This is a genomic window from Acidiphilium sp. PA (assembly GCF_026191915.1).
Classification (GTDB): domain Bacteria; phylum Pseudomonadota; class Alphaproteobacteria; order Acetobacterales; family Acetobacteraceae; genus Acidiphilium.
The window spans coordinates 7,501-63,598 of the sequence record NZ_JAIMBY010000012.1 but is presented as its reverse complement, the minus strand read 5'-3'; the positions used below and the strand labels follow the sequence as shown (position 1 = coordinate 63,598).

General features: G+C 63.5%; 54 protein-coding genes (2 of these 54 running past the window's edge). 19 read left to right on the top strand and 35 right to left on the bottom strand.

The window, feature by feature from the left end:
- The 3 genes in view from AruPA_RS14310 to AruPA_RS14300 are tightly spaced (at most 21 nt apart) and all read left to right on the top strand, a layout consistent with a single transcriptional unit that may run on beyond the window.
- Positions 1–681, top strand: partial view of an FUSC family protein gene (locus AruPA_RS14310; protein WP_265637409.1) — the 3' portion only. The gene continues 375 nt to the left of window position 1, outside the view; 681 of the gene's 1,056 nt are visible here — the last part of the coding sequence; its start codon lies off the left edge, out of view; it ends in the stop codon at positions 679–681.
- The gene (locus AruPA_RS14305; protein ID WP_265637408.1) at positions 678–896 is read left to right on the top strand and encodes a DUF1656 domain-containing protein; all 219 of its coding nucleotides are present in this window, start codon (positions 678–680) and stop codon (positions 894–896) included. The genes AruPA_RS14310 and AruPA_RS14305 overlap by 4 nt, the downstream gene beginning before the upstream one ends.
- A gap of 21 nt (positions 897–917) precedes the next feature.
- A complete protein-coding gene (locus tag AruPA_RS14300) occupies positions 918–1,847 on the top strand; it encodes an HlyD family secretion protein (RefSeq protein WP_265637407.1) in 930 nt (309 codons plus the stop codon).
- A 44-nt stretch (positions 1,848–1,891) separates the two neighbouring features.
- On the opposite strand, the gene AruPA_RS14295 is transcribed toward AruPA_RS14300, so the two are convergent.
- The 5 genes from AruPA_RS14295 to AruPA_RS14275 all read right to left on the bottom strand — a co-directional run bounded on the left by AruPA_RS14295 (position 1,892) and on the right by AruPA_RS14275 (position 5,976).
- On the bottom strand, positions 1,892–2,359 hold the full coding sequence (locus AruPA_RS14295) for an Hsp20 family protein (protein ID WP_265637406.1): 468 nt from the start codon (positions 2,357–2,359) through the stop codon (positions 1,892–1,894).
- A gap of 426 nt (positions 2,360–2,785) precedes the next feature.
- Positions 2,786–3,013: a 50S ribosomal protein L31 gene (gene rpmE / locus AruPA_RS14290; RefSeq protein ID WP_265637405.1), complete on the bottom strand. Its 228-nt coding sequence runs from the start codon at positions 3,011–3,013 to the stop codon at positions 2,786–2,788.
- 112 nt (positions 3,014–3,125) lie between these two features.
- The gene (locus AruPA_RS14285; RefSeq protein WP_265637402.1) at positions 3,126–4,106 is read right to left on the bottom strand and encodes an aldo/keto reductase; all 981 of its coding nucleotides are present in this window, start codon (positions 4,104–4,106) and stop codon (positions 3,126–3,128) included.
- A 76-nt stretch (positions 4,107–4,182) separates the two neighbouring features.
- Positions 4,183–5,130, bottom strand: coding sequence for a LysR substrate-binding domain-containing protein (locus tag AruPA_RS14280; protein WP_265637401.1), 948 nt, complete (start codon positions 5,128–5,130; stop codon positions 4,183–4,185).
- 126 nt (positions 5,131–5,256) lie between these two features.
- On the bottom strand, positions 5,257–5,976 hold the full coding sequence (locus AruPA_RS14275; protein ID WP_265637400.1) for a hypothetical protein: 720 nt from the start codon (positions 5,974–5,976) through the stop codon (positions 5,257–5,259).
- Between the two features lie 826 nt (positions 5,977–6,802).
- Between AruPA_RS14275 and AruPA_RS14270 the strand changes: the two genes are divergently transcribed.
- Complete coding sequence (locus tag AruPA_RS14270; protein ID WP_265637399.1) at positions 6,803–8,095, top strand: AAA family ATPase; 1,293 nt, start codon at positions 6,803–6,805, stop codon at positions 8,093–8,095.
- Positions 8,096–8,105: 10 nt separating this feature from the next.
- Positions 8,106–8,972 carry a DUF4435 domain-containing protein gene (locus AruPA_RS14265; protein WP_265637398.1) on the top strand — a complete coding sequence of 289 codons (867 nt, stop codon included), beginning with the start codon at positions 8,106–8,108 and terminating at the stop codon, positions 8,970–8,972.
- Between the two features lie 585 nt (positions 8,973–9,557).
- Here the strand turns inward: AruPA_RS14265 and AruPA_RS14260 are convergent.
- From AruPA_RS14260 to AruPA_RS14235, 6 genes are all read right to left on the bottom strand, one after another.
- Positions 9,558–9,833 (bottom strand): hypothetical protein, encoded by a 276-nt coding sequence (locus AruPA_RS14260; protein ID WP_265637397.1) that lies wholly within the window; start codon positions 9,831–9,833, stop codon positions 9,558–9,560.
- Complete coding sequence (locus tag AruPA_RS14255) at positions 9,830–10,375, bottom strand: TNT domain-containing protein (RefSeq protein ID WP_265637396.1); 546 nt, start codon at positions 10,373–10,375, stop codon at positions 9,830–9,832. Before AruPA_RS14255 ends, AruPA_RS14260 begins: the two co-directional genes overlap by 4 nt.
- 464 nt (positions 10,376–10,839) lie before the next feature.
- Positions 10,840–12,885 (bottom strand): ABC transporter ATP-binding protein, encoded by a 2,046-nt coding sequence (locus tag AruPA_RS14250; RefSeq protein WP_265637395.1) that lies wholly within the window; start codon positions 12,883–12,885, stop codon positions 10,840–10,842.
- Positions 12,882–13,745, bottom strand: coding sequence for an ABC transporter permease (locus tag AruPA_RS14245; RefSeq protein WP_265637394.1), 864 nt, complete (start codon positions 13,743–13,745; stop codon positions 12,882–12,884). Before AruPA_RS14245 ends, AruPA_RS14250 begins: the two co-directional genes overlap by 4 nt.
- Positions 13,746–13,747: 2 nt before the next feature.
- Positions 13,748–14,710: an ABC transporter permease gene (locus tag AruPA_RS14240; protein WP_265637393.1), complete on the bottom strand. Its 963-nt coding sequence runs from the start codon at positions 14,708–14,710 to the stop codon at positions 13,748–13,750.
- 4 nt (positions 14,711–14,714) lie between these two features.
- Positions 14,715–16,364, bottom strand: coding sequence for an ABC transporter substrate-binding protein (locus AruPA_RS14235; RefSeq protein WP_265637392.1), 1,650 nt, complete (start codon positions 16,362–16,364; stop codon positions 14,715–14,717).
- A 425-nt stretch (positions 16,365–16,789) separates the two neighbouring features.
- On the opposite strand from AruPA_RS14235, the gene AruPA_RS14230 reads away from it, so the two are divergent.
- A complete protein-coding gene (locus AruPA_RS14230; RefSeq protein WP_265637391.1) occupies positions 16,790–17,947 on the top strand; it encodes an MFS transporter in 1,158 nt (385 codons plus the stop codon).
- Between the two features lie 215 nt (positions 17,948–18,162).
- Here the strand turns inward: AruPA_RS14230 and AruPA_RS14225 are convergent, their stop codons facing one another.
- From AruPA_RS14225 to AruPA_RS14215, 3 genes are all read right to left on the bottom strand, one after another.
- Entirely contained in the window at positions 18,163–18,891 is a 729-nt protein-coding gene (locus tag AruPA_RS14225) for an ABC transporter ATP-binding protein (RefSeq protein WP_265637390.1), read from the bottom strand.
- A 157-nt stretch (positions 18,892–19,048) separates the two neighbouring features.
- A complete protein-coding gene (locus tag AruPA_RS14220; protein WP_265637389.1) occupies positions 19,049–20,044 on the bottom strand; it encodes an ABC transporter substrate-binding protein in 996 nt (331 codons plus the stop codon).
- An 18-nt stretch (positions 20,045–20,062) separates the two neighbouring features.
- Complete coding sequence (locus AruPA_RS14215) at positions 20,063–20,920, bottom strand: ABC transporter permease (RefSeq protein ID WP_265637388.1); 858 nt, start codon at positions 20,918–20,920, stop codon at positions 20,063–20,065.
- Between the two features lie 422 nt (positions 20,921–21,342).
- Here AruPA_RS14215 and AruPA_RS14210 point away from each other — a divergent pair, with 422 nt between their 5' ends.
- Together AruPA_RS14210 and greB are read left to right on the top strand one after the other, a co-directional pair.
- The gene (locus AruPA_RS14210; protein ID WP_265637387.1) at positions 21,343–21,972 is read left to right on the top strand and encodes a hypothetical protein; all 630 of its coding nucleotides are present in this window, start codon (positions 21,343–21,345) and stop codon (positions 21,970–21,972) included.
- A gap of 67 nt (positions 21,973–22,039) precedes the next feature.
- Positions 22,040–22,504: a transcription elongation factor GreB gene (gene greB, locus AruPA_RS14205; protein ID WP_265637464.1), complete on the top strand. Its 465-nt coding sequence runs from the start codon at positions 22,040–22,042 to the stop codon at positions 22,502–22,504.
- Positions 22,505–22,545: 41 nt separating this feature from the next.
- Here the strand turns inward: greB and AruPA_RS14200 are convergent, their stop codons facing one another.
- Positions 22,546–23,895: a D-alanyl-D-alanine carboxypeptidase family protein gene (locus AruPA_RS14200; protein WP_265637386.1), complete on the bottom strand. Its 1,350-nt coding sequence runs from the start codon at positions 23,893–23,895 to the stop codon at positions 22,546–22,548.
- 424 nt (positions 23,896–24,319) lie between these two features.
- Here AruPA_RS14200 and AruPA_RS14195 point away from each other — a divergent pair, with 424 nt between their 5' ends.
- The 3 genes from AruPA_RS14195 (at position 24,320) to AruPA_RS14185 (ending at position 25,823) form a co-directional block, all read left to right on the top strand.
- On the top strand, positions 24,320–24,859 hold the full coding sequence (locus AruPA_RS14195; protein WP_265637385.1) for a phasin family protein: 540 nt from the start codon (positions 24,320–24,322) through the stop codon (positions 24,857–24,859).
- A gap of 193 nt (positions 24,860–25,052) precedes the next feature.
- Positions 25,053–25,373, top strand: coding sequence for an ATP-dependent Clp protease adapter ClpS (clpS, locus tag AruPA_RS14190; protein ID WP_265637384.1), 321 nt, complete (start codon positions 25,053–25,055; stop codon positions 25,371–25,373).
- Between the two features lie 243 nt (positions 25,374–25,616).
- Positions 25,617–25,823 (top strand): cold-shock protein, encoded by a 207-nt coding sequence (locus tag AruPA_RS14185; RefSeq protein ID WP_029313577.1) that lies wholly within the window; start codon positions 25,617–25,619, stop codon positions 25,821–25,823.
- On the opposite strand, the gene AruPA_RS14180 is transcribed toward AruPA_RS14185, so the two are convergent.
- Entirely contained in the window at positions 25,810–26,217 is a 408-nt protein-coding gene (locus AruPA_RS14180) for a hypothetical protein (protein WP_265637382.1), read from the bottom strand. The genes AruPA_RS14185 and AruPA_RS14180 overlap by 14 nt on opposite strands.
- Between AruPA_RS14180 and recQ the strand changes: the two genes are divergently transcribed.
- The 3 genes from recQ to AruPA_RS14165 all read left to right on the top strand — a co-directional run bounded on the left by recQ (position 26,134) and on the right by AruPA_RS14165 (position 29,139).
- Positions 26,134–27,939: a DNA helicase RecQ gene (gene recQ, locus AruPA_RS14175; protein ID WP_408858723.1), complete on the top strand. Its 1,806-nt coding sequence runs from the start codon at positions 26,134–26,136 to the stop codon at positions 27,937–27,939. The genes AruPA_RS14180 and recQ overlap by 84 nt on opposite strands.
- A gap of 124 nt (positions 27,940–28,063) precedes the next feature.
- Entirely contained in the window at positions 28,064–28,741 is a 678-nt protein-coding gene (locus AruPA_RS14170) for a peroxiredoxin (RefSeq protein ID WP_265637381.1), read from the top strand.
- Positions 28,738–29,139: a helix-turn-helix transcriptional regulator gene (locus AruPA_RS14165; protein ID WP_265637380.1), complete on the top strand. Its 402-nt coding sequence runs from the start codon at positions 28,738–28,740 to the stop codon at positions 29,137–29,139. The genes AruPA_RS14170 and AruPA_RS14165 overlap by 4 nt, the downstream gene beginning before the upstream one ends.
- A gap of 10 nt (positions 29,140–29,149) precedes the next feature.
- On the opposite strand, the gene AruPA_RS14160 is transcribed toward AruPA_RS14165, so the two are convergent.
- Positions 29,150–29,800, bottom strand: a complete 651-nt coding sequence (locus AruPA_RS14160) for an NAD(P)-dependent oxidoreductase (protein WP_265637379.1) — start codon at positions 29,798–29,800, stop codon at positions 29,150–29,152.
- Positions 29,801–29,936: 136 nt separating this feature from the next.
- Between AruPA_RS14160 and AruPA_RS14155 the strand changes: the two genes are divergently transcribed.
- A complete protein-coding gene (locus AruPA_RS14155; RefSeq protein ID WP_265637378.1) occupies positions 29,937–30,992 on the top strand; it encodes a glycoside hydrolase family 5 protein in 1,056 nt (351 codons plus the stop codon).
- 128 nt (positions 30,993–31,120) lie between these two features.
- Here AruPA_RS14155 and thrS read toward each other — a convergent pair whose 3' ends face one another.
- From thrS to AruPA_RS14140, 3 genes are all read right to left on the bottom strand, one after another.
- Entirely contained in the window at positions 31,121–33,043 is a 1,923-nt protein-coding gene (gene thrS / locus AruPA_RS14150; protein WP_265637377.1) for a threonine--tRNA ligase, read from the bottom strand.
- 209 nt (positions 33,044–33,252) lie between these two features.
- Positions 33,253–34,152, bottom strand: a complete 900-nt coding sequence (locus tag AruPA_RS14145) for a glycosyltransferase family 9 protein (RefSeq protein ID WP_265637376.1) — start codon at positions 34,150–34,152, stop codon at positions 33,253–33,255.
- Entirely contained in the window at positions 34,149–35,288 is a 1,140-nt protein-coding gene (locus AruPA_RS14140) for a glycosyltransferase family 4 protein (RefSeq protein WP_265637375.1), read from the bottom strand. Before AruPA_RS14140 ends, AruPA_RS14145 begins: the two co-directional genes overlap by 4 nt.
- Positions 35,289–35,347: 59 nt before the next feature.
- Here AruPA_RS14140 and AruPA_RS14135 point away from each other — a divergent pair, with 59 nt between their 5' ends.
- Entirely contained in the window at positions 35,348–36,103 is a 756-nt protein-coding gene (locus AruPA_RS14135) for an alpha/beta hydrolase (RefSeq protein WP_265637374.1), read from the top strand.
- Here the strand turns inward: AruPA_RS14135 and AruPA_RS14130 are convergent.
- The 7 genes from AruPA_RS14130 to dxs all read right to left on the bottom strand — a co-directional run bounded on the left by AruPA_RS14130 (position 36,015) and on the right by dxs (position 45,124).
- Entirely contained in the window at positions 36,015–36,863 is an 849-nt protein-coding gene (locus tag AruPA_RS14130) for a trans-aconitate 2-methyltransferase (RefSeq protein ID WP_265637373.1), read from the bottom strand. The two genes, AruPA_RS14135 and AruPA_RS14130, sit on opposite strands and share 89 nt — an antisense overlap.
- Before the next feature lie 121 nt (positions 36,864–36,984).
- A complete protein-coding gene (locus AruPA_RS14125) occupies positions 36,985–38,817 on the bottom strand; it encodes a calcium-binding protein (RefSeq protein ID WP_265637372.1) in 1,833 nt (610 codons plus the stop codon).
- Positions 38,818–39,086: 269 nt separating this feature from the next.
- Complete coding sequence (hpnK, locus tag AruPA_RS14120; protein WP_265637462.1) at positions 39,087–39,860, bottom strand: hopanoid biosynthesis-associated protein HpnK; 774 nt, start codon at positions 39,858–39,860, stop codon at positions 39,087–39,089.
- Positions 39,861–39,870: 10 nt separating this feature from the next.
- Complete coding sequence (hpnJ, locus tag AruPA_RS14115; RefSeq protein WP_265637371.1) at positions 39,871–41,295, bottom strand: hopanoid biosynthesis associated radical SAM protein HpnJ; 1,425 nt, start codon at positions 41,293–41,295, stop codon at positions 39,871–39,873.
- Positions 41,292–42,491: a bacteriohopanetetrol glucosamine biosynthesis glycosyltransferase HpnI gene (hpnI, locus tag AruPA_RS14110; RefSeq protein WP_265637370.1), complete on the bottom strand. Its 1,200-nt coding sequence runs from the start codon at positions 42,489–42,491 to the stop codon at positions 41,292–41,294. Before hpnI ends, hpnJ begins: the two co-directional genes overlap by 4 nt.
- A 36-nt stretch (positions 42,492–42,527) precedes the next feature.
- Positions 42,528–43,163 (bottom strand): ABC transporter substrate-binding protein, encoded by a 636-nt coding sequence (locus AruPA_RS14105; protein ID WP_265637369.1) that lies wholly within the window; start codon positions 43,161–43,163, stop codon positions 42,528–42,530.
- Between the two features lie 17 nt (positions 43,164–43,180).
- A complete protein-coding gene (dxs, locus tag AruPA_RS14100) occupies positions 43,181–45,124 on the bottom strand; it encodes a 1-deoxy-D-xylulose-5-phosphate synthase (RefSeq protein ID WP_265637368.1) in 1,944 nt (647 codons plus the stop codon).
- Between the two features lie 394 nt (positions 45,125–45,518).
- Here dxs and ispH point away from each other — a divergent pair, with 394 nt between their 5' ends.
- Positions 45,519–46,517 (top strand): 4-hydroxy-3-methylbut-2-enyl diphosphate reductase, encoded by a 999-nt coding sequence (gene ispH / locus AruPA_RS14095; RefSeq protein WP_265637367.1) that lies wholly within the window; start codon positions 45,519–45,521, stop codon positions 46,515–46,517.
- A gap of 51 nt (positions 46,518–46,568) precedes the next feature.
- Positions 46,569–47,720, top strand: a complete 1,152-nt coding sequence (gene hpnH / locus AruPA_RS14090; RefSeq protein WP_265637366.1) for an adenosyl-hopene transferase HpnH — start codon at positions 46,569–46,571, stop codon at positions 47,718–47,720.
- A gap of 36 nt (positions 47,721–47,756) precedes the next feature.
- Here hpnH and AruPA_RS14085 read toward each other — a convergent pair whose 3' ends face one another.
- From AruPA_RS14085 to AruPA_RS14050, 8 genes are all read right to left on the bottom strand, one after another.
- The gene (locus AruPA_RS14085) at positions 47,757–48,479 is read right to left on the bottom strand and encodes a response regulator transcription factor (protein ID WP_265637364.1); all 723 of its coding nucleotides are present in this window, start codon (positions 48,477–48,479) and stop codon (positions 47,757–47,759) included.
- Positions 48,480–48,834: 355 nt separating this feature from the next.
- Entirely contained in the window at positions 48,835–49,287 is a 453-nt protein-coding gene (locus AruPA_RS14080) for a molybdenum cofactor biosynthesis protein MoaE (protein WP_265637363.1), read from the bottom strand.
- Positions 49,288–49,289: 2 nt separating this feature from the next.
- Positions 49,290–49,541, bottom strand: a complete 252-nt coding sequence (gene moaD, locus AruPA_RS14075) for a molybdopterin converting factor subunit 1 (protein WP_265637362.1) — start codon at positions 49,539–49,541, stop codon at positions 49,290–49,292.
- Positions 49,542–49,548: 7 nt separating this feature from the next.
- On the bottom strand, positions 49,549–50,268 hold the full coding sequence (locus AruPA_RS14070) for a hypothetical protein (protein WP_265637361.1): 720 nt from the start codon (positions 50,266–50,268) through the stop codon (positions 49,549–49,551).
- A 40-nt stretch (positions 50,269–50,308) separates the two neighbouring features.
- Positions 50,309–50,866, bottom strand: a complete 558-nt coding sequence (mobB, locus tag AruPA_RS14065; protein WP_265637360.1) for a molybdopterin-guanine dinucleotide biosynthesis protein B — start codon at positions 50,864–50,866, stop codon at positions 50,309–50,311.
- A 174-nt stretch (positions 50,867–51,040) separates the two neighbouring features.
- On the bottom strand, positions 51,041–51,625 hold the full coding sequence (pgsA, locus tag AruPA_RS14060; protein ID WP_265637358.1) for a CDP-diacylglycerol--glycerol-3-phosphate 3-phosphatidyltransferase: 585 nt from the start codon (positions 51,623–51,625) through the stop codon (positions 51,041–51,043).
- Positions 51,626–51,634: 9 nt separating this feature from the next.
- Positions 51,635–53,140 (bottom strand): phospholipase D-like domain-containing protein, encoded by a 1,506-nt coding sequence (locus AruPA_RS14055; protein WP_265637357.1) that lies wholly within the window; start codon positions 53,138–53,140, stop codon positions 51,635–51,637.
- Positions 53,137–53,892 carry an MOSC domain-containing protein gene (locus AruPA_RS14050; protein WP_265637355.1) on the bottom strand — a complete coding sequence of 252 codons (756 nt, stop codon included), beginning with the start codon at positions 53,890–53,892 and terminating at the stop codon, positions 53,137–53,139. The genes AruPA_RS14055 and AruPA_RS14050 overlap by 4 nt, the downstream gene beginning before the upstream one ends.
- A gap of 113 nt (positions 53,893–54,005) precedes the next feature.
- On the opposite strand from AruPA_RS14050, the gene clpB reads away from it, so the two are divergent.
- On the top strand, positions 54,006–56,098 hold the 5' portion of the coding sequence (gene clpB, locus AruPA_RS14045) for an ATP-dependent chaperone ClpB (protein WP_265637353.1). 502 nt of this gene lie beyond the right edge of the window; the window shows 2,093 of its 2,595 coding nt (coding positions 1–2,093); the start codon lies at positions 54,006–54,008; its stop codon lies beyond the right edge, outside the window.

The window sequence follows — 56,098 nt, the reverse complement described above, 5'->3', positions numbered from 1 at the left end:
GCGCTCACCTGGCTCACCACCGGCATCGTGGCCTATGGCAGCATCGCCGATCCGGCCGGGGCGTTCACCGTCGCCATCACGCGCACCGCCGAGGTCACTTTGGGCGTGGTCTGCGCCGGGCTGGCGGCAGCGGTGTTCGCCGGGCATCGAAGTGGGGGGCTGGATCACGCGCAATCGCCGGTGCCTGGCCAGGCCAATCGCAATGCCGTGCGGGCCTTGCTCGCGATCGGACTGGCAAGCCTGTTCTGGTACGTGTCGCAATGGGAGAACGGACCGGATTTCGTGTTGATGTCAGGGGCCGCGGTGATGCTGTTCGCCGCCCACCCGCACAAGCTCGCCGCGACGCTCGGCCTGCTGCGCGGCTTTCTGCTCGGCACCGTGCTCGGGCTGTTCGTGCGCTTCGCGTTGTTCACGCAGGGCGCCGGGTTCGAAACCGAGGCGCTGATCCTGCTGCCCTGCCTGATCCTGGGCGGGTTGGGCGTCGCCGATCCGCGCACGCAGGGGCCGGCAACCGGCTATAATCTGGCGTTCATGCTGGCGGCCGATCCGGCCAATGTCCTGAATTTCGACCTTGACGCCGCGCTGAATACCGATACCGCAATGATCGCGGGGGTGCTGGTCTCGGTGGCGACCTTCCTGGGGTTCGTGCCGATCCGCGATCTGATCCGGCGGACGGCATGAGCTTTTTGCCGCATCTTGCCGAGATATCACTCTTCGGCATCGCGATCGAGCCGGCGGTGCCGATGCTGCTGCTCGCGGTGCTGCTGACCGACGTGCTGCGCCGCCTGCTGGCGCGCGCCGGGGTCGATCGATTGGTCTGGAACTGGCCTTTGTTCATGTTGTCGTTGTTCGGGTGCATCGCGGGGGGATTGATCCTTGCGATGCCCTCGATTTGAGAGGGTGCGATGTTCGATTCGGTGCAGCGAGATCTCATGACGCCGGTGGCCAAGCCGCCCACGCCGGCGGCCGCGCGGCCTTACAAGCCGGTGTTTTCCATTCTGGCAACGGTGATCGTGGTGATGGGCGCGCTCTGGCTCGGCGCGCTGGCCTGGACCCGCTACGATGCCACGCCGTGGACCCGCGATGCCCGGGTGCGGGCCTATGCGATCGCGATCACACCGGAAATATCCGGGCGGATCGTGTCGGTCGATGTTCATGCCAACCAGACGGTGCGGCGCGGTCAGGTGCTGATGCGGATCGACCCCTCCGATTTCGAGAACGCGCTGGCCGCCGCCCAGGCGGCGCTCGCCGCTGATGAGGCGACCGCACGGATGAAAGCGGCCGATGCCTCGCGCCGGGCACGCCTGCCCTCGATGGCGGTATCGGCCGAGGCGCAACAGAACGCCGCCGCCGCCGCGCAGGCCGCCGCGGCCGCCGTGATGGGCGACAAGGCCCGGGTGGCACAAGCGTTACTCAATCTGCGGCGAACGGTGGTGAAGGCGCCGGTCACCGGCACGATCACCAACCTCACGCTGCACGCCGGCGATTATGCCCATGCGGGCAGCGCGGCGCTCACCCTGGTCGATGCCCGCGATATCTGGGTGACGGCCTATTTCGAGGAGACCGAACTCGGCCGGATCAGGCCGGGAGAAGCGGCGAAAATCCAGTTGCTGGCCGATCCGGGGCAGGTGTTGACCGGCGTGGTACAAGGGATCGGGCGGGGCATCGCGGTGAGCGACGCCCAGACATCGGCCGGCGGGCTGCCGGTCGTCAATCCCGTGTATTCGTGGGTGCGGCTGTCACAGCGCATCCCGGTCCATATCGCGCTCGATCATGTGCCGCCGGGATTGTTCCTCGCCGCGGGAATGAGCGCCACGGTGCGGATCGTCCCGGGCCACGGGCGATAAAAAACCCCGCATCTTGCGATGCGGGGCGTCATTAGTTTGATAGATCAGGCCGCGAGCTTGGCGGTGTCCTGCTCGATCGTGCGCACGGAGGCCGGTGCCGCCGCCTCGATCGTGATCCGGCGGGGCTTCAACGCCTCGGGGATGACACGCTTCAAGGCAACATGCAGCAGACCATTTTCCAGCGTCGCACCGTCGACCACCATGTGGTCGGCCAGCGCAAACCGGCGCTCGAACGCGCGGGCCGCAATGCCACGGTACAGGGTTTCACCCTTCTGCGTTTCGTTCGCGATCTTGCCGGCAATGACCAGCGTATTCTCCTTGACCGTCATTTCGATGTCGTCAGCCCGGAAACCAGCTACCGCCATGGTCAGGCGATAGTCTTCCGCACTGAGCTTCTCGATGTTGTACGGGGGATACGAGGTCACGCTGGCATCCGGCACGCTATCCAGCAAATGCTGCAAACGGTCGAAGCCGATGGCGGAACGGAACAAGGGCGAGAAATCAAGAGTCATAACAAACCTCCTGCAATAGCAAGGTTGAGATTCGGACCGTCAATGTGACCAATCCGCAGTCGAACGAAGGACCCAATGGCATCCTTCATGATCAATTTAGTCACTAGGAGGGGAGGTGTTCAAGAGGATTCGACATCCCGGCCCGAAATTTTCCGGCGGGTGCTCGGGCGCCAAGAAGGCCAGGGGCTCTGCCCCTGGACCCCGTTAAAGGCGGAGCCTTTAAAATCCATTAGTCTTCGGCAAGGGGAGGGCGACCCAGGCCAGATCGACGGAAAATCCGAGGCCGCGCCCTCCCCTTGCCGAAAACTAGCGGGTTCTAAGGGATCGAGGCGACCGTGGCCGAAGGCCGCGTAAGCGCCGAGATGCCCTTAGTGGGGGTCGAGGGGGCAAAGCCCCCCGCCTTCCTTAACCCAAGCCCCATCGGGATTACTTCGTGCGGGCGCCGATGGTGGCGAAGCGTTTGTTGAACTTTGCGACCTGGCCGCCGGTGTCCATGACGCGGTGCTGACCGGTCCAGGCGGGGTGGGATTTCGGATCGATATCGAGGCGCAGCGTATCGCCGGCTTTGCCGTAGCATGACCGGGTCGTGTAGGCGGTACCATCGGTCATGATGATGTTGATCTCGTGGTATTCGGGGTGGATATTGGCCTTCATCGCGGATCTCCTGGGGGCTGACCGATGCCGACCGGTCATGAAGCGGGTCGCATAACGCGGAGGCGGTTTGGATGCAAGGTCGCCGGGGCGGTTGACGCCCCGGCGTTTGGGCTCAGAGGTTGACGGCTTTGAGGCCGGCCTCGGGGTAGCGGGTGCCGGCGACCGCGCCGGGCGGCATGATGCGGTCGATCGCGGCGAGGTCGTTGCGGGTCAGGGTGACGTCGAGCGCGCCGATATTTTCATCGAGGTATTTGCGGCGCTTGGTGCCGGGGATCGGCACGATGTCCTCGCCTTGCGCGAGCACCCAGGCGAGCGCGAGCTGGCTGGGGGTGCAGGATTTTTCGGTGGCGCGTTGTTTGACCTGCTCGACCAGTTTCAGGTTTTTCGCGAAATTTTCGCCCTGGAAGCGCGGGTTGTTGTGGCGCCAGTCATCGGCGGCGAGGTCTTCGGGTTTGGTGATGGCGCCGGCGAGGAAGCCGCGTCCGAGTGGTGAGTAGGGCACGAAGCCGATGCCGAGCTCGCGCACGGTTTCGAGTAATTCGCCCTCGGGGTCGCGCGACCAGAGCGAGTATTCGGTCTGCAATGCGGTGATGGTGTGGACCTTATGGGCGCGGCGGATGGTCGCGGGCGAGGCTTCGGAGAGGCCGAGGTGTTTGACTTTGCCGGCTTTGACCAGGTCGGCCATGGCGCCCACGGTCTCTTCGATCGGCACGGTCGGATCGACGCGGTGCTGGTAGTAAAGGTCGATCGTGTCGATGCCGAGGCGTTTGAGCGAGGCATCGCAGGCGGATTTGACGTAGGCGGGCTTGCCGTTGACGCCGAGGCGTTTGCGGTCGGCGGTGAATTCGTTGCCGAACTTGGTGGCGATGACGATTTTGCTGCGATTGGCTTTGACGAAGGGGCTCAGCAGGATTTCGTTATCGCCCATGCCGTACATGTCGGCGGTATCGAAGAAGGTGATGCCGGCGTCGAGCGCGCGGTCGAGCGTGGCGCGCGCTTCGGCTTCATCGCGGCCGGCGTAGAAATCGGACATGCCCATGCAGCCGAGGCCGAGGGCGGAGACGGTAAGGGTGCCGAGTTGGCGGGTTTTCATGCGCTGCTCCTGATTGATTGGCCCGGTATATGAGTGTGTGGCGCGGGCGCGAAAAGGCCGCGCACTGTTGCCATGTTCAAATCGGCCGATCAGCGGCGGGTGGGCGGGCGCAGTGTTCGATCATCCAGCTGCGGAAGAGGGCGACGACCGGGTCGGCGAGGTCTTCGGGGCGGAGGATGAGGAAGTAGCCGTAGCCTTCGTCGATGACGGCATCATAGGGCACGACGAGGCGGCCGGCGGCGAGTTCCGGGGCGAAGAGATTGAGGTCGGTGAGGGCGACGCCGGCGCCGGAGATGGCGTAGCTGGTGGCGTAGCTGGCGGTATCGAAGGCGAGGCCGCGGTCGGTATTGACGTCGAGCCCGAGTTGCTGGGCGTAGCTGGCCCATTTGATGCCGCGGGCCTGGCCTTCGAGTTTGACGTGCAGAAGCTCGTTGTCGCGCAGGAATTGTTCGAGCGATTTGCCCTTGTGGGCTTCGGCGATCTCGGGGGCGCAGACGGGGGCGACGTCGATCATCCAGAGCAGGTCGGTCACGGTCTGGCTGACCTGCGGACGGTCGTAGACCACGGCGACGTCGGGCTCTTCGTTGGGCATGCCGGTGCCGTTGGAGGAGAACACGTCGATCAGGATGTCGGGGTATTGGCGGTGGAAGTATTTCAGCGCCGGGATGGCGATTTGCTGCAGGAAGCTGGGCGGCATGTGGACCCGCAGCGTGCGCTGGTGGCTGGGGCGGCCGCGGTTGCGGATAATCTCGTTCATTTCGCGCTCGATGGCATCGAACGAGCGGCTGATGGCCGGGAGGAGCGCCTGACCCGAGGCGGTGAGTTCGAGACCGTGCGGGCGGCGGATGAGCAAGGGCGAGCCGAGCAGGGATTCGAGCGTCTGCACATGCCGGCTCAGGGCGCTTTGGGAGACATTCAGCGCCTGACCGCCGGCGGTGAAGCTGAGGTGGCGACCTACCGCCTCGAAGGCGCGCAGGGCGTTGAGGGGAATCCAGCTGCGGTTGATGATGGGTTTCGCGGGCATTCCGGCGAGTTTTGTCGGGGTTGGCGGCAATGGCAAGGGGTGAAGGACGAGGGGGTCACCGATTGGGGCTTTTCCACGCCTCGCGTATCCTTTTTCAATACGATACCGTAATGAAATAGGCGTGCATCAGCCCCGTGGGCCTTTGCGCCACATTTTTTTGGCATCGAAGGAGGGCACGAAGGGGTGGTGCCAGGGCGGGACGGGTGGTGGGGGTGGGCCGAGGATGTCGCGGAGTTGTTCGGGCGTGAAGTCGATGCTGCCGTCGGGGTTGACTTTGTATTGGGCCATGAAGTCGGGCTGGCGCCTGGGGCGGGGGCGTTTGGGGCGGGGGGTGGCGGGGTTTGTGGGTTCGCTCCGGGGTTTTCTGGGGCGTTTGATGATTTGGGGGGGACGCAGGCCGAGCATGGTGTGGAGGGGGCGGAGGATGCGGCCGAGGCTGGGGTGGGTGGCCAGCAGCTCCAGCACGATGGGGTCTTCCATGAAAAGCTGGAGATCGGCGCGGGCGGCGGCACCGGCGACGACGGTGGCGGGGCCGTTGGGGAGCAGGCGGATGAGCCAGGCGAAGCCGCGCGGCAGGGTGACGGGTGGTTTGGGATTGGGATTGGGATTGGCGGGTTCGCGCTCGACCGGTCCGGGAGCGCGGGTGCGGGGGGATTGGGGTGGGCGGGATGCGATGCGGGCGAAGCGGGCGATCTGGCCGGCGAGGTAGTTCCAGATCAGGACGATGAGCGGGCCGTGGATTTTGAGGCGGTAGCCGTTGTCCGCGACCGAGCGCTGCAGGGCGCGGAAGATCACCGTGAAGCGCTCGGTCGGGTCGGCAGGCATGAACGGCGCGTTTGCGATCATGGGGAGGGTTAGACCATGATCGGTGGGGGGTGAGAAAGGAAAAAGTCAGGGAGGGAAGCGCTTCTTTTTTGTAAAAAAGAAGCAAAAAACTTTTTGACTCTGGGGCATGGGTGGTTTTGGCGGCACGGACTCAGGGTGACAAAGTTTTATCTGGGGCATCGGCGGTTTCGGCGGCACGGGATCTGGGAGCATACGATCCGTGACGATGCGGACTATGGGGCGCATGTCGATTATGTTCATTTCAACCCCGTGAAGTATGGGCTTGTGTGCGGGGCGGCGGATTGGCCGTATTCAACGCGACAGCCAATGTCTTACAATGGCCGAAAGCGGATTGACCGGTTTGGCTCATGAACCCCCCGTTTTCCATAGGTCCAGGTGTTGCGCCAAGTCGCTGCGATTCTCTACCGAGCGTTGGAATCCATGGATGAGGGTGGATTATGGGAATTGCAGAATCGAAATTACGTGATGGTGGGCGGCTGAGGGATATCCGCGCATTCATTGACGAGCTTTATGCCCACGATCTGCACGCCAAGCGCGTTGATTCCCTTTCCCACCGTGTTTGTCGCGCCACAACCCTGATATAAAGCCCGTGTTCCGCGAGGGATGTCCTACCCCGGGTTGCAGACCCAGGGCAGCACGGCTAGGCTTGCCGTCGTCCAAGAAACCTCGATAGCCCGCTTTACATCTCCGAGCGAACATTGGTAGTCTAAATCTTATCGGGGCTGGCGGACCGAAAGGTAGATGGCCGCTTGAGGATGGACTATTCTAGATCGTATAACGTTGTAAATGCCTCTATAAGAAATATGAATTGCGAGAGTGATCTAGAATGCGACTTATTTCCCTAAGTATCCAAGACCTGTATGGTACATTGAACCTGAGCTTGAGGTTCTTTAATGACCTAAACCTTCTCGTGGGTATTAACGGAAGCGGCAAGACAAGTGCCCTTAGTGTTATTGATTGGCTACTTACGCCCAACGTTCCCAAGCTTGCCACCCAAGATTACTGTCAGTTGCGGCTCAATCTAGAGATTAACGATAAAGATTATACAATTATTGCAGAACGATCCGCAGTTGAAGTTTTGATCAAGGTCGAATGCGCGCATGATCAATTTTCGCCCATTTCGATCAAAGTCGAGCCTAAAGAGCCCGGGGGGGCAGATGAAGAACGATATAGAGGTTTGACCCCAGAAGAGCATGAGAAAAAAATCTGGATTTTTTTAAGAAGTTTGAAAAAACCTACTGTTATCTCTCTCGAAAGAACAATTACGGCTGAGATCGAAGAAGTCATTTATAACGAATCGCCGCAAGCGATGGTTCGGAATCGTCTCAGGAAGCAAATTACCCCGCTACAGCACGTTCAAAAAATTTTCGGTGAGCAATACGCAGAATACCGAAAAGCGGCGCGAGAAAATGATACTCAACTTAAATCTCGAATAATCTTGACGGCTTTGCATAGTCCAGACAGTGAGGATCTATCTTCAACCGGCTTCCAAATTCCCAAGGAGAGTACAGAACAACTGGAAAAAAAGGTCAAAGAGTATCTGTCAGCATCAATCCCGTTGGAGAATGTGAGACAACGCGTAGAGCAATACTTTAGTTATTTTAGGAGCTTAGGCCAGGAGGTTGATAAAAGTTCACAAACATCTGGTAAGGTTGTAGATTTAATCCAATCCCAGTTTTCTAGAGTCGATCAATTAGCCCGTGCTTTTAAAGAATTTGAAGAAAGTAACGCGGCGGCATTCAACCGACTGAGCGAATATTTAAAATCCGTCAATTTATTTTTAAAGGATAGTGGAAAGTCAGTTGTAGCTGACGACAACACTGGAAGGCTTGTCTTCACTGAGTTGAAGAACGGTAATTCGGTCGGTAATTACCGACCTATTCAAAAATTGTCATCGGGGGAGACCCAAATCATTATCTTATTTGCGCTCATGGCCTTTGAAGCAACTGAAAGTTCGATCTTCATCGTTGATGAACCCGAATTGTCTCTTCACCCGAAATGGCAAACAGATTTTATGGATTCATTTTTGAGGCTTCGCCCTAACAAGACGCAAGTTCTTGTAGCAACTCACTCACCGGAAATTGTGGCGGGCCGAAAATCTTCTTGCGTACTCTTCTGAGGCCAATGACGTGACAGATAAGATGATTGCTCTTCCTCAGAGAAGCGAAGGTGGCTTGGCTGCTACGGACATTTTCTATCGAAGTTATAATGAGTTTTATTTTTATGTTGAGGATGCTGACCAGGAGAATCTCTATTTTGTTATTTTAAAGGCAATATTTCCAGAGCTAATTTTTGAGAAAATCTTTCCTCTTGGTGGGAAGCCAAGTGTTCTTGCTCATGCAAAAGAATGTGGAGCCAACTCATTACAGAAACGTGTTTACATTCTCGACAAGGATTTCGATGATCTACTCAACAAGAAGGAAGACATCAAGGGCTTATTTTATCTAGACAGATTCTGCATTGAAAACTTTTTCCTACAGGAAGAAGCAATGGTTGAAATTGTTGTTGAATCGGATCCAAAGATCGGAAGGGAAGAGGTTCGAAGAAATTTGCGTCTTGAAAAAACGATTTCCGAGATTGGGAACGATCTTAGAACTCTTTTTTCGCTCTTCTACTTCGCCCAGCTAGAAGATTTGGGAATCGCCAACTGTCGCCTAAAACCAGAAAGTTTTTGTAAATCAAAGCAGCTATGGGAGATTTGTCCTATCCTGATGTCCAAATATTTGGACGATATCAATGCTATCTGCGATCAACGAGGTATTCCAAAGCCTGCAGAACCTCTTTCGAGCGATACACGTTTATTGGGATTTTATCGTGCATCCGAGAGCCAAATTATAAGTGGAAAATTCTGGCTATCAATGCTGTTTCACTATATTAAGTCAAAATACAGACTCGGTAGCGTTACGTTCGATTCCCTTACTTTCAGAGCGGCCAAAAATTGCAATTTCGAAGGGCTACGCTGGCTAGTCGTTGATGTGTTAGCCACTTACCCCTGAAGTGAGCGTAGGGTGCAATGCCTCTGGAGTTGCACCACATAATGTCCGCTTTTACGTGTCATCGCGGCTGCTTACAGTGTCTCATTTGAGCGCGAAGCTGCTGACGCTGGTCGATGCGGTGGGGTGGGTGGGTCGTGCGGTTTGGGCTCGGACCGGCAGGAATTTTCAGTTCACCCGGCTTCGGTTTGCCGACGATGTCCTCGATGAACAAAGCTGCCATCGATGCTTCCGCGTTTCTTGAAGTTGTGTTTCACAGTTGGTGCCTTCGCTCAATCCTGCAGTTGCCTCCCGCGGGTTACCAAGAGAACTGCGACTGCGTCACGAGTGTCAGCTTTTGGGATTGCCCAACCGGGATTCTGGCGGTTGACTTGGGTCGGCCTGGGACGCTCAGACAGCTCGAAGCATCGGCGCTTCCATCACATTTCTTTTTCCCACTAGTCGCGGGTGTTCACCTGGGCGGCGTCGGCCAGGGCTTCCAGCTCCGCGATTTCATCACCGGTAAGCGCGATGCCACGCGCTTTCACGAGGCCGTCGAGATGGAATCACAAGTGACTCCAAAGATTCAAGGTGTTCCCGGATGGACACTCAGGATTCTTGATATTCTGAAAAATCAACTACTTCTCCATAATCTTCCAGCATCCTTTGTGAAACCTTCTGTAGCATCGCCCGGCAAGCTGAATCCTCGTTATCAAATATTTCCAATATTTCTTTTTTTCCGCGCTCGCTATAATAAACAGTCCAGCCTTGTATAGTTTCCTCAATACCCAAAAGATCACCAATGTTGGTATCCTGCATCTCGTATATTACATTTTCTTTTATACCGTTTTCATCTAATATTTTTTTCATATCATGCTTGTTCATGGATCAATTTCCTTAAGAAAGCCATTTTTAATCAAATCGCTGACCGAACTGGACGTCATATACTGGGTAGCGCCGCCTTCTTCGCCAAACCAAGCTGCAGCACGCCCAGACGGCACCGTCAGAGGCTTTAACACCTCAAACGCATGATATGGCATCGCACTTTCGTCGTAGGGAAGCGCTCTGGCCCCGAAAGACGCGCCTTTCGGTGAAAGAAACTTGCCAAAGTTTGATCCATATCGGTCAATTTGTGGTCCTGGATCACGTGTTTGACTGACGGGTTCCGATGAAAACTCATCGTTCCGCAGCCGTGATAGTTTCTTCAGATCATCAAGCAGGTGCTCGAAGCGGAGCTTGCCGATGAAATCCTGCGGCATGCCATTGCCGTCACCGAACATCGCGAAGCGTTTTACACCGCGGTTCGCAACCGAATGCGGCACCAGCAGGTAGACGGCATCCCTGGCCGTCAGTTCAAAATATGGATAGGGCGGGAACGGTGACGGTGTGGGCTGGCTCTGCCGGTAAATTCCTTGAACGTCGCTCATGCCGTTTGCGCCATAGCCGGATGGGCGAGCGGGTTATTCGAAAAATCGAAAATCCGGTGCCAAGTTGTGGTCGGTCTCCGCCCCATATCCGAATACTACATCGGCTCGACGACGCGCCACAACCGTGCCGTTCCATTACGGTGGCCGCTTTCATGCCAGCATGGGAATCGGGCCGACGTACCAGGTTGCGCCAAGTTGTCACTTAGCTGACAGCCCAAGAGTACGTCACCATTGCAGGCCGGTGCGTGATTGTGATGGACCGGGGCGTTGCTGGGCTGGATTGCCGCGCTGCGCTCGGAATGGCGGGTTTTTTGTAGCGGGGGCGGTTTGGTGGGGGCTGCGTCGCTTTAGCGGCGTTCGGCCAGATTCATAGGAGTTTTTTGCTTCTTTTTTGCAAAAAAGAAGTCTTGCTTTTGCTTTGCGATCTTTTGCTCGGGTGGTGGGGTGCGGAAGTGCACCCCACCCTACGGTCGTTTGCCAAGTTGGTCGCGGGGGATGTGGCAGGCGATGGTGTGGTCGTTGATGGTTTCGGAGGTGGGTTCGGTGGTTTCGCAGATGGGGCCGAGTTTGCGGGGGCAGCGGGTGTGGAAGACGCAGCCGGTGGGGGGGGTCAGCGGGCTGGGGATGTCGCCGTGGAGGCGGATGCGGGTGGTTTCGGGGGTGGTGGATTCGTTGAAGGGGGTTGGGATCGAGGAGAGCAGGGCTTCGGTGTAGGGGTGGTGGGGGCCTTCGAACACGGCTTCGGCGGGGCCGATTTCCATGATGCGGCCGAGGTAGAGGACGGCGATGCGGTCGGACAGGTAGCGCACCACGCCGAGGTCGTGGGAGATGAAGACGTAGCTGGTGTTTTCGCGGGCCTGGAGGTCGGCGAGGAGGTTGAGGATGGCGGCCTGGACCGAGACATCGAGGGCGGAGGTAGGTTCGTCGCAGATGACGACGCGGGGGGAGCCCGCGAAGGCGCGGGCGATGGCGACCCGTTGTTTGAGGCCGCCCGAGAGTTGGCGGGGGCGCATGCCGAGGTGGCGGTCGGTCAGGCGGACGGCGTGGATGAGTTCGGTGAGGCGCGTGGTGCGGGCGGTGCCGGAGAGGCTGGCGAGGCGGGCGAGGGCGCGGCCGATCAGGTGGCGGACGGTGTGGGAGCGGTTGAGGGCGGAATCGGGGTTCTGGAAGACGATTTGCAGGGCTTTTTGCTGATCCTGGGTGCGCGACGCGGCCTGGCCGGCGGCGGGTTGGCCGGCGAGTTCGATGAGGCTGCCGGGGTCGGGTTCGAGCAGGCCGAGCAGGAGGCGGGCGAGGGTGGTTTTGCCGGAGCCGGATTCACCGACGATGCCGAGGGTTTCGCCTTCGCGGAGGGTGAAGGAGACATTGGTGACGGCGTGGAGGCTGCGGGTGCCGATCTGGAAGGTTTTGGAGATGTTGGTGCCGCGCAGGACGGTCTGGTGGCTGTGGGTGGCGGGGGGGATGGGTGTTTCGGTGGCGGTGAGCGGTTGTTCGGTGGCGCGCTGCCAGTGGTGGCAGCGGCTGGTGTGGGTGGCGATGGTGTGTTCGGGCGGCGGGGTGGTGTGGCAGATTGCATCGGCGAGGTCGCAGCGATCGGCGAAGACGCAGCCGGGGATGATGGAGCCGGGCGGGGGAAGGAAGCCTTTGATGGTATCGAGCCGGGCGGTGGCCTTGCTGCGGCCGGGCATGGGCAGGCAGCGGAGCAGGCGCATGGTGTAGGGGTGCATCGGCCGGCGGAGGAGGGCGGCGGTGGGGCCGGTTTCGACCAGGCTGCCGGCGTAGAGCACGCCGACGCGGTCGCACATGCGTTCGATGACGCCGATGTTGTGGCTGATGAAGAGGATGGCGGTGGAGAATTCGCGGCGGAGGGTGGCCACGAGGTCGAGCACTTCGGCTTCGACCGTGGCATCGAGCGCGGTGGTTGGTTCGTCGAGGACGAGGAGGCTGGGTTCTTTTGCGAGGGCCATCGCGATGATGACGCGCTGGAGCATGCCGCCGGAGAGCTGGTGGGGGTAGGAGTCGAGCACGCGGCCGGGTGCAGCGATCTGCACGCGGTTGAGCATGGTGGTGCAGAGGGCGCGCAGGTCGGCGGGTTGGCCGAGGAGTTCGAAGACTTCGGCCATCTGGCGGAAGATGGTGAGGGAGGGGTTCAGGGCGCGGCCGGCGTCCTGATAGACCATCGAGATTTGTTCGGCGCGCAGGCGGCGGAGGGCGGCGGGGTCGAGGCTGGCGAGGGGTTGGCCGGCGACGCGGACGGCGCCGCCGCGGACGAAGCCGTTGCGGGGCAGGGCGGCGAGGGCGGCGAGAGCGGCGGTGGATTTGCCGCAGCCGGATTCACCGACCAGGCCGAAGGATTCACCGGGGGCGATGCTGAAGGAGACGCTGCGGAGGACCTGCATGTCGCGCCCGCGGGTGCGGTAGACGACATCGAGGTTTTCGACGGCGAGGGCGGGGGTGGGTTGTTCGAGCGGGGCGGGTTCGACCGGGTGGCGCAGGGCGGTGTTGCTCATTCGATCGCCCCCTGGATGCCATCGGCGATCAGGTTGACCGCGACGACCAGCGAGGCGATGGCGACGGCATCGAAGGTGACGGTCCACCAATAGCCGCCGGTGATGAGTTCGTAGTTTTCGGAGATGGCGAGGCCCCAGTCGGCGGAGGGGGGTTGAATGCCGAAGCCAAGGAAGCTGAGCGAGGCGACGGTGAAGATGGCGTAGCCGAGGCGGACGGTGGTTTCGACCAGGATGGGGCCCATGACGTTGGGCAGGATTTCGACGAACATGATGTGGAGTGCGGATTCACCGCGGAGCTGGGCGGCGGCGACGTAGTCGAGCTCGCGTTCGGTGAGCACGGCGGCGCGGACGGTGCGGGCGATCAGCGGGGCGAAGATCAGGCCGATCACGACGATGACGGTGATGTTGGATGGGCCGAGGGCGACGAGGGCGAGCAGGGCGACGATGATGAGGGGCAGGGCGAGGAGAACCTCGATGAGGCGGCTGATCGCGGTATCGATGATGCCGCCGAAATAGCCGGTGACGAGGCCGAGGGTGGTGCCGACGAGGGTGCCGAGCAGGGTGGCGAGCGGGGCGACGGAGAGAATGGAGCGGGCGCCGACGACGACGCGGGAGAAGATGTCGCGCCCGATCTGGTCGGTGCCGAACCAGTGGGCGGCGCCGGGCGGGGCGAGGGTGTTCATCAGATCGTCGGCGTAGGGGTTGTAGGGGACGAGCGCGGGGCCGAAGAGGGCGCAGGCAACCCAGAAGCTGAGGATGGTGGCGCCGATGATGAACATCGGCGCGGTGAGGGCGGCGCGCAGGCGTTCGTTGGGTTTGGCGGTAGGTTCGATCAGGACGGGGAGGGCGGCTTCGCTCATGGTCAGCGGCGGCCATCGCGCAGGCGGGGGTTGAGCATGACGAGGGCGATGTCGGCCAGCATGGTGACCAGGACATAGACGATGCCGATGGTGAGGATGCCGCCTTCGAGCATGGGGAAATCCTTGGCGCGGGCGGCGGTGAGGATGAGGCTGCCGATGCCCTGGTAGCGGAACAGGGTTTCGACGATGACGAGGCCGCCGACCAGGTAGCCGACCTGTGTGGCGACGACGGTGATGGTGGGCAGCAGGGCGTTGCGCAGGACGTGGCGGCGGATGACGACGCCGGGCGGCAGGCCTTTGAGGATGGCGGTGCGGGTGTAGTCGGCGTCCAGAGCCTCGATGGTGCCGGCGCGGGCCATGCGGGCGATGTAGCCGAACAGGATGAATACGAGCGGCAGGGCGGGGAGGATCAGGTGGTCGATCTGATCGAGCACGCCGGCGTGGCGCGGGGCGGTGGCGGTGATGGGCAGCCAGCGGAGCCAGATGCCGAGGATCAGGATCAGGATGATCGAGGAGACGAATTCGGGGATCACCGTCATGGAGAGGCCGGCGATGCTGATGGTTTTATCGATCCAGGTGCGGGCGTGCATGGCGGCGTAGACGCCGCCGGCGATGGAGAGCGGGACGACGATGACGAAGGCGACCGCGGCGAGTTTCAGGGAGTTGAGCAGGGCGGCGATGACGAAAGGGGCGACCGGGGTGCGGTAGGTGTAGGAGATGCCCATGTTGCCGGTGACGAAATGGCTGATCCAGATCCAGTATTGCTCGGGGACCGGCAGATCGGTGCCGAGTTTGTGGTTCAGTGCGGCGACCGCGACGGGGTCGGCGAGGGGGCCGAGGATGGCGCGGCCGACGTTGCCGGGCAGGAGTTGCGCGCCCGCGAACACCACCATGCTGAGCAGCAGTAGCGTGACCAGAGCGAGGCCGAGGCGCTGTGCCAGCATGGGGATGAGGCGGGCGCGCATTGGGTTACGCGATCGTTGCGTTCTGCAGGAACACCTGGCCGAGGCCGCTGACCTGCACGCCGCTCATGTGCGGGACGGAGGCTGCCAGATAGTCGTAGAAATAGGCGAAGATGATCGGGGTTTCGTCGAGCAGGAGGCGCTCGATCTTGCCGGAGACGACGCGCTGTTTCTGCAGATCGACGGTTGCGATGTAGTCGGCGACCAGGGAGTCGTATGTTTTGTTCTTGAAATGGGCGGCATTCCAGGGGCCGTTGCTTTCCAGCGGCGCGGTGAGGAACACGTTGGGCACGCCGCGATGGCCGTAATCGGTGATGCCCATCTGGGAATCCAGCCAGTCGGAATTGCCGAAGGTCGCCTTGCCGTAATAGGCGGAGCTGGTTTCGATTTTCAGGTTGATCTTGAGGCCGATTTCGGCGGCGGCGTTCTGGATCAGCACGGCGTAGTCGGGGATTTCCTGGACCTGTTCGGTGGTCAGGGTGATCTGGGTGCCCGGTTTGACACCGGCTGCCGCCAGTAGGTGCTTGGCCTTGGCGATGTTCATGGCGCGCTGGGGGACGGATTTGTTGGTCGAGGGGTAGACCGGTGCGAACGGGCTGTCGTTGCCGAGATCGGACAGGCCGCGGAACAGGCCCTGCACGATGCCGGGGCGGTTGAGGGTCAGCGCGACGGCCTGGCGGACGCGCTTGTCGGTGAAGGGCGCCATGTCGCAGCGCATGTGCACTTCGCGATGGTTGGACGAGCGGAGCTTGATGATTTTCACGCTCGGGTCGTTCAGCAGGCCCTGCGCGCCCTGCACCACGATTTGCTGGAGCAGATCGACCTGGCCGCCCTGCAGGGCGAGGATCTGCGATTGCTGGTTGGCGTAGAAGCCGAATTCGGTGCGCGCCGGCAGGGCGGGCTTGCCCCAGTAATCGGGGTTGCGGACGAAGGATGCGCCGCGGCCGGGGGTGTAGCTGTCGAATTTGAACGGGCCGGTGCCGTCGAAGGTTTTTTCGAAGGTCGCGGCATCCGAGCCCTTGGGCAGGATGATGGCGTTGTAATTGTCCGACGAGACGAGATAGGGGAAGTTGCCGTTCGGCGCGTCGAGATGGAAGACGACGGTGTAATCGTCTTGTTTGACGATGCCGCTCGGGCTGAGCACACCCTTGAAGGTGGAGAGCGCGTTGGAGCCGTTTTTGGGATCGGCGAGGCGGGCGAGGGAATAGACCACGTCATCGGCGGTCATGGTGCCGCCGCTGTGGAATTTCACGCCGCGGCGGAGCTTGAAGGTCCAGACCGTGCCGGCCGGATTGGCCGACCAGGCGGTGGCGAGCGCGGGTTGCAGATGCAGATCGGGCGTGTCGAACAGCAGGAATTCGCCGGTTTGCTGCAGCATGCAGAGGCTGCCGGTGTCGCCGGCGGTGACGGGGTTGATCGCGGTCGAGGGGGCGGTGATGGCGACGCGGATGGTGGCGTCTGGTTTGCCGGCGGCGCGCGCGCGGCGGGGGGCGCCGAGTGCGCCGCCGATCAGCGCCGCGGACAGGCCATAGGCGGTGCCGTGACGCAGCAGGCCGCGCCGGTCGATCCGCCCGGCGATGAATTCATCGATGACATGGTTCTGCATGTCGTTCGCCGCACGGCGCGCTTGTTCGAACTCGTCGTATTGTTTCGTCACCCGATGGTCTCCCGATGCTGATGGATAGGCAGGCCTGAACCCGGAGCGGCCGAAGCCTCGGCAAATTGCGGTGTGTCGCCCCGGTAGTGTGATGTGGATTGCCGGTCAGATCAAATCATTTTTTGCCCGCGGCTGACCGCACCGGCGGGCGCCGTGGCACGATGACCGGCGGCGGCCGGACAGATCAGGCGCATGGCCATGAAATAACGCCACGTTAGGCCATGCGCGATATTCGGCATCATTACAATGTCCCGCCCTTTTTTTGAAGCTTACCTGCAATAAACACATTGCAGCTATTTTATAAAGCCGGGCCAGCGCATAAATTAGATTTGCCCATCTGATTTCGTCATATCGCGCGGCGGGTGCGGCGCTTGCCCGGTCGGCGCGCGATCTGCGATAGTCGTGCAGTCCAGGCAGAGAGCGCAATGATAAAATTCGCCCCGTTATACGCGACCGTGCTGTTTGCCCAGATCTCGTTGGGCCTGCTGACACCGCTAACACCGATTTTGCTGTTGTCGCATGGGATCGGCACGTTCGCCATCGGTCTTGTCGCCTCGGGCTATTACGGCGGTACGCTGGCCGGCAGCCTCCTGGTGCCCTTCGTGCTGATGCGGATCGGGCATATCCGGGCGCTGGTGATTTTTTGCGTGGTGGCGGCGGACGCGACACTGCTGACCCGCGGTGTTGCCACGGTGATACCGTGGATCGCGATCCGCTTCGTGGTGGGGATGTGCAGCATCGGTGTGTTCACCGTGGTGGAAAGCTGGCTCAATGCATCATCGCGCCGGTCGGTGCGGGGGCGGGTGTTCGGGTTCTACATGTTTGCAAGCTGGACCGGCAGCGTCGTCGGCGCCTCGCTGCTGTCGGCGTTCAAATCCGCCTCGTCGCTGCTGATGATCGGGGTCGGCGCGTTCACGACCGCGCTGTTGCCGATCACGATCCTGACGCGCGTCGGGCCCGCGCTGCCGGTGCTGGCGCGCTTGTCGCTCGCCGAACTGCTGCGCCTGTCGCCGGCAGGGGTGGTGACGTGCTTTGCCGCCGGCATGTCGAGCGGCATGTTCTACGGGATGTTTCCGGTGGCGATGGAGCGCGCCGGGCTGCACCAGGATGGCGTGTCGATCGCTGTTTCGCTGTGCCTGTTTGCCGGCATGCTGATGCAGTTTCCGGTCGGGCTGCTGGCGGACCGGATCGGGCGTATCCCGATCATCCGGCTCGCACTCGGCATCGCGATCGCCGCCTGCGCGGGATTGTGGCTGAGCCATACGCTGCTCTGGTTCGCGGCATTCGGTACGCTGTACGGCGCAACGGCAGGCGTGCTCTACGGTCTCGGCGTCGGGCTGACGGCCGATGGCGCGGCACAGGCACAATTGGTGGGCGTAAGCTCAGGCGTGCTGTTCGCCTGGGCCTCCGGTGCATGCACCGGACCGCTGATCGCGGCCGGCGCAATGGCGGTGCTCGGCTATTCCGGCGTGTTCGCGATGCTGATGGCGCTGTTCGCCGCCGCCCTCGCCGTGGTGCTGCTGGGCCGGCAACCAGTACGGACGGATGGGGGCGCGATCGAGGAGGGTGAGGTTGAGGCCTGAGGGACGGGATGGCAGGGAAAGGCGAGAGAAGGCAAGGGAAGGTAGGAAGCGCTTCTTTTTTGTAAAAAAGAAGCAAAAAACTTTTTATGAGCTGGGGCACGGGCGTTTTTGACGGCACGGGCCAAGATTAAAAAAGTTTTTTTGCTTCTTTTTGTTCACAAAAAGAAGTCTTGTCTTTCCTTGTCTTATCCTTCCTTATCTTATCTTTCCTTGCCCTACGCGGCCAGCACGGCCATGATAGTCCGCTTGAGGTGCAGGTAATCCGGCTCCAGGCTCATGTCCCAATGGCGTGGCCGGGGCAGAGGGATTTTCTGGTCGATGGCGATGCGGCCGGGGCGGGCCTGCATGACGACCAGGCGGTCGCCGAGCATGATGGCTTCATCGATATCGTGGGTGATGAACACGATGGTGGCGCCGATTTTGTCCCAGAGTTCGAGCAGGAAGCTTTGCATCCGGTGGCGGGTTTGGGCGTCGAGCGCGGCGAAGGGTTCGTCCATCAGGAGCACGCGCGGGTTCATCACGAGGGCGCGCGCCAGGGCGGCGCGTTGCTGCATGCCGCCGGACAGTTCGTAGGGGCGGTGGGCTTCGAAGCCGCGCAGGCCCATGGTGGCGATCATGTCGTCGATCCGTGGCCAGTCGATGGGGCCCTGCATGCGCAGGCCGAAGGCGATGTTGTCGCGCAGGGTGAGCCAGGGGTAGAGGCCGGGCTGCTGGAACACCACGACGCGGTCCGGTCCGGGACCGGTGATGGGGACGCCATCGATCGCGAGGTGGCCGGCGGTGGGTATGTCGAGCCCGGCGATCAGATTGAGCAGGGTCGATTTGCCGCAGCCCGAGGCGCCGAGAATGGTAAGGAAGCTGCGGTCCTCGATGGTGAGGGAAATCCGGTCGAGCGCGCGGATGGTGCCGAAGTCGCGGGCGACCTGGGTGAGGGTTATGGGCATGGGGGAAGCAAGGCCTTCTTTTTTGTAAAAAAGAAGCAAAAAACTTCTTTCAACTGGGGCACGGGCGTTTTCAAAGCCCCAGACCCAGATTAAAAAAGTTTTTTTGCTTCTTTTTGTTCACAAAAAGAAGTCTTCCCCTGCAATTCACGTGCGGACGCTAATGCACCGCCGCCGCATATTGCGGCAGCACGGCGGCAGCCGCATCGGGCGGGAGCTTGTCGATCCGGCCGATTTTCAGCAGCACTTTGCCGGTGTTTTCCAGTGTCTTTGTGGTGGCTGAGGTTGCCACGGTGGCGGTGGTGCCGAGCACGCTGTGTTTGGTCTGATCTTTTGCCGAGAAGATCTGATAGCCGGCGAGTTCGGTTTTCGCGACGCTTTTGGTAATGCCGGCCTGTTTCGCCATCAGGGCGATCGCCTGTTTGGGGTGGGTTCGGGTGTAGGTGACGCCGGCGTTCAGGGCGCGGATGAAGTCGGTGACCAGGGCGGGGTGGGTTTTGGCCCAGGCCGTGTCGGCGATGCAGATGTTATAGGATGAGGCATCGGGCGGCAGGTCGGCATCGGTCTTCAGGACGACGCCGCCGAGGCCGCGCAGGGCATCGAACACGGGGTCCCAGACGATGGCGGCGTTGATGCTTTTGGTGGTCCAGGCGACGCGCATTTCCGGCGGCGACATGTTGAGCTGGTGCACCGCATCGAAGGGAATGTGCGCCTGTTGCAGGAAGGTTGCGAGCTCGAACGAAGATTGCGAGCCTTCGACGATGGCGATTTTCTTGCCTTTGAGATCGGCCAGCGTCTTGATGCCGCTGCCGGGGCGCACGATCAGGCCGGCGGCGCTGGTGTAGCGTTCCTGGTTGTAGATGATGCCGAGCGGCACGCCCTGGGAGACGGCGGCGACGAACGGCGGCACGCCGAGGCCGCACATGAATTGCAGCGCGTTGGAGGCGAGCGCGCTCATGGCGGCGGGTCCGGAATCGAAGAATTTCAACTGGACATCGGCGGGGAGCATTTTCTGGAACAATTTTTGCGCCTGGCTGACCATCCACGGATCGGCGCCGTTGTTTTCATAGCCGATCACCACGGTTGGCTTGGCGGCGGCGGTGCCCGATCCGACAGTGGCGGCGAGCAGGGCGGCGGCGAGGATTTTTCTGCGCATGCACGATCTCCGTTGGGGTTATGAATGGCCGCGCCAGGGCACGAAACGGCGCTCGATCAGGCGGATGACGAGTTCCATCGCATAGCCGAGAATGCCGATGACGATGATGCCGACGATGACGATCGAGACTTGCAGGGCCTGGCCGGCGTATTGCACCAGCCAGCCGAGGCCCTGGTCCGCCGCGATCAGTTCGGCGGCGACGAGGCAGGTCCAGGCGACGCCGATGCCGACGCGCATGGCGGTGAAGATTTCGGGCAGGGCCGAGGGCAGGATGACGTGGCGGAAGATCTGCCGTTCGGTGGCGCCGAGCGTTTTCGCGACCGCGATGCGCAGCGGGGGCGTTGCCTTCACGCCGGACATCGTGCCGATGATGATGACGGGAATGGTGCCGAACAGGATGAGCAGCACTTTCGGCAGTTCGCCGATGCCGAACCAGACCACCAGCAGGGGGATATAGGCGAGGGGCGGCACCGGCCGGGCGAATTGCAGGAACGGGTCGATCATGCGGAAGACGATTTCGTTGCGGGCCATCAACAGACCGATCGGCACGCCGATCAGGATTGCCGCGATGAAGCCGACCGCGATGCGGGCGGAGCTGATCCAGATATCGTCGAACAGCGAGTGGCCGCCGTAGCCGTTGAGCAGGAGCCGGACCAGCGCGTGCCAGACGGCGAGCGGGGCGGGCAGGGCGATGGGCGGAAAGACGTGCAGGATGCTGGCGATCTGCCAGAGCAGCAGGCCGGCGAGAACGGCGATGATCGTGGTGAAGCGCGAGACATGCTGCCAGGCGGGGCGGCGGGCGATGCTGGGCGCGGCGGGGCCGGCGCGATTGCCAGGGAGGGTGAGCTTGTCGCTGTCGGTCTCGGATGGCGGCATGGCGCCCTTGCTGGCGAAGTGGTCCGAACGGCTTACACGACCGTTTATTGCGCAATGCAGCATGGGTGACAAGCGGAATGATGGGGCGCGGGCATTGTGTGGGGGGCTGTGTTCATGAAAGCGCACGCGGATAGGGGTCGTTATCCGGGGCGGTGGGGGTTTGACCAGTACCGGGCGGGTCAGACGGGGATTGGTCTGCGGTTCGATGGATGGAAATCCGGGTTCGACGGATGTTTTTTGTATAGACGGGGGCTGATGGATCGGGCGCGGCTTGCGCGGCCAGGTTCATCGGCGCATAATCGTGTGGTTTAGGTCAGGCAGTGTCGATGCGTTACAGTCATCGACCGGGCCCAAACCGAACGGCCGTCGTTCATTATTGTCGCCGGTCCGCATTCTATTCCCGATCTTAACGAGGTATTTCTTTGCTCAACGAGCCCGACGAGGCTGAAGTTTCCGACGAGGTCACCGAAGCCCGCATCCGCCGTTCACTCGGCCTCATGTCAGCGCCGACCCCTGCGAACAATCATTCGAATTCCGGCGGCCAGACCCATGGTTCCGGCGGCGCTCATGCGGGTGGCGCGATCCAGCGGCGCCGTTTCGTGCGCGATGGCGAAGTGCCGGTGACGATTCTGCACCCGAAGTCGGAGGCTGAAAATCGCCATGCCGCCGCGCTGGCCGAGATGACGCGGCAACGCGATGCCGAACGCGCCGCGCGGTTGCGTGCCGAGCAGGCGCTGCATGAGGCGCAGGTGATGATCCAGACGCTTCAGACCCGGATCGCTCACGCCGAGATCGCCAAATCCGAAACCGCTCTGGCGGAGACGGCGGTGACCGAGGCGGCGCGACCCGCGCCTGAGCCAGCGCCAGAGCCCGCGCCAGAGCCCGCGCCGGTGGTGCCTGAGATCATCGCGCCGGCGGTGAGTGCGCAGCCGGTCGAGACGCAGGCGGTCGAGACGCAGGGGGGGGCGCGGCGGCGGAGCCGGTCGCGCCGGGGCAAGCCGGCGGCTTCGGTCGACGCCGAGGAGCCGACGCCGGTCAAATGGTGGCGGTGAGCGGCTGACGCGCCGGGCCGCGACGCCGGTTATGCCGGGGGATAGGGCGCACGGTGCGAAGGTGCATATGACGCCCGAGGGGCATCGGCGCCTCGAGGCCGAACGCGCGGCCTTGCGGGAAGACCGGCACCGGGTTGTCGCCATCGTCGCCTGGGCGGCGAGCAACGGCGATCGCAGCGAGAACGCCGATTACAAGGAAGGCAAGCGCCGGCTGCGGGAGATCGACCGGCGGCTCGGCTTTATCGCGCAGCGGCTGGATGATGCGGAAATCGTCGATCCGGCGGCGCAGACCCAGCGTGAGCGCGTGTTTTTCGGTGCGACGGTGACCTACACGACCGAGGATGAGCGGGATGTGACCGTTCGCATCGTGGGGGTCGATGAGGCGGATATGAGCCAATCGACCGTGAGCATTGCCTCGCCGGTGGCCCGCGCGTTGCTGCGCGCCCGCTGCGGCGATGAGGTGATTGTTCAGACGCCGAACGGGCCGCAGCGGGTTGAAATCCGCAGTATCCGCTATCCCGATGGTGCGTGAGACGGCTGGTTGCGGTCCTGGGTGATCCGGCGAACCGGGGATCAGCGCATCGCGAGGTTTTCCTGGCGGGGCCCGATCAGGAAGCAGGATTGGTGGCGGCGTTGCAGCAGGACGCAGGTTGCATGGGCGGCGGCTTCGTTGAGGCCGGCGAGCTGGGCGCGCCAGACGCGGTGGTGGCGGATCAGCACGCTGCTGACCCGTGCGGTGCCGACATGGCGTTCGGCGCGGATCAGCAGGGCCTGGCGCCTGGCCATCGCGTAATTGTCGTAGGCGCCGATCTGGGCGGTCCAGCCGGGGACCATATCCTGCGTGACGCGGCCGGAGCGCATCACGATGTTGCGGATGGTGACATGGCGCTGGGCGACGGTGACCAGCACGCGGCGGGCCGCCGGCTGGCGCACGGGGGCGGCGGCGGCGAGGGTGGGGTGGTTGGCGGGAGCGGTCTGACGCAGGGTGGCGGCATCCGCGGTCGGGATGATCGAGGGGATGGCCTTGCGCAGGGCGATGATCGGGCCGGTGCCCGCTCCTTCGGCCGCGAAGCCCTGGTCGAGCAGGTGGGCCATGGTGCGGTAGGCGACGCTCCAGCTGCGGGCGTGGAGTTCGACGCCGATCAGCATATGGCCATCGCGCACGGCGGCGGTGACGAGGTTGAAGCGGGCGAGGTCGGTATAGCCGGTCTTCATGCCGATGGCGCCGGGGTAGAGTTTCAGCATGCCGTCGATATTGGGGATCGGCCGGCCCTCGAACATGAAGCTCGAGACCGAGAACAGGTAGCGGTATTGCGGATAGGTGAGCAGGATGTGGCGCGCGAGGATTGCCATGTCGTAGGCATCCGTCACCTGGCCGGGGTTGGGCAGGCCGGAGGGGTTGTAGAACTGGGTGTGCAGCATGCCGAGGGCATGGGCCTTGGCGGTCATGGCGGCGGCCGCGCGGCTGATGCTGCCGTCGCCGAGGTATTGGCCGAGCGCGGTTGCGGCGTCGTTGGCGGACAGGGTGGTCATGCCGAGCATGGCCTGGCGGACGGTGATGGTCTGGCCGGGCACAAGGTTGAGCTTGACCGGCTGCACATGGGCGGCGGCGGCGGTGACGGGGATGGCGGTATCGACCGAGAGCCGGCCGGCGCGCAGGGCGTTAAAGGCGAGATCGAGCGTCATCAATTTGGTCAGGCTGGCGGGGAAACGCTCGGTGTAGGGATTGTTTTGCGACAGGATCTGGCCGGTTGTGGCATCCATCACGATCCAGTCGGTGCCGGGGGAGACCGGGCCATAGCCGACCGGGAAGGCATGGGCGGGCGTTATGGATTGGGCGGCGAGGACGCCGAGCCCCAGCGCCATCGCCATGAAACGCTTGGCTTTCGACGCAACCCAGAGCTGCAAACCGCCACCTGACATTCCGTACGCTCCTGCTCGTGAACAATCCCTGACAAACTGGTAGGATAAAACCGCCGGAAATGTCCACCCGAAATGCGCAGATTTAATAAAAAAACCAAGTGGTTAACGAATAGTGTTGCGATGTCGGAAGGGGTGGGCGGCCGTGCGGGACCGGCATAATGGCGCCGCGGCGGTTGGGGCGGGGCGGATAATTCATGTTGCGGCGCACAAAAAACGATTGACGCGGGCTTATTATCGGCCTATCTCGATCATGCTGCACTGCGGTAGACGCGGTGTGACGAGATGTCGGTGCTTCGGCCGGCCCGTTGGGCGGCCTGGCATCGGGCGACGATGAATTCGGCGGTCGTGCTTTGACCTGAGCAACGGACGCACCGCCGACGGAACCATCCGGGGTCCGCAGGAACCGCAACCGATTGAGAAGGACATGATCATGACTGCCAAGACGAAAACAGCCGACCTGGTCCATGGCGCCGCCACCGAGGCGATGAGCGAGACCAAGGCGCAGGTAACCGCAGGGTTCGAGAAGACCCTCAGCACAATGAAGGACGGCATGGAAAACGCAGCGAAGGGCTTCGAGGCCCAGCAGACCAAAATGAAGGAAAGCATGGCCAAGGCGATGAAGACGACCGAGGACATGGTTGCGTTCAGCAAGGGCAACATGGAAGCCTTCATCAAGGCCAGCCAGATCTTCACGGCCGGTCTGCAGGGTCTGTCGAAGCACATTGCCAGCAGCACGCAGGCTTCGGTTGAAGAGACCGTGGCGGTGACGAAGGCGATTGCGGGCGTGAAGTCGATCAAGGAAGCGGTCGATCTGCAGTCCGAGTTCACGCGCTCGATGATGGAAAAGGCGATGGCCGACACCAGCAAGCTGACCGACGCTTCGATGAAGCTGACCGAACAGGCGATTGCGCCGCTGACGGCGCGGATGACGCTCGCGGTCGAGAAGTTCGGCGCCGTTCTCTGATCATCGGTCGAGGGCGCGGCGCGTTGGCGTGGCGCCCCGCGATTTGACGATAAGGCGGGCGAACCGGCGACGGTTCGCCCGTTGTTGTTCGGATGGGTCGGATGCGGACCGCGATCGACACGGGCGGGATGCGTGACATCCGGTTCGTGCCGGACTAGGACAGCGGCGCACGACGCGATGGGATTGGAACATCATGAGTGATTCTGGACGGAACGACGATGCCGGGTTCGGCCTTGGCACCGATACGCGGATCAGGCCACAGCGGCCGCCGCTCTATAAAGTGATGATGCTGAACGATGATTATACGCCGATGGAGTTCGTGGTCCACGCGCTCGAGCGGTTTTTCGGCAAGAGTCGCGACGAGGCGGCGGAGATCACGGTGCATATCCACCGCCGCGGCGTGGGCGTGTGCGGCGTGTTCACCTACGACATCGCCGAGACCAAGGTGACGCAGGTGATGGATCTGGCGCGCGAGAACCAGCATCCGCTGCAGTGCACGCTGGAACGCGAATAGACCGGGCGGACCGCAGGCCGGATGCGACGCGGTGGGGTGCCATGCATCGCCCTGCCAAGTCATGCAGGATGCGCACTGGTCATTGCTGGCGAAACCGACTATAGAAGTTTTACGGCGCTTTTTTTCGGTCCGGGTTGCTGCGTGCCTTTGTGCGATTTTCGCATTCGACACCTCCCCACGTTGAAGAGTTTCCTGGCTCACACAGTGTGAGTCGCCGTTCGTTGGTTTAGTTGGAGAGTTGTTATGTCGACAGGTACGGTTAAGTGGTTCAATGCGACCAAGGGCTACGGTTTCATTCAGCCCGATGATGGTTCGAAAGATGTGTTCGTGCATATTTCGGCCGTCGAGCGCTCGGGTCTCGGCCGTTTGAACGAGGGCCAGAAGGTCCAGTACGAAGTTCAGCGCGGCCAGCAGGGCAAGATGTCCGCTGAGAACCTCAAGGCCGCCTAATCCGGTCCGAAGGTATTGAAAAAGCGTCGCCTTGTGCGGCGCTTTTTTTTGGCTTGTAGGGTAGGGTAGCGAGCGCTGCTTTTTTGTAAAAAAGAAGCAAAAAACTTTTTGACACTAAGGCACGGGCGGTTTCACGGGTACGGGCCCAGATTAACAAAGTTTTTTTTGCTTCTTTTTTGTTCACAAAAAAGAAGACCTTACCTTGCCTGTTTGGCTCCGATTGACATGCAAGGACCGAGGGCAGACACCATGAGCCACACGATCTTCTGCTGGAGTCCCCGTCATTTCGAGTGAAGCCCATGATACGGCGCTGAGCCAGACGCCTGAGCAGATTCTGCACACGATTTTTGGCCACGGCGGGTTTCGGGGCCAGCAGGCCGAGATTGTCTCGCATGTGATCGACGGGGCGGATGCGATCGTGCTGATGCCGACCGGCGGGGGTAAATCGGTCTGTTATCAATTGCCTGCGCTGTGCCGGCCGGGCGTGGGTATCGTGGTGTCGCCGCTGATCGCGCTGATGCGCAATCAGGTCGAGGCGTTGCGCCAGTTGGGTGTGCGGGCGGCGGCGCTGAATTCCAGCCTCGATGCGGCGGAGCGCAGCCGGGTGCGGGCGGATCTGCGCGCCGGGCGGCTCGATCTGCTGTATGTCGCACCTGAACGGCTGGTTTCGGCCGATTTCATGGACATGCTGGATGCGGTGCCGATTGCGCTGTTCGCGATCGACGAGGCGCATTGCATCAGCCAGTGGGGGCATGATTTCCGGCCGGAATATCTGCAACTGGCAACGCTGGGCACGCGGTTTCCCGGCGTGCCGCGCATCGCTCTCACCGCCACGGCCGATCCGCAGACGCGTGAGGATATTCGCCGCCGGCTCGACCTGGGTGCGGCACGGCTGTTTCTGGCGAGTTTCGACCGGCCCAATATTTTCTATAACATCGCGCTCAAGACCGAGCCGAAGAAGCAGTTGCTGGCGTTTTTGAAGACCCATCCCGGCGAGAGTGGCATTGTCTACTGCCTCAGCCGCGCGACGGTGGAGGAAACGGCCGCCTGGCTGCGGGCGCAGGGGATCAACGCGCTGGCCTATCATGCCGGGCTCGATGCCGGGACGCGCAACCGGCATCAGGATGCGTTTCTGGCCGAAGACGGGCTGGTGCTGGTGGCGACGATTGCGTTCGGCATGGGGATCGACAAGCCGGATGTGCGGTTTGTCGCGCATCTCGATCTGCCGTCGAGCCTGGAGGCGTTTTATCAGGAGACCGGGCGGGCCGGGCGCGACGGCATGCCGGCCGAGACGCTGCTGCTGTATGGGCTGCAGGATGTGACGCTGCGGCGCCGGATGATCGATCAGGGCGACGCGCCGGACGAGGTCAAGCGGGTCGAGCGCAGCAAGCTCGATGCGCTGCTCGGCGTGTGCGAAACCGCGGCCTGCCGGCGGCGGGCGATTCTGGCGCATTTCGGTGAAACGCCGGCACTGACGTGCGGGCATTGCGATAATTGCGCGACGGCGGTGGAAACCTGGGATGGCACATTGGCCGCGCGCAAGGCGCTGTCGGCCATTCTGCGGACCGGGCAGCGGTTCGGCGTCGGGCATCTGACCGACGTGCTGCTGGGGGTTGCCACCGAGAAGATCGTGCGGTTCGGGCATGACAAGCTGCCGACGTTCGGGGTTGGCACCGAGCTTGACCGGAAGGGCTGGGCTTCGGTGTTCCGCCAGATGGTGGTGCACGGCATTGTCGCGGTCGATCACGAGCAGTTCGGCGCGCTGTGCACCACGGCGCTGTCCGGCCCGATTTTGCGTGGGGCGGAGGTGGTGCAGTTCCGGCGGGATCAGGCGAGTGCGAAATCGGCCGGCGCGCGGAGCCGGCCGGCGGCGCGCGCGACGCTGGATGCCGGTGCTGAGCCGGTGTTCGAGGCGCTGCGGGCGACGCGCAAGCAACTGGCGACGGCGCAGGGCGTGCCGGCCTATGTGATTTTTCATGACAGCACGCTGATGGCGCTGGCGACCAGACGGCCGCGCAGCCGGGCGGAGCTGGAGGCGATTCCCGGCATGGGGCGCAGCAAGATCGACCGCTACGGCGATGACGTGCTGGCGGCGCTGGCACAGGCGCAGGGATAGGCCGCGACCTGCGGCACGTGATATATTGGCAAAACGATAATTTAGCGATATTCTAAGTGTTAGCCCTCGATCTCCTGTTGTGGGGATGTTCACGGTCTCGCGGGCCGGTCGATAAGGAAACAGCATGATACTGCCGATTGCATCCGATGCGGTCCATCCGCCGCAACTGCATGATGTTGCACCGGATTTTCGGGCGCGCACCACGATGGGGATGCGATCGCTTTCGGATTATCGCGGGAAATGGGTGTTGTTTTTTTCGCATCCGGCGGATTTCACGCCGGTGTGCACCAGCGAATTCGTCGCCCTGGCGCGGGCGGCGGAGCGGTTTGCGGCGCTCGATTGTGCGTTGCTCGCGCTCTCGGTGGACAGTCTTTATTCGCATCTGGCGTGGCTGCGCAGTATTCGCGTGCAATTCGGCGTGGACATCGGGTTTCCGATCATCGAGGACCCTTCGATGGTGATTGCGCGGAGTTTCGGCATGGTGCCGCCGCAGGCGCCGGATACCGCGCTGGTGCGCGCGGTGTTCGTGATCGATCCGATCGGGATCGTGCGGGCAATTTTGTGGTACCCGATGACGACGGGCCGCAATGTCGAAGAATTGCTGCGCCTGGTGGCGGCGCTGCGGACCAGCGATGCGCATCATGTTTCGACGCCGGCCAACTGGGTGCCCGGCGAGGACGTGATTCTGCCGGCGCCGCAACTGGCGGCGGCGCTGGATGAGCCCGGCTTTGCCGGCGAGGATTGGTATTACCGCACCGGGCCGTTGCCCGATGCGCGCACGCCGAAGGCGAAGCCGGTATGAGCGGCGCGGGTGCGGCGACGATCAATGTGGCGAAGGCGGCCTTGGTGCTGCGCTCGCTCGCCAATGCGGTGCGGCTGCGCATCGTGCTGCATCTGCTGGGCGGCGAACAGGCGGTGGGGGATCTGGAGACCGCGCTCGATATCCGCCAGCCCAATCTGTCGCAGCAACTGGCTGAATTGCGCGATGCCGGGCTGGTGGTGGCGCGGCGGGATTCGCGGGCGATGATCTACAGCATTGCCGATGACGAGCACAAACGCCTGATCGAGGCGCTGCTGGTCGGGTTCGGCGGCGAACTGCGCGGGCCGGTTGCGCCGTCGGCACGCGGCGACACGCCGCGCCCTGACGCCAGCAACCGGCAGGTGGCAATGTTCGCAACGATGGGCCCGAGCCGGCCGTAAGGGCGCGGGCTCAGCCGGACAGCGCGATCGACTGGCCGATGGTGGCGGGGTCGGCCAGGGCAGTGACGATGTAGCGCGCGACATCCACCCGGCTCATGGTTTGTTTGCCGAGCGCGCCGGCCGGGCTTGCGGTATAGGTTCCGGTGGCTGGCTGGTCGGTCAGGCCGACCGGCTGCACCAGGGTCCAGTCGAGGCCGGATGCGCGCAAGGCGGCCTCCTGGCGCTCCTTGTCCGCCATGTGTTCGCGCAGGACCAGGCTGTAGAAGATTTTGAACATCAGCGGCGATTTCGTGCGCGTCGCGCCGATGCCGAACGCGGTGACGCAGACGACGCGCCGGACGCCGGCCGCCTGCATCGCGGCGATGATGTTGATGGTGCCGGTTTCGCAGACGTCGCGCGGCGTGGTGCGCTTTGCGCCGAGGAGCAGGGCGAACGGATTCTGCGCATTGCCGAGGCTGATCACCACCCGGTCATGCCCCGGCATGGCGGCGGCGACATCGGCGGGGTTCATGACATCGCCGGTGGCGACGGTAACGCCCGTCTGGCCGGTCAGGCGGGCGGGGTTGCGCACGAAGACGGTGACGGTGTCACCCTCGGCACGGAGCAGGCGGGTGACAGCGGCACCGGTGCCGCCGGTTGCGCCGAAAACGATGGTTTTCATGGGACATCCTCTATGCCGATCGGGTGGACATGGCGATGCCGCGGCGGGCGTGGAAGTTTTTTCGGCGGTTTTTCAGAAATGCGGTGCGGGCGGTAAAACTCAAGGTATAGTGAACTATCCACTCTAGGTTGATTCCATGATCCGGCTGTGCGGTTTTCTGGCGATGGTGCTGTTGGGATGTGGCATCGCGACGGCGCAACTGCCGCCGGTGCTGCGCGATGGTTTGAACGTGGCGCATTGGTTTCGCTATCCGGCGCGCGCGGGGGCGGCGGATCTGTGCTGCGATCTGTCGCCGGCGACGCTGCGGCAGTTGCGCGCGGACGGGGTGCGGTTTCTGCGGTTGCCGGTGCAACCGGCGGTGTTGCGGCAACCGGGTGCCTTGCCGGCGTTGCAGGCGGCGGTGCGGCGGGTGCTCGCGGCCGGGTTGGCTGTGGTGGTGGTGCCGACGCCGTTGCGGTGGAATGCTGGCGATGCCGCGCGCGATCGCGCCCGGTTGGTGGCGTTCTGGCGGCGGGTTGCGCCGGCTCTGGCTGGTTTTGGGTCCTCCCGCGTGTTTCCCGAGGTAATGAACGAACCGGTGTTGACCGATCCCGCTGCGTGGCCGGCGATGCAATTGGGTGTGCTTGCCGTGATCCGGCGCAGCCTGCCGGATTCAACCGTGATCGTGACCGGGGCCGATTGGGGGGGGATCGACGGGCTGTTGAAACTGCCGCCGATTGCCGATCGGCGGGTGATCTATAGTTTTCATTTCTATGAGCCGGCGGTGCTGACCGCGCTGGCGGCGTTCGACCCGGGGCTCGAGCGTGGCGTGCTGGCGCAGTTGCCGTTTCCGGTGCGTTCGGTGGCGGCGTGCGATGCGATCGGCGGCGATGGGCGGACGGCGGCGGTGGTGCGCTATTATTGCGCCGGGCGCTGGGATGCGGCGGCGTTGGCGCAGCGGGTCGGCGCGGTCGGGGCGTGGGCGGCGCGCCATCATGCCAATGTTCTGGTCGGTGAATTCGGCGCGGTGGCGGCGCTCAATGCGCGGGCGCGGCAACGATGGCTGACGGCGGCGCGGGGTGCGTTCACCGCGAACGGGTTTGGCTGGGCGCTTTGGGCGTATGATGATCCGATGGGTCTGAACGTGTCGCCGATGGCGCATGGCGTGGCGCGGCTCGATCCTGGTGTGATGCGGGCGTTGGGGTGGCGGTGACCTCGTCGTTGTAAAGCGGCCCGTGGAGCATTGTGATCAGTTGGTCCGATGCCCGAGACCGTGCCCCGGGCACCGATTACCAAAAGTTTTTTGCTGCTTTTTTACAAAAAAGCAGTCTTACCCTTAACCTATCGCAAGTCCGGCGGCGTGGCCTCGGTTTTCAGTGCGGTGATCATGTCGTCGAGCGTCATCGATTGCGAGGCATCGCTGCCGAGGCGGCGGAGGGCGACGGTGTTCTGTTCGGCTTCGCGGCGGCCGACGACCAGGATGTTGGGGATCAGGGCGAGGCTGAGGTCGCGGATTTTCGCGTTGATTTTTTCGTTGCGGGTATCGGTGACGACCGAGAGTCCGGCGGCCTTGAGCGTGGCGGCGACGGTTTCGGCGTAGTCGTTGGCGTCGGTCACGATACTGGCGACGGCAACCTGGGTGGGGGCGAGCCAGAGCGGGAAGCGGCCGGCGAAGCTTTCGATCAGGATGCCGATGAAGCGTTCGAAGGAGCCGACGATCGCGCGGTGGAGCATGACCGGGTGAGCGCGGGTGGATGAGGCGGTGATGTAGCTGGCGTCGAGCCGTTCGGGCATCACGAAATCGACCTGCAGCGTGCCGCATTGCCAGTCACGGCCGATGGCGTCGCGCAGGACGAATTCGAGTTTCGGGCCGTAGAACGCGCCTTCGCCGGGGTTGAGCGTGTAGCTGACGCCGGCTTCGGCGCAGGCGGATTTCAGGGCGGATTCGGCTTTGTCCCAGACGTCGTCGCTGCCGGCGCGGGGGGTGGGGCGGTCGGCGAATTTGACGGTGAAATCCTCGAAGCCGAAATCGGCGTAAACGGTGCGGAGCATTTCGACGAAGCGGACGGTTTCGCTCGCGATCTGGTCTTCGGTGCAGAAGATATGGGCGTCATCCTGCGCGAAGGCGCGCACGCGCATGATGCCGTGCAGCGCGCCGGAGGGTTCGTAGCGATGGCAGGCACCGAATTCGGCCATGCGCAGCGGCAGTTCGCGGTAGCTGCGCAGGCCGTGGTTGAAGATTTGGACGTGGCAGGGGCAGTTCATCGGTTTGACCGCGAGGATTTTGTTTTCGTCCTCGACTTCGGCGATGAACATGTGGGCGTGGTAATTGTCCCAATGGCCGGATTTTTCCCACAGCGATCGGTCGAGCAGTTGCGGGGTGCGGACTTCGGAGTAGCCGAACTGCTCCTGGCGGCGGCGCATGTAGGATTCGACGGTGCGGTAGAGGCGCCAGCCTTTTTCATGCCAGAAGACCGAGCCGGCGGCTTCTTCCTGCATGTGGAACAGATCCATCTGGCGGCCGATTTTGCGGTGGTCGCGGCGCTCGGCTTCTTCCAGCTGGTGGAGGTGCGCGTCGAGCTCTTTCTGATCGCGCCAGGCGGTGCCGTAGATGCGGCTGAGCATGGGGTTGCGGTGATCGCCGCGCCAATAGGCGCCCGCCACCTTGGTGAGTTTGAAGGCGCCGCCGATATCGCCTGTGCCGCGCATGTGTGGGCCGCGGCAGAGGTCGAGCCAGTCGCCCTGGCGGTAGATTGTGATGGTCTCGGCTTCCGGCAGGTCGCGGATCAGCTCGGCCTTGAAGCGTTCGCCGCGGGATTCGAAGAAGTCGATCGCCGTGTCGCGCGGCCAGACTTCGCGGGTGAACGGCGCGTTGGCGGCGATGATGGCGCGCATGCGGGCTTCGATTGCCGGCAGGTCATCCGGGGTGAAGGCCTCGTTGCGGAAGAAATCGTAGTAGAAGCCGCCCTCGATCGCCGGGCCGATGGTGACCTGGGTGCCGGGATAGAGCGATTGCACGGCTTCGGCCATGACATGCGCCGCATCGTGACGGATCATGGTCAGGGCTTCGGGGTCCTTGCGGGTGATGAACCGGACCCGGCAATCGGTGGCGATTTCGCGGGCGATGTCCATCAGCGCGCCATCCACCTCCATGGCGATGGCGGCTTTCGCGAGGCCCGGGCCGATCGATGCCGCGATCGTGGTGCCTGTGACGGCGCCCGGATAGTCGCGGACGGAACCGTCAGGCAAGGTGATCGCAGGCATGGCTTTGCTCCTTTGGGGCAGGGGTGAGGCAGGGTTATGCCGGGCTGGGGAGGCAAAGCCAAGCGTGAGGTAAGGGAAGGTCTTCTTTTTTGTGAACAAAAAAGAAGCAAAAAAAACTTCGCTAATCTGGTCCATACCAGCGGGGCGCCGTGCACCAAATTAAAAAAAGTTTTTTGCTGCTTTTTTACAAAAAAGCAGAGCTTTCTTGCTTACCTGTCCCCGAGCGCCGCAACCACGTCCGAGACCGGCAAATCCGCAAGATCGCGCGCGCGGATGATGGTCGGCCAGGCGCCATCCGGCATGCGGGGTGCGGTCAATGCCGGGTCGCTGGCGCCGCCGAACAGCACGATGCATCGGGTGTTGAGGGCGGCGGCGAGGTGCATGGGGCCGGTGTCGTTGCCGATGGCGATGGTGGCGCGGGCGAGGCTGGCGGCGAGTTGGGGCAGGGTGGTGCGGCCGGTCAGGTCGATGGCGGTGGGGCAGAGGTGGCGGATTTCGGCAGCGATTGGTTGTTCGGCGCTGGTGCCGAGGATGATGGAGGGTGTGGTGAGTGTGGTGGCGAGGGCGCCGAAGCGCGCGGCGGGCCAGCGTTTTTCCGGCCGGTGGGGGGACGCGCCGGGGATGAGGGCGGTGAAGCGCGGTGGCAGGCCGGGGGGTGGTTGCGTGGCGAGCCAGGTGAGATCCGGGGTGGGCAGGGTCGGGATGCCGGCGATGGCGAGTTGTTCGGCGATGCGTTCGCGGCTGTGCATCGTGTTGCGGGCCGGATTGGCGTGGCGGTGCGTGCTGCCGGGCGCGATGCCGGACCATTTCGGTGCGCCGGCGAGGCGGTGGTACCGCGAGGAGCGCGAGGAGGTTTGCAAATCGTAAACGAAATCGAAGCCGGTGAGCGCGCGGCGCAGGGCGAGCAGGCCAGGGAGGTTCCAGGGTGCGGGTTTGGGATCGATCGTGACGTGATCGAACCAGGGCGAGGTCGCGAGGAGTGCTGCGAAGGGGGCGGTGGTGAGCAGGGTGATGGCGGCTTCGGGGTGGTGGGCGCGGATGCCGGCGAAGGCGGGAAAGCTGAGAATGACATCCCCTAGCGCGCCGTGGCGGATCACCAGGATTTTCACCCGAGCAACTCGTGATAGACGGCGAGGTTGCCGGCCTGCATGGCGCTGACGGAATAGTTTGCAGCGACGAAGGCACGCGCGGCGGCGCCGATCGCGATGCGGGACTCGACCGCGAGATCGAGCGCCTGATCGATCGCGGCGGCGAGGGCGGCGGGGTCGTTGGGGGGAACGCGCCAGCCGGTTTCGTTGGCGCGGATGGTCTCCCTGGCGGCGCCGTGGTCGGTGGCGATGACCAGGCGGCGCATCGCCTGGGCTTCGACGATGGTGCGGCCGAAGGCTTCCGGGTCGGTCGAGGCATTCACCACGACATCGGCCAGTTTGTAGGCGGCCGGCATGTCGGCGCAATCGCCCGCGAACAGGACCCGTTGGGCGACATCGAGGCTCTGGGCAAGCTGGGAGAGCGATTTCAGATAGGCATCGCGGCCCTGGGCGCTGCCAACCAGGATCAGGATGGCATCGCGGTGGCGGAGTTTGGCGAGGGCGGCGATCATCACCTGCTGGCCTTTCCAGGCGGTGAGGCGGGCGGGCAGCATGATGGTGGGGGCGCCGTCCGGCAGGCGCCAGGCGCGGGCGAGGCGTTCGACGCGGCCGCCGTTGATCGCATCGGGGTCGAACCGGGCAGGATCGACGCCGCCGGGGACGATGCGGAGTTTGTCATCGCCGATGTGGTGACGGGCGCGGACCAGATCGGCGATGAAGGTCGAGATGGCGATGACGCGGTCGCCACCGGCCATGACGGCGTTGTAGCGGCTTTTGAGCGGGCCGGTCTGGTTGTAGGCGCCGTGATAGGTGGTCACGAAGGGGATGCTGCGGCGCATGCTGGCGGCGCGGGCGGCGAAGGCAGGGGCGCGGGAATGGGCGTGGATGAGCGAGACGCGCTGGGATTTGATCAATTTGGCCAGTTGATCGCCGTTCCAGCTCATGCGGAAGGGATTGCGGGATTTGAGGTCGAGCGGGATATGGGTGCCGCCGGCGCGTTCGATGGCGGGGACGAGTTTGCCGGGCAGGCTCGCGACCAGGGCGCGGGCACCGGTGCGGGCGACCGCCTCGGTCAGTTCGACGACGACCTGCTCGACGCCGCCGGTTTCCAGTTGGGGCAGAACCTGTAGAATCGCGTAGTCGGACGGTTTGGCCATATGTCACCTGCTGTGAGACGGCGGCGTTACCATGGCGGGCGCGGCAAGGGGAGAGTGCGATGACGGACGTCTTGGGCAGGATCGATCGGGATGGGGTGGCGCTGGCCTATGCGCATCTGCCGGGGGCGGGACCGACCGTGGTGTTTCTGCCGGGATTTGCGTCCGACATGCAGGGCAGCAAGGCGTTGTTTCTGCGCGATGCATGTGCGGGGCGTGGCCAGGCGATGTTGCGGCTGGATTATTCGGGGCATGGCGCATCGGGCGGGCGGTTCGAGGCGGGCTCGATCGGCCGGTGGGCGGCGGATGCGCATGCGGTGATCGCGGCGGTGGTGCCGGAGGGCGAGATCGTGCTGGTCGGCTCATCGATGGGCGGCTGGATCATGCTGTTGCTGTTGCGATGGCTGGGGGCGCGGGTGCGCGGCATGGTCGGAATTGCGGCGGCGCCGGATTTCACGGAGGATCTGATCCGCCCGGCGCTGAGCGAGGCGGCGCGGCAAACATTGGCGCGTGATGGTGTACTCGCGCTGCCGAGCGCCTACGGGCCGCCGACCATGATGAGCGCGGGCATGCTCGAGGACGGGGCGCGCCAGCTTGTACTGCGTGCGCCGATCGCGTTCGAGGGCGCGGTGCGGCTGGTGCAGGGGCAGATGGATGACGATGTGCCGTGGCAGACCAGTCTGCGGCTCGCCGCGTGCCTGACGGCGCGCGATGTGCAGGTGATTTTGATCAAGGATGGCGGGCACCGGCTGTCGCGGCCAGAGGATCTGGTGGTGATTGGCGATGTGGTCGCTGGGCTGTGTAGAGCGTTGTCGTGAAGCGGCGTTCGATGCGGCCGGCGAAGGCGTGGTCGGCGATGCGGGCGATTTCGGCGAGGAATTCGGCTTGGGCGGCGGGGGCCAGGGCCTGGATGACCGAGAAATCGCGATAGAGGGTGACGAGCCTTGCCGTGTCGTAAAGCACGGTTGAGGTGAACGCGTCGGCCTGCGGGTTGGTGAAGCCGGCGCGGACGAGGTCGTGCAGCCGGGCGGCGTGATCGAGGTCGAAGGGCGGGCGGCGGCTGGATCGGCCGGCTTGGGGCTGGATGCGCGCGAACAGATGGGCGGTGGCGGTCTGGAACGCATCGTTGGTGCCGCTGCCGAAGTGGGTCCACCACATAGCCCACCAGCCGCCCGGTTTGAGAGCGGTGCGGGCTTTGCGCAGGCCGGGCTGCTGGCGGACCCAGTGGAACGCGGTGGCGGAGAGGCCGAGGTCGAACGTGGCGGCGGGGAGGCTGGCGTGTTCGAACGTGGCCTGATCGATGCTCAGGGTGGGATTGGGCAGGGTTTGGCGGAGATGCGCGGCGAGGCGGGGGTCGGGTTCGATCGCGCGGATATGGGCAACCCCGGCGGCGAGGATCGCCGCAGTGGCGGTGCCGGTGCCGGGACCGATTTCGAACACGCTTGTGCCGGGGCCAAGGCCACAGCGGGTTGCCAGCGTGTCGTAGAGGTCTTGCGGGTAGTTTGGGCGCGCATAGGCGTAAGCGGCCGGGGTGGTCCCGAATCCGGAACGGCCGAAGCGGTGCGCGACCTTGGTCATGCCGGTGACTAGGCTGGGATGGCGATGGTGTTCAAGCGTGCTGGTGCGTTGGGCTACGGACAAGAAAAAACCGTTCGGCCGGGGGGGGGCCGAACGGTTTTTGCAGGTCTTGATCGCGCGATCAGGTGAGGATCGTGCTGGAGCCGCTGGTGTTGGACGTGAGTGCGTTGGTGAGGCCGAGGACCGAGACTTTGGTGCCGTCGCTGAGGGTGAGGTTCAAGCCGCCGGTGGTGACGGTCTGGGTGGTGACGGTGACGCCGGAGCCGAGGGTGATTTTATCGGTGGCGGTGTTGAAGCCGCTGATGACATCCGTGCTTGCGGCGGTATTGGCGGTGAACTCGAAATTGTTCAGCGTCGCGTTGGTACCGCCGACCATTGTGGTGGCACCGGCGGCGGCGAACAGATTGTTGGTGCCGGAGCCGCCGGTCAGGGTGCTGCCGCTGCCTTCGGCGTAGAGCGTATTGCTGCTGCCACCGCCAACCAGGGAGTTGTTGCCGCTGGTCCCGCCATAGGCGGTAATTCCCCCGGAACCGCCCGTCGCGGTGACCGCGCCGCTGCCCTGTTCGATCAGGCTGTGACCAGCGCCGCCGACGAAATCGATCGTGCCGGCGCCGCCATAGACGTAGGCTGCACCGGTTGCGACGATCGTGTCCGCGCCGGCGGCGACCAATGCCAGTGAACCGCCGCCGAGGGTTGCGGTGTTGTCGCCGGAGGCGAGGATCATGTAGGTGCCATTCGTCGCATCGATGGCCGCGCCGCCTTGGGCGTAGCCGAACGAGGAGCCGGCGAGGGTCGCGAAATCGGTGGCGCCGGAGCCGCCCAGCACGACGAAGGCGCTGCTGGACGACGATGCGATGATCGAGTCGCCGGTTCCTGCGGCGAAGACGACGCCGCCGCCCGCGACGTTGATCGTGTTGTTGATGCCGTTCCCCATGACGGTGTCCGACCCGACGGCATTGATCGTGTTACCGCTGCCATAGGCGTAGAAGATGCCGGTCGGTCCCGCGTCGACCACATTGGCCTGGCCGAAAACGGCAATCGCTGCGTTGCTGCTGCTGGTGATGGTGTTGGCATTTCCGAGTACCTCGGCCTGTAAACCTGCGGACATGTCGACCGAATTCAGGTTACTGAACACGAGCACTTTCGCGGAGCCGCCGGCGGTGACGGAATCTTCGGTACCGTTCATGACGACACTGGCGTTGCCTGTAACCAATACCGAATTGCTGGAAGAGGCCGTGGTCATTCCAATGACGGAGTTTCCAGAGACGGTAATAAGGTTGCCCGCATCTGCGACGGTAATGTGGTCGTTGCCGCCGGACATTACGGTGGAGGAGCCGGCGTCGAGCTGGATAAGATTATTGCCGCCACTGGTGGAGATTGTGTTGTAGCTGTTGGAGACGCCGTTGTTCAGCGCTGCCGTGATGGTGTTGTTTCCGCTTGCGACTTCAACTGTATAGTTGATGCCGTCGAGTGTGAAATTATTGTTGCCACCTCCGGCGTAGATGGTGCTGACGCCGCCCGCGCCGCCGAGCGGGTCGTAGGTGAGGTTGGTGTTGGCACCCGTGACGATGATTTCGTTCTTGCCGGCGCCGCCGGTTACGGTCTCACTGCCGGCGAAGGTGAAGATGAGACCGGCGAAGCCGCGATTACTGCCTTGGCCTGGCAGGCTGATCGTGCCGCCAGCGCCGCTCACGCTGCCCCCCATGTAGATGAACTCGCCGATCGAGTTGGAGGTCACCGGGGCCGGAATCGAAGAACTCGTGGTGCCATCGGCGTTGAGGGTGATGGTCGTGGCGGTGATAGGCGCGTAGGTCGAGTTCGCGTCCACCAGCTGCGTGATTTGCGTCAGCCCGTTCTGGATCGCCACGACCATTCCCGCAGCGACATCGAAACTGAATGGTGCGGCGAGATACGATGGTGTGACCGAAACGATACCGGTTGCAGATTGTGACATGGACACAAAGCTCTCCTTGAAGTTGTATTCTAACTGGCAGTTGCAGATTGTAGATCGAAACACTTAACAGGAGGTAAGTGTTCTCATGCCGCTCATTCGCCAGCCATATTGCAACTATAGCGTGTTTTCAAGTGAAAAATTTATGATCTACGACACGATACGATATTTCTGATAATTTTTCTCAAAATTAGCTTTTTATCACAGATATATGAGATTGCGGTGAGATCGCAGACGGTGAGCGGTCGGCTTCTAAGGGCTGCGCCGCAGGCTTACAGAGGGAGAAGTGCCTGCAGCTCCTCAGTATGCCGGTAGTCCGGCATCAGCCGCTCCAATGCCGCATCCCGTCGCGTGGCGGGATGGAAATAGATTTCGTTCGAGCCATTGGGCAGGTGGGCGCGCAGGATTTCGAGCTTGTCCCTTGTCATTCGGCCGGACCATTTGATGCCGAAAACGTGATCCGGGCTGACAAGGCCGGCGCGGCGGGCCTGGTGGCGGAGCACGCCGGACCAGGCGTAGAGCGCGCGATCCGCCACGGTCGGTGTCTCGCCACAGGCAGCCAGGACGGCGGGCGGCTCGGCCGGGACGCGCATGCGCGTGAGGCCGAATTCGCGGCCGATCGTGATCATCAACCGGGCGACGGTGGGGTGCAGGTGCATGTGCTTGTGGCTGTCGGCGTGGTGCAGCGCGAGGCCGGTGGCGCGGAAGGCTTCGAACTGGGCGCGGATTTCGCGCGCCAGCTGCCGTCGCGCGGCGGGGGATGCGAAGTAGCGAAGGCCCAGGCCCAGTTGATCGGTGCCGAACCGTCCGTCGGCGCCGGTTATGTGCGGCAGGGCCGCGTGGCCAAGCAGGGAATCCCCATCGACCAGCACCAGATGCAGGCCGACCGCAAGATTGGGTAGTCGCCGTGCGCGCGCCACCGCATCCGTGGCCGCCGGCGCCGCGACCATCAGGCTGGCCTGGGTGAGGCAGCCATCCCGATGGGCGATTTCGACCGCTTCGTTGACGCTTTCGGTCAGGCCGAAATCATCGGCCGCGTAGACGATGGATGTCGGTTCAGGCAGCGTGGCGCTCGCGCAGGAACTGGTAGAACTCGACGCCTTCGCGCAGGCGGCGCTTCATCATTTGCGGGCTGCGGACCATTTCGTTCAGGATCGACATGATTTTCGGCGCGCGGAAATAGAACTTCCGGTAGAACAGCTCGACGCTCTCGAAAATCTCGGTATGGCTGAGGTTGGGGTAGTGCAGCGGCGCGATCTGGATGCCGTGGTCGTCGATCAGCTCGGCATTGGCGACGTCGAGCCAGCCGTTTTCCACCGCCTGATCGTAGAGGAACGTACCGGGATAGGGTGCCGCCAGTGACACCTGGATGGTGTGGGGGTTGATGTCCTTGGCGAACTGGATGGTCTCGCGGATGGTCTCCTGGCTTTCGCCGGGCAGGCCGAGGATGAAGGTGCCGTGGATCTTGATGCCGAGGTCGTGGCAATCCTTGGTGAACTGGCGGGCCACCTCGATCCGCATGCCTTTTTTGATATTGTGCAGGATCTGCTGGTTGCCGGATTCGTAGCCGACCAGCAGCAGGCGCAGACCATTGTCGGCCAGGACTTTCAACGTGTCGCGCGGCACGTTGGCCTTCGCGTTGCACGACCAGGTGACGCCGAGCTTGCCCAGCTCGCGCGCGATCGCTTCGGCGCGGGGCAGATTGTCGGTGAAGGTATCGTCGTCGAAGAACAATTCCTTCATCTGCGGAAAGTCGCGCTGGATCTGCTTGACCTCGGCGATGACGTGCTCGACCGAGCGGGTACGGTAGCGGTGGCCGCCGACGGTTTGCGGCCAGAGGCAGAAGGTGCAGCGCGATTTGCAGCCGCGGCCGGTGTAGAGCGAGACGTAGGGATGCAGCAGATAGCCGATGAAATAATCTTCCATCCGCAGGTCGCGCTTGTAGACATCCGACACGAAGGGCAGGCTGTCCATGTTTTCAAGGATCGCGCGATCCTTGTTGTGGATGATGGTGCCGGTGGCATCGCGGTAGGAAATACCGTCGACCTCGGGGAAGGGCTTGCCCTCGGCGATGTCCTTGATCGTGAAGTCGAACTCGTTGCGGGCGACGAAATCGACCGGGGTGCCGCGCTCGAGGCTTTCCTGCGCCTGCACGGCGACCTTCGCGCCGATCATGCCGATGAGGACGCGCGGGTTGGCGGCCTTGATGGCGGCGGCCACCTTCACGTCGTTCGCGAACGACGGGGTCGAGGTGTGGATGATGACCAGATCGGCCGCATTGGAATGGGGCAGCACATCCGCCATGCCGAGATTGGCGGGCGGCGCATCGATCAGTTTCGAGCCGGGGATCAGCGCGGCGGGTTGGGCGAGCCAGGTGGGAAACCAGAACGAGCGGATCTCGCGTTTGGCCTGATAGCGCGAGCCGGCGCCGCCATCGAACCCGTCGAACGACGGGGGTTGCAGGAACAGGGTCTTCATCATCGCTTCGATCCTAACTCATGTACCGGACTGGCTGCCGGGGAAAACGCGCTGTTGCTGCGGCCGGAATCGGCATGCAGCACCTGGCCCCGCCAATCGACCGTATCGCTCCAGAAACTGGCCACGAAAATGATTGCCGAAAGACCGTCGCGCAAGAGGAAAAGCCATGGTGCGGCGGTTTTGGCAAGGGTTGGGGCTTTCGTGCCACCGCCGGCGAGGCCGAGACGACGCTCGAGACGGCGGGCGAACGCATAGCGCAGCCCGGCGGCGAGGGCGAGGACAATCCAGGCCCAGGTTGCGAAATCGGCCAGGATCAGACCGGCCAGTGCCCAGAACAGCGGGAATTGCGCGATCAGCCCCCAATAGGCGCCGGGCACCAGCGCACGGATGGTGCGCGCCCAGCGCAACTCGTGGCGGACCAGCGCCCTGAACGTCGATTCGGTGACGCTGGTGGCGGGGATGGTGCGGGCGAGGCCGATCGGCTGGCCGAGGGCGCGGACGCGCTGGCCGAGCACGTTATCGTCGGCCAGATGGTCGAGCAGGGCCGGCAGGCCGCCAATGGCGGTGAGGGTCGCGCGGCTGAGGGCCATGGTGGCCCCCAGGCAATCGCGCCGGCCGAGCGCACGCGCGATGGCGGCGCCGGGCAGGAATTGATGGTTGATCTGCATCGCGCCCAGCACGGCGGGCAGGGCAGGGCTCGCCGGCAGGCCGGTGTAGAAGGAGGTGACCAGGCCGGTGTCGGCGGGGTCGGTGGCGGCTGCGATGGCGGTGAGGTAGTCGGGCCGCGCGTGGATATCGGCATCCGAGATCACCAGCAGATCGTGTTTCGCGGCCGGTAGCATTGCGATCAGATTGGCGATCTTGCGGTTGCGGCCGGGCGGGGTGGGGCCGGTGACCACGGCGACATCGACCTGCGGGTAGCGGCGGCGCAGGGCCGCGATGATGGCCAGGGCGGGGTCCGCCGGATCTTCAGCGCCGAACACCAGCTGAAACGCCGGGTAGTCGAGCAGGAAGCACGACTCCAGCGCGGGTTCGAGCAACGGCTCGGTGCCGTACAGCGGTTTCAGCAGCGTGATGGCCGGCTGATTGCCGCGCGGCGCGGGGCCGGGGCCGGCCTTGATCAGGCTGGCGCCGATCGCGTGCTGGGCGAGGCCCGCGATGCAGAGCGCATCCGCCAGCGCGGGCAGCACGGCGACCACGATCAGACCGCGAACCGGCCCGGCGCTTGACCCTGCTCAGCCATGCAGCGCGCCGCCGGACAGGGCGGTGACCTTTTGTTTGAGGGCGGCGATCAGTTTGGCCGCATTGCCGGGCTCGATCAGGCTGCCGAAATCCGAGCGCTGGGTGGCCACCTTGCTGATGGTGCCGTCGAACAGGACGTCGGTGATTTTCCAGGTGCTGCCGGCCGGGCTCAGGACGTAGGCGAGTTTCGTCTTGTGACCGCTGGGCGCGATCAGATCGGTCGTTACGACGCGGCTTGCTCCGACGCTGCGCGCGCCGGGCAGGGTTTCGAATTTCTGGCCGCCGTAGCCGCTGAAGCTGCTGATGTAGCTGGCCACGGTATATTGGGTGAACAGTTTCAGCAGCTCGGTCTGCTGCGCCGGGGGGATTTGTGACCAGAGCAGTCCGGCCGAGGTTTGAAGGATCGCCGGCAGATTGAAGCTCGTTTCGACCACCGGTTTGAGCGCTGCGTAGCGCGCCATGAAGCTGGCCCCCGCGCTCGCGGACTTCATTGTGGTGATCAGCGCGCGATCAAGCGCGTTGACCGGGGCGGCGATCGATGCGGAATCCGCGGCAGCAGCGCGTGCCGGCGGTACCGCGAAGGGCAGCACCGCAAGCAGCGGCACGGCCATCAGGATACGGCGTTTCATGCCCATGGATAGTGGGATCACTGCGCCGGAATTGCGACCGAGCCATGTGTTTTTTCGCCATGATCGCTGCGGCCGAGGGCGGCGAGCGCGTGCGCCACGATATCCTTGGCGGTCAGCCCGGCGTCGATCAGCTGGCCGGCCGGGGTGTTGTGATCGATATAGCGGTCGGGCAGGGTCATCGGGCGGAAGCGCAAACCGTGGTCGAACGCGCCGGACCAGGCGAGGTGATGCCCGACCGCCGCGCCGAAGCCGCCGGCGGCGCCGTCCTCGATGGTGATGAGTACTTCGTGGTGGCGGGCGAGTTGGTCGATCAGGGCGGTATCGAGTGGTTTCATGAACCGGGCATCGGCCACGCTGGTGGTGAAGCCGCGGGCGGCGAGTTCATCGGCGGCTTTCAGCGCGTCGTGCAGGCGCGGGCCGAGGGCGAGGATGGCCACGCTGCTGCCCTCGCGGATCATGCGGCCCTTGCCGATTTCCCAGGGCGTGCCGCGGGCCGGCAGCTCGAGCCCGATGCCTTCGCCGCGCGGATAGCGGAACGCGGAGGGGCGATCGTCGATCACGGCGGCGGTGGCGACGCAATCCATCAGTTCGACCTCGTCGGACGGCGCCATGATGACGAAGCCCGGCAGGCAGCCGAGGTATGCGAGGTCGTACACGCCGGCATGGGTCGCGCCATCGGCGCCGACCATGCCGGCGCGGTCCATCGCGAAGCGGACGGGCAGGGATTGCAGCGCGACATCGTGGACCACCTGGTCGTAGCCGCGCTGGAGAAACGTCGAATAGATGGCGCAGAACGGGGCCATGCCCTCGGTCGCCATGCCGGCGGCGAAGGTGACGGCGTGTTGCTCGGCGATGCCGACATCGAAGGTGCGGGCGGGAAAGCGTTTGCCAAACGCATCGAGCCCGGTGCCGCCGGGCATGGCGGCGGTGACGGTGACGATGTTCGGGTTTGCCTCGGCCTCGGCGATCAGGGCGGTGGCGAACACTTTGGTATAGGATGGCGGGCCGGGCGGCGCCTTGGTCTGTTCGCCGGTGACGACGTTGAATTTCGACACGCCGTGGTATTTGTCGGCCGAGGCTTCGGCAGGCGCGTAGCCTTTGCCTTTCTGGGTCACGACGTGCAGCAGGATCGGCTCCTCGCCCTCGGCATCGCGCAGATTGCGCAGGACCGGGAGCAGATGGTCGAGATTGTGACCGTCGATCGGGCCGACGTAGTAAAAGCCGAGCTCCTCGAACAGGGTGCCGCCGGTGAGGATGCCGCGGGCGTATTCCTCGGCGCGTTTGGCGGTGCGTTCCAGGGTGCGTGGGAAGCGCTTGGCCATGCGGGCGGCGAAGTCGCGCAGGGACAGGAAGCTGCGCGAGGAGATCAGGCGCGAGAGGTAGGCGCTCATGGCGCCGACCGGCGGCGCGATCGACATGTCGTTGTCGTTCAACACCACGATCAGGCGCGATTTGCTGGCGCCGGCGTTGTTCATCGCCTCGTAGGCCATGCCGGCGGACATCGCGCCATCGCCGATCACGGCGATGACGTTGCGCTGCGGCGTCTCGCCCTTCAGGTCACGCGCGATCGCCATGCCGAGGCCGGCCGAGATGGAGGTGGAGGAATGCGCGGCGCCGAACGGGTCGTATTCGCTCTCCGAGCGGCGGGTGAAGCCGGACAGACCGCCGGGCTGGCGCAGTGTGCGGATGCGGTCGCGCCGGCCGGTGAGGATTTTATGGGGGTAGGTCTGATGGCCGACATCCCAGATCAGCCGGTCGCGCGGCGTGTCGAACACGGCATGGAGGGCGACGGTCAGCTCGACGACGCCGAGCGAGGCGCCGAGATGGCCGCCGGTGACGGAGACGGTGTCGATCGTTTCGGCGCGCAGTTCATCGGCGAGTTGGCGCAGCTGCTCGCCGGAGAGGTTCCGCAGGTCGGACGGGATGTTGATGCGGTCGAGCAGCGGGGTACGGGGCGGCATCAGGCGCGGCCCTCGGTATGGAACTCCGAACGATCGCTTGAATAATGTGCCATCATGTTACGTCCTTTACGATCCGTCTGCCCAGGGCCGGGGTGTTTGTCCGACCACCGATGGGCGGATAACGCAAGAGCACCGGCGCCGGAGTCAGGCTCTTATTAGAGACAGACATAAGCCGAACCGCGCCGAAATGAAACCGGGTGGCTGGTTTGGCGGGCGAGCATGGCAAATTCGCCACAGGAATGGCGGGCGTGGGGCGGTTCACACTGCATTGCGGCGGCGGGCCTTGCGGAATCGCCAGGCGATGACTTACTCTGGTAGTCTCTTGCACTGAGATCGCACCGGGTACGGGCGGCGACTCCGATATTCCCACGGATCACGAAAGGGCGTCAGCTCGATGGATATGTCCCTGACTTCGACGGAACTGGCCCAGACGGGGTCCGACGCTGCGGCGGGTGTGGTGCCGGCCATGAAGGTGGTTCTGGCGCAGCCGCGCGGGTTTTGCGCCGGCGTGGAGCGGGCGATCGAGATCGTGGAGCGTGCCCTGGTAAAGTTCGGGCCGCCGATTTATGTCCGTCACGAAATTGTGCACAACCGGCATGTGGTCGAGGATCTGCGCGCGCGGGGCGCCGTGTTCGTCGATGAGATCAGTGAGGTGCCGGATGGTGCGATCACGGTTTTTTCGGCGCATGGCGTGGCGCGGAAGGTGCAGAAGGCGGCCAGTGACCGTCTGCTGCCGGTGATCGACGCGACCTGCCCGCTGGTGGCCAAGGTGCATTCCGAGGGGCGGCGCTATGCCGGCCAGGGGCGCGAGATCATTCTGATCGGGCACGCCGGCCATGCCGAGGTGGAGGGCACGATCGGGCAGATCGACGGCCGTGTGTATCTGGTGCAGACGGTCGAGGAGGTGGCGACGCTGACGGTCGAGAACCCCGCGATGCTCTCTTACATCACGCAGACGACGCTGTCGGTCGATGATACGCGTGGGATCATCGCGGCGCTGACGGCGCGGTTCCCGACCATTACCGGGCCGGATGTGCGCGATATTTGTTACGCGACGCAGAACCGCCAGGAAGCGGTGCGGCATCTCGCCGAACAGGTTGAGCTGATTCTGGTGGTCGGCAGCCGCAATTCTTCGAACTCGAACCGGCTGCGCGAAATCGGTGCTGAGCTTGGGCGGCCGTCCTATCTGATCGACGATGCTGATCATCTGGATGCCGCCTGGTTCGAGGGCATTTCGGTGGTGGGTGTGACCGCGGGGGCTTCGGCACCGGAGGTTCTGGTGCGCGGCGTGCTGGAAGGGTTGAAGCGGTTTGGGCCGATCGAGGTCGAAATGCTGGCCGGCACGCCGGAAGACGTGCGGTTCAAGCTGCCGAGTGAAGTAAGCGACGACTAACCGTCCGGTTTTGACGTCGTCTATCGAGTTCAAGGTTTCAGGAGTTATCTTATGGGCGTGCCGCTTAATCAGGCGATCAAGGTCGGGTCTTACGTGCTGAAGCAGCATTTGACGGGGCGGAAACGTTATCCGCTGGTGCTGATGCTCGAGCCGTTGTTTCGCTGCAATCTGGCCTGCGCGGGCTGTGGCAAGATCGACTATCCGGCGCCGATCCTGAACCAGCGGCTGTCGGTGGCGGATGCGCTTGAGGCGGTGGATGAGTGCGGCGCGCCGGTCGTTGCGATCGCCGGCGGCGAGCCGCTCCTGCACAAGGAGATGCCGGAGATCGTCGAGAAAATTCTCGCGCGGGGCAAGTTCATTTATTTGTGCACGAATGCGCTGCTGTTGGAGAAAAAGATCGAGCAGTACAAGCCGCACAAGAATTTCTGCTGGGACATTCATCTGGATGGCGACAAGCAGATGCATGACAATGCGGTGAGCCAGGAAGGCGTCTATGAGCGCGCGGTTGCCGCGATCAAGCTTGCAAAGGCCAAGGGCTTCCGGGTTTCGATCAACTGTACGCTGTTCGATGGGACCGATCCGGCGCGGGTTGCCGGGTTTTTGGATACGGTGAATGAAATCGGTGTCGATGGCGTGATGACATCGCCGGGATATGCCTATGAGCGGGCGCCGGATCAGGAGCACTTCCTGAATCGTCAGCGCACCAAGGAGTTGTTTCGCGCGATCTTCCGCCATGGCAAGGAGCGCAAGGCGCGCGGTCAGGCGTGGAAGTTCAACCAGTCACCGCTGTTCCTGGATTTCCTGGCGGGTAATCAGACGTATAAATGCACGCCGTGGGGCAATCCGACGCGCAACGTGTTCGGCTGGCAGCGGCCCTGCTATCTGCTCGGTGAAGGTTACGCCAAGACCTATAAAGAGCTGATGGAGTCGACGGATTGGGATAAATACGGCGTCGGCAATTACGAGAAATGCGCCGATTGCATGGTCCATTCCGGTTTCGAGGCGACGGCGGTGGTCGATTCGGTGAAGCGGCCCTGGAAAATGGTCAAGCTGGCGATCCAGGGGATCAAGACAGAGGGTGCGATGGCGGCGGACATTCCGCTCGATCGCCAGCGGCCGGCGGATTACGTGTTTTCACGCCATGTCGAGCAGAAGATGGCTGAGATCCACGCCAAGCCGGCCGCGGTCGACAGCGCAGATTGATTGCTCCAGGGTTGTTGCGCCAGGGTTGGGACATGATCAGGTCCCGACCCTGAGAAACAACCCGGTACGCAGCCGCGCATCGTCCTGATCGGCCGGCTCGGCCGGTTTGGCCAGAGGGACATAGTCGGGGCTGCGTTTTTCGACGACCAGATACCCGCGACCCCAATTGGTCTCGATCAGGTCGTCCGCGCCGAGTGCGAGCAGTTTTTTGCGGATCTTGCAGATGAACACGTCGATGATCTTGGGGTTGGGCTCGTCGAGCCCGCCGTAAAGGTGATCGAGGATGGCTTCCTTGCTGAGAACGCAGCCTTTGCGCAACGCGAGGATTTCCACGATCTGATATTCTTTTTTGGTGAGGCTGACCTCGATGTCGCCCACGAAAATCTTTTTCGCATTCATGTTGATCTGGACATTGCCGATCACGAGGGACGGGCTTTGAAAGCCGCGGCTGCGACGAACCTGGTTCTGCACGCGGAGAAAGATTTCCTCCTGTGACGTCGCGTTGACGATCAGATCATCGACGCCTGCTTCAAGCACCCGCAGGCGGCTCGATTCACCGAGGCTGTGTGCCACCGCGACGATGGGGCAGCGGAGGCCGCCGATCCGCAGACGGCGGATCAGTTCGATCTCCGTGGATCGCGTGTCCGCAATACGTAGCAAGACAGCATCGTAATCGTAGAACCGCGCGAGATCGAGCGCTTCCTCGGACTCCGTGGTTTCGTCGACGACGACGAGTTTCGATTTGAAGAACATCGTCATGATGTCTTTATTATCGAGTATATGCCCAAAAATGAGTATTTTCATCACAACCCCCGGTTAATATGATCAATCAATACAACCGAAAGACGTGCTCGTCAACAAAATAATTTTAATTTGATAGTAATTGTTGAAATAATATTATTATACATATAAATTGAGACGAGTGCTTAAAAGCGAGTTAGTCGTTGCGTTCTGATACGAATTTACCGGGTTTTTGCGGCTATGGGACCCGATTGGGCTGCTTGGAGCGTCTGCTGAAGCGCGGCGTAACGCCGGGCGGGCGGGATCGCCCTGGGGGTTCAGACGGGTGCGCTTTAAGTTCGAATGCGAGGCTGGCGCGAGCCGGCGTGGCCTTTTATGGCTCGATCCATCGATCGCGCGCGTGCTGGTCGGTCTCGCGCGGTGCGACCCAGCGCGCGGTGCCGTCGCGGAACGTTTCGTGTTTCCAGAACGGAGCGTCGGTTTTCAGCCAATCGATCAGGAAGGTCATCGCTTCGATCGCATCGCCCCGGTGGGCGCTGGCGGCGGCGGCGAGCACGATGCGCGCCCCGGGTTCGAGCCGGCCGGTGCGGTGGATGATCAGGCAGTCGAGCAGGCGCCACCGGGTCATCGCGGTGTCTGCGATGCGCGCCAGCGCCTGTTCGGTCATGCCGGGGTAGTGTTCGAGTGTGAGGGCGGCAAGCGGCCGGTTATCGGCGGTGCCGCGCACGATGCCGATAAAGCTGGCGATGGCGCCGGCATCGGCCTCCAGCGTCGCAAGGGCGGTGCCGGGATCGAAATCGGCCGGTCCGACGATGACGCGTGGCACGATCAGCCGCCCGTGAACGGGGGGAAATAGGCGAGTTCCTGCGCATCGCCCAAGGGTGTTTCGGGGGGTGCGAAAACCTGATCGAGCGCGGTCTTGATTGCGCTGCGGTTGGCGAAGGCGCGCTGGTGGGCAGGGCTGAGGCTGGCGAGATATTCGGTCAGTTCAGCGATGGTGGTGACGCCGGCGGGCGGGTCGATCGTGGCTTCGGCATGGCCGATCCGCTCGCGCAGCCAGGCGAAATAGAGGATTTTCACGGCGGGATCATTGCCCCTGCACGGTGACGACCTGGCCGTTGGGCTGGATCAGCGTGGCGGTGCCGTTGCCGTTCGGGATCAGGATGCCGCCGCCACCACCGTTGATCGGGGCGACGGTCTGATAGCGGCCGTTGCTCGATCCGCTGACGACGCCGGCCGGGCCGTTCGGGCCGATCAGCGTCTGGCCGACCGCGAATTGCTTGCCGCCGATGGTCCTGGCCGGGGTCGGCGTGGTCACGGGTGCGGCCGGTTCGTTGGGGAGCGCGCTCTGGGCGCTGCCGGGTGGGGTGGAACTGCCGTTCACGGCGTGGCCGTAGCCGCCGAATTTGGTGGTGCCGGCGTTCGGGCCGCTTTTGGAGCGGGGTTGAGGCGTCGCCATGCCGCCCTCCGGCACGGAATAGGCGTTGGTGCCGGTCGGTTTGCGGCCGTACTCGTTCTGGAATTCCTGACCGAGCGGGGTGTTCATGTGCTGCTGGATATCGCTCAGGGTCGGCACCGGGCGGACCGGGCCGGGCCAGACATCGCCCGGCTGCGGCAGGATGGGGGCAACCGCGACGTCGTTGCCGCGGGCGCGCTGCATGTTCAGCGCGTAGCCCTTCGGTGCGTTGGGATCGCCGAACGGGTTGAGCGTGCTGCCGAGGTAATTGCCGACGCCGGCGCAGCCGGACAGCAGGAGCGCCATGGCGCCGGGAATCGCAAGGGTGAGGGGTCCGGAGAGTGTTTTCATCGTGATGGATCGAAAGCCACGCCGCATCGTGTTGATTCCTTCAGAAGCCGCTGATGCTGTTATGCGCCGGATTACTGCCCGATCTCAAGCCGAGACGGGTGACGATGAATGAGGCGACAGCCGTGGGCGATGCCAGATCGAGCACCGGCAGGGGGCAATTGGGGAGCGCCGTATCGCTCGCGACGGCGATAACGTGTTCGAAATCGGGCCAGAGCGGCGGCTTGCCGAGCGCGGGGCGGTGGATTTCGAGTTTGTCGACCGGGGCCGATTTGAACCCTTCTGCGAGGTAGAGATCGGCTGGAGCCATGCGGGCGAGCAGCATGGTGAGATCGGGTTCGTCGTCGCTGCGATGCTCGCGAAACAGCACGAAACGGTCCCGCGTGGCCAGAATGGTCTCGGTCGCGCCGGCCATGCGGTGGCGATGGCTGTCCTTGCCTGGCTGGTCGGGGTCGACCTTGTGATGGGCGTGTTTCAGCGTCGAGACGATCAGGCCGCGCGCGGTGAGGAGCGGGATGAGCGATGTCAGCAGGGTGGTCTTGCCGCTCCCGGACCAGCCGACCAGGGCGAGGACGGGTGGTGGTGTTACGTTATTTGACATTTTCAGGAGCAGTCTGAAGGGAAGGCTTCTTTTTTGTAAAAAAGAAGCAAAAAACTTTTTGACCTTGAGGCACGTGCGTTTTCACCGGCACGGGCCCAGATGAGTGAAGTTTTTTTGCTTCTTTTTTGTTCACAAAAAAGAAGACTTTCTTTGCCTGATCTCGTCCGTCCAAGATCAGGGCGCAGGATCGGGTTGAATGAGATGCCGTAGCCCGGCGTACAGGTAATCCCAGCCGGTAATCAGCGTCAGGATCGCGGCCAGCCAGATCAGCACGCCGCCGATATCGGTGGCGGGAAAGCCGCCGATGCCGAGGATCGCGGCACCCTGATCGCCCAGCAGGAGCACGCCGAGCGCGCCCATCTGGGCGGCGGTTTTCCATTTTGCGAGTCTGGTCACCGGCAGGCCGATGCTGATGCCCGCGAGATATTCGCGCAGGCCCGAGACCAGGATTTCACGCAACATGATCACGATGGCGGGGTAGATGCCGAACGCCGGTAGCAGATGGAAGCCGACCAGCAGCATCAGCGTGGCGCCGACCAGGAGTTTATCCGCGATCGGGTCGAGCATGCGGCCAAGGTCGGAGAGTTGCCGGCGGGTGCGCGCGAGCCGGCCGTCCAGCCAATCCGTGATACCGGCGAGGGTGAACAGGGCCGCGGCGAGCAGATCGGCGGTGGGATCGCGCAGCGCGACGAGGAGCACGAGCAGCGGAATGGCGGCGATCCGCGACAGGGTCAGGATGTTCGGCAGATCGGTCAGCATCGCGCGAGATTAAGCCGTTTTCGTGCGGTGTGTAAGCCGGTTGAGCAGGTGTTTCGGCCGCGGCTTGTTGATCAGGCGGAGAGCGCGCAGGAAATTTGGCGCCATGGCTTCAACGCTGTGCGGGTCGAGGACACCGCTCTTGGCGAGCTTGGCTTCGAGATCGTTGATCGGTGGCGGTTCGAATGGCGCGAGTCGGCGCCCGGCGGCTGGCAGCAACGCATCGTAGGCGCGGACCAGCGAGCCGTGCGTGGCGATGGCGGCGCGGACGCGTTCGACGGTGGTGCCGAGGTGCTCGGAGAGCAGTGTGTCCCGCACATCGAGAATTGCCGCCCGCAGGTCGGGTCGCTCCGGGCCATCGTGCGGCACTTCGATTGCCAGATCGCATTCGGTGTCGATACCCATCGAGCGGTTGTTGATGTTCGAGGAGCCGACCCGCAGCAAGGTATCGTCGATGATCAGCACCTTGGCGTGAACATAGATATCGGCCTCGCCCGCGCTCACCGGGGTGGCGAAGCGGAGGCGCCCGCCATGGTCGAGCCGGTTGAGGTCGCGCAGCAGCAGCGCGCGGGCGGAGCCCATGGCTTCTTCCTCGAGCCAGCCATCGGCGCGTTTGGGGTTGATGATGATGATCTCGGGGCCGTCCGGCTCGGCCAGGCGGGACGCGATGGCGGCGGCGATGCGCGGGGCGGCGAAATACTGGCTTTCGAGATAGATCGTGTAGTGCGCCGCGGCGATGGCGGCGACGTACAGCGCCTCGATCTCGCGGGTTTCCGGCATTTCGGCGGTTTTTGGCCAGGTACGCGCGATTCCGACCATGACATCGCGAAAGCGCGGCTCCAGGCTGCGCGGCCAGGGGATTTCGGCGCGCGCCGGTGGCGGTGCGAGGCGATGGCCGGTTGCGGCCAGCCAGCGCATGCGCGCCAGATCGCCCAGGGCGCGGGCGGCATCGCCGTCGACCGCCGTGGTCACGTCGTGCCAGGGGCCGTACCGTTTGCCGTCGGGTTCGTCGCGGCGGGGATCGTCGTCGATATGCTCGCCGGTGTCCCATCGACCCACCGTTGTGTCGATGCCGCCGCAGAAGGCGAGGCGGTCGTCGATCACCACGATCTTCTGATGGTGGCAGCCTCCGGAGGGATGGTTGCCGTCGAGCCGGAAATGGATGCGGCGCGAGGTGAGCCAGTTGAGCAGGATCAACGGGGTGGTGCCGCGCATCGGCATTTTCAGGAAGGCCAGATCCCAGCGGAGCACATGGACGTGCAGCGCCGGGTTGCGCCGGACGACATAGGTCAGGAAATCGCCGAGCCGGTTGGGCACGCCCGGCGTCGCTTCGCCATCGCGTTCGAGCTGGATGCCGGTGTGGAAATCCCAGCCGATCATCATGACCGAATGACGGGCGGAGAGGATCGCTTCCTTGAGCGCGCGGAAATAGGCCGCGCCATCGATGATCACCGCCATGCGATCCGCATGGTCGAGCCGCCAGACGGTCTCGCCCGGACGCAGGATGGGCGCGCTCATGCGAGCAGCCGGATGGCGTCGCCCGCCGCGATGCGGCCGGCCTGCAGCACTTCGGCGAACACGCCGCAATCGACATGACCGAAATGGTCCATCAATTCCTTGACCGGGTTGGCGTCGCGCTGCCGGGTTTCGGGGTTCACGCAGGTGGCGGCGCAGCGGTTGATGCGTTCGCTCACGCGCAGGCGGGCCTCGCCAATTGCAAGGGTGCGGCCGATCCAGCTCAGTTCCTCCCAAGGTTCGAGACCGGTGAGGTAGAGATTGGCGCGAAAGCGCATCGGCTGGCGTGGTGCGCCCGCGGCATCGCTCAGCGATCGCAGGCTTGGCAGGCCGATCAGGCTGATCACCGGACCGTCATGATCGCAGAAACTGTGACCGTCGACGTGAACGAATTGCGGGGTGCCGCGGATGGCGCCGGGCACCGCGGCCGTGATGAAGGCGGTAATGGCGGCGCGGCCCGTGGTGGTGAGCGGTTCGGCATCGAGCGCCGCGCCATCGGGCGCGATCAGGGTGAGAATGCCGGTGGCGGGTTCGAATCGCGCGGTGAGCTGTGCCGCCTCGAGATTGCGGGCGAGGCAGAGGAATTCGGTTTTCGGGCGCCATGCCGGGGTTGCCGGGTCAAACCCGCTGTCGCCCTGGGCGAGGGCGAAGGCGCGATCCCAGTCGATCGCGCGTCCCGGGTGGAGTTCGGTATGCGTCAGCGGCTCGGGTGTCAGGCCCTTCACCGGGTAGCGATACATCGTGTCGATCCGCATCAAATCCCCCTCTTGAGCGAGATCAATGCTACAACCATTTGTGATCGGCAAGGTCGCACCGTTGCCTCTTGAGGGACGGTTCGGCCCGATCGCCGACTGAAAGGGATCAAGACATGGATTTTGAAAAATTCACCGAACGGGCCAAAGGGTTCGTTCAAGCCGCACAGACGATCGCCGTGCGGGACTATCATCAGTTCATCACGCCCGAACATCTGCTGAAGGCGTTTCTGGACGACGACGAAGGTGCTGCGACCGGGTTGATCCGCGCCGCCGGGGGTGATCCGGCGGCGGTGAAATTCGCGGTGGACGCGGCTGTCGCGAAACTGCCGAAAGTGCAGGGGTCCGGCGCGGGTCAGCCGCAGATCACGCCCGATCTGGTGCGGGTGCTGGATGCCGCGCAGACCATGGCGCAGAAGGCGGGCGATGAATATACCGCTCAGGACCGCGTGCTGGTGGCGCTTGCGGCGAGCGATTCGGCGGCCGGACGTGCCCTGAAGACAGCCGGCGCTTCGGCGCAGGCCCTGGAGAAGGCGGTGGCGGATATTCGCAAGGGCCGCACGGTCGATAGCGCGAATGCCGAACAGAATTTCGACGCGCTGAAAAAATACGCGCGCGACGTGACCGAGGCGGCGCGGGCCCAGAAGCTCGACCCGGTGATCGGGCGCGATGAGGAGATCAGGCGCGCGATCCAGGTGCTGGCGCGGCGGACCAAGAACAATCCGGTGCTGATCGGCGAGCCCGGGGTGGGCAAGACGGCGATCGTCGAAGGCCTGGCGCTGCGCATCGTGAACGGCGACGTGCCGGAGGCGTTGAAGAACAAGCGGCTGATGTCGCTCGATCTGGGGGCGCTGGTGGCTGGCGCGAAGTTCCGCGGCGAGTTCGAGGAGCGGCTGAAGGCGGTGCTCAAGGACATCGAGACCGCCAATGGCGAAATTATTCTGTTCATCGATGAGATGCACACGCTGGTCGGCGCCGGACGGGCGGATGGCGCGATGGATGCCTCGAACCTGATCAAGCCCGAACTGGCGCGGGGGGCGTTGCACTGCATCGGTGCGACGACGCTCGATGAATATCGGAAATACATCGAGAAGGATGCGGCGCTCGCGCGGCGGTTTCAGCCGGTGTTCGTCGATGAGCCGAGCGTAGAGGACACGATTTCGATCCTGCGCGGCATCAAGGAGAAATACGAACTGCATCACGGCGTGCGGATTCTGGATTCCGCGCTGGTGGCGGCGGCCACCTTGTCGAACCGTTACATTTCGGACCGGTTCCTGCCGGACAAGGCGATCGATCTGATCGACGAGGCGGCATCGCGGCTGCGGATGCAGGTGGATAGCAAGCCGGAGGCGCTGGATGAGCTCGATCGGCGGTTGATGCAGCTGAAAATCGAGCGCGAGGCGCTGCGCAAGGAGGACGATGCAGCCTCGAAGGAGCGGCTGGGGCGGCTGGAAGGCGAGATTGCGGCGATTGAGGAGAAGTCGGACGCGATGTCGGCGGCCTGGAAGGGCGAGAAGGACCGGCTGAACGAGACGCAGAAACTCAAGGAAAAACTGGACCAGGCGCGCAGCGAGATGGAAATGGTGCAGCGGGCGGGTAATCTGGCCCGGGCATCGGAGCTGATGTATGGCGTGATCCCCGATCTGGAGCGCAAGCTCGCGGCCGGCGCGGGCGACGGGGCGGCCGGCGGCGCGATGGTCAATGAGGCGGTCACCGAGCAGCAGATCGCCCATGTGGTGGCGCGCTGGACCGGCATTCCGGTCGATAAGATGCTCGAAGGCGAGCGGGCCAAACTGACCAAAATGGAGGACCAGCTACGTGCGCGCGTGGTGGGGCAGGAGGCGGCGTTACGCGCGGTCTCCGATGCGGTGCGGCGTGCGCGCGCCGGGCTGCAGGACCCCAACCGGCCGATCGGCTCGTTCCTGTTCCTTGGCCCGACCGGGGTGGGCAAGACCGAGACTTGCAAGGCGCTGGCCGAGTTTTTGTTCGACGACGAGCGGGCGATGGTGCGGATCGACATGAGCGAGTTCATGGAGAAGCACGCGGTCGCCCGGCTGATCGGTGCGCCGCCGGGTTATGTCGGCTACGAGGAAGGCGGCGTCCTGACCGAGGCGGTGCGACGGCGGCCGTATCAGGTGATCCTGTTCGACGAGGTCGAGAAGGCGCACGAGGACGTGTTCAACGTGCTGCTCCAGGTGCTCGATGACGG

What these genes read in the sequence shown, in the direction of transcription:
- AruPA_RS14305 (WP_265637408.1), top strand. Translation starts at nt 678, where the DNA reads ATGAGCTTTTTGCCGCATCTTGCCGAGATATCACTCTTCGGCATCGCG.
- AruPA_RS14295 (WP_265637406.1), bottom strand. Translation starts at nt 2,359, where the DNA reads ATGACTCTTGATTTCTCGCCCTTGTTCCGTTCCGCCATCGGCTTCGAC.
- rpmE (WP_265637405.1), bottom strand. Translation starts at nt 3,013, where the DNA reads ATGAAGGCCAATATCCACCCCGAATACCACGAGATCAACATCATCATG.
- AruPA_RS14285 (WP_265637402.1), bottom strand. Translation starts at nt 4,106, where the DNA reads ATGAAAACCCGCCAACTCGGCACCCTTACCGTCTCCGCCCTCGGCCTC.
- AruPA_RS14280 (WP_265637401.1), bottom strand. Translation starts at nt 5,130, where the DNA reads ATGCCCGCGAAACCCATCATCAACCGCAGCTGGATTCCCCTCAACGCC.
- AruPA_RS14275 (WP_265637400.1), bottom strand. Translation starts at nt 5,976, where the DNA reads ATGATCGCAAACGCGCCGTTCATGCCTGCCGACCCGACCGAGCGCTTC.
- AruPA_RS14270 (WP_265637399.1), top strand. Translation starts at nt 6,803, where the DNA reads ATGCGACTTATTTCCCTAAGTATCCAAGACCTGTATGGTACATTGAAC.
- AruPA_RS14260 (WP_265637397.1), bottom strand. Translation starts at nt 9,833, where the DNA reads ATGAACAAGCATGATATGAAAAAAATATTAGATGAAAACGGTATAAAA.
- AruPA_RS14255 (WP_265637396.1), bottom strand. Translation starts at nt 10,375, where the DNA reads ATGAGCGACGTTCAAGGAATTTACCGGCAGAGCCAGCCCACACCGTCA.
- AruPA_RS14250 (WP_265637395.1), bottom strand. Translation starts at nt 12,885, where the DNA reads ATGAGCAACACCGCCCTGCGCCACCCGGTCGAACCCGCCCCGCTCGAA.
- AruPA_RS14245 (WP_265637394.1), bottom strand. Translation starts at nt 13,745, where the DNA reads ATGAGCGAAGCCGCCCTCCCCGTCCTGATCGAACCTACCGCCAAACCC.
- AruPA_RS14240 (WP_265637393.1), bottom strand. Translation starts at nt 14,710, where the DNA reads ATGCGCGCCCGCCTCATCCCCATGCTGGCACAGCGCCTCGGCCTCGCT.
- AruPA_RS14230 (WP_265637391.1), top strand. Translation starts at nt 16,790, where the DNA reads ATGATAAAATTCGCCCCGTTATACGCGACCGTGCTGTTTGCCCAGATC.
- AruPA_RS14225 (WP_265637390.1), bottom strand. Translation starts at nt 18,891, where the DNA reads ATGCCCATAACCCTCACCCAGGTCGCCCGCGACTTCGGCACCATCCGC.
- AruPA_RS14220 (WP_265637389.1), bottom strand. Translation starts at nt 20,044, where the DNA reads ATGCGCAGAAAAATCCTCGCCGCCGCCCTGCTCGCCGCCACTGTCGGA.
- AruPA_RS14215 (WP_265637388.1), bottom strand. Translation starts at nt 20,920, where the DNA reads ATGCCGCCATCCGAGACCGACAGCGACAAGCTCACCCTCCCTGGCAAT.
- greB (WP_265637464.1), top strand. Translation starts at nt 22,040, where the DNA reads ATGACGCCCGAGGGGCATCGGCGCCTCGAGGCCGAACGCGCGGCCTTG.
- AruPA_RS14200 (WP_265637386.1), bottom strand. Translation starts at nt 23,895, where the DNA reads ATGTCAGGTGGCGGTTTGCAGCTCTGGGTTGCGTCGAAAGCCAAGCGT.
- AruPA_RS14195 (WP_265637385.1), top strand. Translation starts at nt 24,320, where the DNA reads ATGATCATGACTGCCAAGACGAAAACAGCCGACCTGGTCCATGGCGCC.
- clpS (WP_265637384.1), top strand. Translation starts at nt 25,053, where the DNA reads ATGAGTGATTCTGGACGGAACGACGATGCCGGGTTCGGCCTTGGCACC.
- AruPA_RS14185 (WP_029313577.1), top strand. Translation starts at nt 25,617, where the DNA reads ATGTCGACAGGTACGGTTAAGTGGTTCAATGCGACCAAGGGCTACGGT.
- AruPA_RS14180 (WP_265637382.1), bottom strand. Translation starts at nt 26,217, where the DNA reads ATGCGAGACAATCTCGGCCTGCTGGCCCCGAAACCCGCCGTGGCCAAA.
- AruPA_RS14170 (WP_265637381.1), top strand. Translation starts at nt 28,064, where the DNA reads ATGATACTGCCGATTGCATCCGATGCGGTCCATCCGCCGCAACTGCAT.
- AruPA_RS14165 (WP_265637380.1), top strand. Translation starts at nt 28,738, where the DNA reads ATGAGCGGCGCGGGTGCGGCGACGATCAATGTGGCGAAGGCGGCCTTG.
- AruPA_RS14160 (WP_265637379.1), bottom strand. Translation starts at nt 29,800, where the DNA reads ATGAAAACCATCGTTTTCGGCGCAACCGGCGGCACCGGTGCCGCTGTC.
- AruPA_RS14155 (WP_265637378.1), top strand. Translation starts at nt 29,937, where the DNA reads ATGATCCGGCTGTGCGGTTTTCTGGCGATGGTGCTGTTGGGATGTGGC.
- thrS (WP_265637377.1), bottom strand. Translation starts at nt 33,043, where the DNA reads ATGCCTGCGATCACCTTGCCTGACGGTTCCGTCCGCGACTATCCGGGC.
- AruPA_RS14140 (WP_265637375.1), bottom strand. Translation starts at nt 35,288, where the DNA reads ATGGCCAAACCGTCCGACTACGCGATTCTACAGGTTCTGCCCCAACTG.
- AruPA_RS14135 (WP_265637374.1), top strand. Translation starts at nt 35,348, where the DNA reads ATGACGGACGTCTTGGGCAGGATCGATCGGGATGGGGTGGCGCTGGCC.
- AruPA_RS14130 (WP_265637373.1), bottom strand. Translation starts at nt 36,863, where the DNA reads ATGACCAAGGTCGCGCACCGCTTCGGCCGTTCCGGATTCGGGACCACC.
- AruPA_RS14125 (WP_265637372.1), bottom strand. Translation starts at nt 38,817, where the DNA reads ATGTCACAATCTGCAACCGGTATCGTTTCGGTCACACCATCGTATCTC.
- hpnJ (WP_265637371.1), bottom strand. Translation starts at nt 41,295, where the DNA reads ATGATGAAGACCCTGTTCCTGCAACCCCCGTCGTTCGACGGGTTCGAT.
- AruPA_RS14105 (WP_265637369.1), bottom strand. Translation starts at nt 43,163, where the DNA reads ATGAAACGCCGTATCCTGATGGCCGTGCCGCTGCTTGCGGTGCTGCCC.
- dxs (WP_265637368.1), bottom strand. Translation starts at nt 45,124, where the DNA reads ATGCCGCCCCGTACCCCGCTGCTCGACCGCATCAACATCCCGTCCGAC.
- ispH (WP_265637367.1), top strand. Translation starts at nt 45,519, where the DNA reads ATGGATATGTCCCTGACTTCGACGGAACTGGCCCAGACGGGGTCCGAC.
- hpnH (WP_265637366.1), top strand. Translation starts at nt 46,569, where the DNA reads ATGGGCGTGCCGCTTAATCAGGCGATCAAGGTCGGGTCTTACGTGCTG.
- AruPA_RS14085 (WP_265637364.1), bottom strand. Translation starts at nt 48,479, where the DNA reads ATGACGATGTTCTTCAAATCGAAACTCGTCGTCGTCGACGAAACCACG.
- AruPA_RS14070 (WP_265637361.1), bottom strand. Translation starts at nt 50,268, where the DNA reads ATGAAAACACTCTCCGGACCCCTCACCCTTGCGATTCCCGGCGCCATG.
- mobB (WP_265637360.1), bottom strand. Translation starts at nt 50,866, where the DNA reads ATGTCAAATAACGTAACACCACCACCCGTCCTCGCCCTGGTCGGCTGG.
- pgsA (WP_265637358.1), bottom strand. Translation starts at nt 51,625, where the DNA reads ATGCTGACCGATCTGCCGAACATCCTGACCCTGTCGCGGATCGCCGCC.
- AruPA_RS14055 (WP_265637357.1), bottom strand. Translation starts at nt 53,140, where the DNA reads ATGAGCGCGCCCATCCTGCGTCCGGGCGAGACCGTCTGGCGGCTCGAC.
- AruPA_RS14050 (WP_265637355.1), bottom strand. Translation starts at nt 53,892, where the DNA reads ATGCGGATCGACACGATGTATCGCTACCCGGTGAAGGGCCTGACACCC.